Source organism: Saccharopolyspora rhizosphaerae, from assembly GCF_003931915.1.
GTDB lineage: Bacteria > Actinomycetota > Actinomycetes > Mycobacteriales > Pseudonocardiaceae > Saccharopolyspora > Saccharopolyspora rhizosphaerae.
On sequence record NZ_RSAA01000026.1, the window covers coordinates 56,383 to 114,053 of the forward strand.

General features: G+C 70.7%; 47 protein-coding genes (2 of these 47 only partly in view). 20 read left to right on the plus strand and 27 right to left on the minus strand.

Going from position 1 to position 57,671, the window contains the following annotated elements:
• From EIL87_RS21960 to EIL87_RS21970, 3 genes are all read left to right on the plus strand, one after another.
• Window positions 1–696, plus strand: partial view of a hypothetical protein gene (locus EIL87_RS21960; protein WP_125092485.1) — the final stretch only. It extends 1,050 nt beyond the left edge of the window; the window shows 696 of its 1,746 coding nt (coding positions 1,051–1,746); the start codon falls outside the window, past its left edge; the stop codon is at window positions 694–696.
• Between the two features lie 127 nt (window positions 697–823).
• On the plus strand, window positions 824–2,047 hold the full coding sequence (locus EIL87_RS21965; protein WP_125092486.1) for an MFS transporter: 1,224 nt from the start codon (window positions 824–826) through the stop codon (window positions 2,045–2,047).
• Window positions 2,048–2,147: 100 nt separating this feature from the next.
• Window positions 2,148–4,103, plus strand: coding sequence for a PhoX family protein (locus EIL87_RS21970; RefSeq protein WP_407690566.1), 1,956 nt, complete (start codon window positions 2,148–2,150; stop codon window positions 4,101–4,103).
• Between the two features lie 258 nt (window positions 4,104–4,361).
• Here the strand turns inward: EIL87_RS21970 and erm are convergent, their stop codons facing one another.
• On the minus strand, window positions 4,362–5,099 hold the full coding sequence (gene erm / locus EIL87_RS21975; protein ID WP_158628685.1) for a 23S ribosomal RNA methyltransferase Erm: 738 nt from the start codon (window positions 5,097–5,099) through the stop codon (window positions 4,362–4,364).
• Between the two features lie 377 nt (window positions 5,100–5,476).
• Between erm and EIL87_RS21980 the strand changes: the two genes are divergently transcribed.
• Window positions 5,477–7,528, plus strand: a complete 2,052-nt coding sequence (locus EIL87_RS21980; RefSeq protein ID WP_233576477.1) for a PhoX family protein — start codon at window positions 5,477–5,479, stop codon at window positions 7,526–7,528.
• A gap of 674 nt (window positions 7,529–8,202) precedes the next feature.
• Here the strand turns inward: EIL87_RS21980 and EIL87_RS21985 are convergent.
• Window positions 8,203–9,498, minus strand: coding sequence for an MFS transporter (locus tag EIL87_RS21985; RefSeq protein ID WP_125092658.1), 1,296 nt, complete (start codon window positions 9,496–9,498; stop codon window positions 8,203–8,205).
• Between the two features lie 127 nt (window positions 9,499–9,625).
• On the opposite strand from EIL87_RS21985, the gene EIL87_RS21990 reads away from it, so the two are divergent.
• Window positions 9,626–10,315 carry an SDR family oxidoreductase gene (locus EIL87_RS21990; protein WP_125092489.1) on the plus strand — a complete coding sequence of 230 codons (690 nt, stop codon included), beginning with the start codon at window positions 9,626–9,628 and terminating at the stop codon, window positions 10,313–10,315.
• Between the two features lie 51 nt (window positions 10,316–10,366).
• Here EIL87_RS21990 and EIL87_RS21995 read toward each other — a convergent pair whose 3' ends face one another.
• The 4 genes from EIL87_RS21995 to EIL87_RS22010 all read right to left on the minus strand — a co-directional run bounded on the left by EIL87_RS21995 (window position 10,367) and on the right by EIL87_RS22010 (window position 15,071).
• Window positions 10,367–11,698 (minus strand): amidohydrolase family protein, encoded by a 1,332-nt coding sequence (locus tag EIL87_RS21995; RefSeq protein WP_125092490.1) that lies wholly within the window; start codon window positions 11,696–11,698, stop codon window positions 10,367–10,369.
• Window positions 11,699–12,130: 432 nt separating this feature from the next.
• Window positions 12,131–13,330 (minus strand): nitric oxide synthase oxygenase, encoded by a 1,200-nt coding sequence (locus EIL87_RS22000; RefSeq protein WP_125092491.1) that lies wholly within the window; start codon window positions 13,328–13,330, stop codon window positions 12,131–12,133.
• A gap of 314 nt (window positions 13,331–13,644) precedes the next feature.
• Window positions 13,645–14,358, minus strand: a complete 714-nt coding sequence (gene trmB / locus EIL87_RS22005; protein ID WP_125092492.1) for a tRNA (guanosine(46)-N7)-methyltransferase TrmB — start codon at window positions 14,356–14,358, stop codon at window positions 13,645–13,647.
• A gap of 131 nt (window positions 14,359–14,489) precedes the next feature.
• Window positions 14,490–15,071 carry a hypothetical protein gene (locus tag EIL87_RS22010; RefSeq protein ID WP_125092493.1) on the minus strand — a complete coding sequence of 194 codons (582 nt, stop codon included), beginning with the start codon at window positions 15,069–15,071 and terminating at the stop codon, window positions 14,490–14,492.
• Window positions 15,072–15,312: 241 nt separating this feature from the next.
• Here EIL87_RS22010 and EIL87_RS22015 point away from each other — a divergent pair, with 241 nt between their 5' ends.
• Complete coding sequence (locus EIL87_RS22015) at window positions 15,313–15,756, plus strand: universal stress protein (RefSeq protein ID WP_125092494.1); 444 nt, start codon at window positions 15,313–15,315, stop codon at window positions 15,754–15,756.
• 415 nt (window positions 15,757–16,171) lie between these two features.
• Here EIL87_RS22015 and EIL87_RS22020 read toward each other — a convergent pair whose 3' ends face one another.
• From EIL87_RS22020 to EIL87_RS22030, 3 genes are all read right to left on the minus strand, one after another.
• Window positions 16,172–16,897: a hypothetical protein gene (locus EIL87_RS22020; protein WP_125092495.1), complete on the minus strand. Its 726-nt coding sequence runs from the start codon at window positions 16,895–16,897 to the stop codon at window positions 16,172–16,174.
• Window positions 16,894–17,838: an ABC transporter ATP-binding protein gene (locus tag EIL87_RS22025; RefSeq protein ID WP_125092496.1), complete on the minus strand. Its 945-nt coding sequence runs from the start codon at window positions 17,836–17,838 to the stop codon at window positions 16,894–16,896. Before EIL87_RS22025 ends, EIL87_RS22020 begins: the two co-directional genes overlap by 4 nt.
• 121 nt (window positions 17,839–17,959) lie before the next feature.
• Window positions 17,960–18,757 carry an HAD family hydrolase gene (locus EIL87_RS22030; protein WP_125092497.1) on the minus strand — a complete coding sequence of 266 codons (798 nt, stop codon included), beginning with the start codon at window positions 18,755–18,757 and terminating at the stop codon, window positions 17,960–17,962.
• Between the two features lie 193 nt (window positions 18,758–18,950).
• On the opposite strand from EIL87_RS22030, the gene EIL87_RS22035 reads away from it, so the two are divergent.
• From EIL87_RS22035 to EIL87_RS26910, 6 genes are all read left to right on the plus strand, one after another.
• Window positions 18,951–20,471, plus strand: a complete 1,521-nt coding sequence (locus tag EIL87_RS22035) for a dynamin family protein (RefSeq protein ID WP_125092498.1) — start codon at window positions 18,951–18,953, stop codon at window positions 20,469–20,471.
• Window positions 20,472–20,599: 128 nt separating this feature from the next.
• Window positions 20,600–20,935 (plus strand): nucleotide exchange factor GrpE, encoded by a 336-nt coding sequence (locus EIL87_RS22040; protein ID WP_125092659.1) that lies wholly within the window; start codon window positions 20,600–20,602, stop codon window positions 20,933–20,935.
• Between the two features lie 88 nt (window positions 20,936–21,023).
• Window positions 21,024–22,877: a dynamin family protein gene (locus EIL87_RS22045; RefSeq protein ID WP_125092499.1), complete on the plus strand. Its 1,854-nt coding sequence runs from the start codon at window positions 21,024–21,026 to the stop codon at window positions 22,875–22,877.
• A 185-nt stretch (window positions 22,878–23,062) separates the two neighbouring features.
• Complete coding sequence (locus EIL87_RS22050) at window positions 23,063–23,791, plus strand: DUF6802 family protein (RefSeq protein WP_199740555.1); 729 nt, start codon at window positions 23,063–23,065, stop codon at window positions 23,789–23,791.
• Window positions 23,792–24,227: 436 nt separating this feature from the next.
• The gene (locus EIL87_RS22055; RefSeq protein ID WP_125092500.1) at window positions 24,228–26,042 is read left to right on the plus strand and encodes a phosphoenolpyruvate carboxykinase (GTP); all 1,815 of its coding nucleotides are present in this window, start codon (window positions 24,228–24,230) and stop codon (window positions 26,040–26,042) included.
• A 245-nt stretch (window positions 26,043–26,287) separates the two neighbouring features.
• The gene (locus EIL87_RS26910) at window positions 26,288–26,425 is read left to right on the plus strand and encodes a hypothetical protein (RefSeq protein WP_158628686.1); all 138 of its coding nucleotides are present in this window, start codon (window positions 26,288–26,290) and stop codon (window positions 26,423–26,425) included.
• Window positions 26,426–26,688: 263 nt separating this feature from the next.
• On the opposite strand, the gene EIL87_RS22060 is transcribed toward EIL87_RS26910, so the two are convergent.
• From EIL87_RS22060 to EIL87_RS22070, 3 genes are read right to left on the minus strand one after another with little or no spacing between them, the layout of a single operon-like run.
• Window positions 26,689–27,528, minus strand: coding sequence for a carbohydrate ABC transporter permease (locus EIL87_RS22060; RefSeq protein ID WP_125092501.1), 840 nt, complete (start codon window positions 27,526–27,528; stop codon window positions 26,689–26,691).
• On the minus strand, window positions 27,528–28,403 hold the full coding sequence (locus EIL87_RS22065) for a carbohydrate ABC transporter permease (RefSeq protein ID WP_125092502.1): 876 nt from the start codon (window positions 28,401–28,403) through the stop codon (window positions 27,528–27,530). The genes EIL87_RS22060 and EIL87_RS22065 overlap by 1 nt, the downstream gene beginning before the upstream one ends.
• A 2-nt stretch (window positions 28,404–28,405) precedes the next feature.
• Window positions 28,406–29,740: an extracellular solute-binding protein gene (locus EIL87_RS22070; protein ID WP_125092503.1), complete on the minus strand. Its 1,335-nt coding sequence runs from the start codon at window positions 29,738–29,740 to the stop codon at window positions 28,406–28,408.
• Window positions 29,741–30,020: 280 nt separating this feature from the next.
• Here EIL87_RS22070 and EIL87_RS22075 point away from each other — a divergent pair, with 280 nt between their 5' ends.
• Window positions 30,021–31,235 (plus strand): ROK family transcriptional regulator, encoded by a 1,215-nt coding sequence (locus EIL87_RS22075; RefSeq protein WP_125092504.1) that lies wholly within the window; start codon window positions 30,021–30,023, stop codon window positions 31,233–31,235.
• Here the strand turns inward: EIL87_RS22075 and EIL87_RS22080 are convergent.
• From EIL87_RS22080 to EIL87_RS22120, 9 genes are all read right to left on the minus strand, one after another.
• Entirely contained in the window at window positions 31,203–32,069 is an 867-nt protein-coding gene (locus EIL87_RS22080) for an SGNH/GDSL hydrolase family protein (protein ID WP_233576480.1), read from the minus strand. The genes EIL87_RS22075 and EIL87_RS22080 overlap by 33 nt on opposite strands.
• Before the next feature lie 112 nt (window positions 32,070–32,181).
• Window positions 32,182–34,458, minus strand: coding sequence for a bactofilin family protein (locus tag EIL87_RS22085; RefSeq protein WP_125092505.1), 2,277 nt, complete (start codon window positions 34,456–34,458; stop codon window positions 32,182–32,184).
• A 239-nt stretch (window positions 34,459–34,697) separates the two neighbouring features.
• Window positions 34,698–35,450: an amino acid ABC transporter ATP-binding protein gene (locus EIL87_RS22090; RefSeq protein WP_125092506.1), complete on the minus strand. Its 753-nt coding sequence runs from the start codon at window positions 35,448–35,450 to the stop codon at window positions 34,698–34,700.
• Complete coding sequence (locus tag EIL87_RS22095) at window positions 35,447–36,277, minus strand: amino acid ABC transporter permease (RefSeq protein ID WP_125092507.1); 831 nt, start codon at window positions 36,275–36,277, stop codon at window positions 35,447–35,449. The genes EIL87_RS22090 and EIL87_RS22095 overlap by 4 nt, the downstream gene beginning before the upstream one ends.
• 112 nt (window positions 36,278–36,389) lie before the next feature.
• Window positions 36,390–37,175, minus strand: coding sequence for a basic amino acid ABC transporter substrate-binding protein (locus tag EIL87_RS22100; RefSeq protein ID WP_125092661.1), 786 nt, complete (start codon window positions 37,173–37,175; stop codon window positions 36,390–36,392).
• A 442-nt stretch (window positions 37,176–37,617) separates the two neighbouring features.
• Entirely contained in the window at window positions 37,618–39,696 is a 2,079-nt protein-coding gene (locus EIL87_RS22105) for a VanW family protein (protein WP_125092508.1), read from the minus strand.
• Between the two features lie 77 nt (window positions 39,697–39,773).
• Window positions 39,774–40,094 carry a GroES family chaperonin gene (locus EIL87_RS22110; protein ID WP_125092509.1) on the minus strand — a complete coding sequence of 107 codons (321 nt, stop codon included), beginning with the start codon at window positions 40,092–40,094 and terminating at the stop codon, window positions 39,774–39,776.
• 206 nt (window positions 40,095–40,300) lie between these two features.
• Complete coding sequence (locus EIL87_RS22115; RefSeq protein ID WP_233576481.1) at window positions 40,301–42,145, minus strand: NHL domain-containing thioredoxin family protein; 1,845 nt, start codon at window positions 42,143–42,145, stop codon at window positions 40,301–40,303.
• Between the two features lie 158 nt (window positions 42,146–42,303).
• Complete coding sequence (locus tag EIL87_RS22120; RefSeq protein ID WP_125092511.1) at window positions 42,304–43,209, minus strand: LysR family transcriptional regulator; 906 nt, start codon at window positions 43,207–43,209, stop codon at window positions 42,304–42,306.
• Between the two features lie 72 nt (window positions 43,210–43,281).
• Here EIL87_RS22120 and EIL87_RS22125 point away from each other — a divergent pair, with 72 nt between their 5' ends.
• Window positions 43,282–44,697: an MFS transporter gene (locus EIL87_RS22125; protein ID WP_325049502.1), complete on the plus strand. Its 1,416-nt coding sequence runs from the start codon at window positions 43,282–43,284 to the stop codon at window positions 44,695–44,697.
• Window positions 44,678–45,379 carry a phosphotransferase family protein gene (locus tag EIL87_RS22130; protein ID WP_325049503.1) on the plus strand — a complete coding sequence of 234 codons (702 nt, stop codon included), beginning with the start codon at window positions 44,678–44,680 and terminating at the stop codon, window positions 45,377–45,379. The genes EIL87_RS22125 and EIL87_RS22130 overlap by 20 nt, the downstream gene beginning before the upstream one ends.
• Window positions 45,380–46,233: 854 nt before the next feature.
• Here the strand turns inward: EIL87_RS22130 and EIL87_RS22135 are convergent.
• Complete coding sequence (locus tag EIL87_RS22135) at window positions 46,234–47,421, minus strand: ATP-binding protein (RefSeq protein WP_125092513.1); 1,188 nt, start codon at window positions 47,419–47,421, stop codon at window positions 46,234–46,236.
• A gap of 390 nt (window positions 47,422–47,811) precedes the next feature.
• Window positions 47,812–49,089 (minus strand): acetyl-CoA C-acetyltransferase, encoded by a 1,278-nt coding sequence (locus EIL87_RS22140; RefSeq protein WP_125092514.1) that lies wholly within the window; start codon window positions 49,087–49,089, stop codon window positions 47,812–47,814.
• Between the two features lie 122 nt (window positions 49,090–49,211).
• On the opposite strand from EIL87_RS22140, the gene EIL87_RS22145 reads away from it, so the two are divergent.
• Both EIL87_RS22145 and EIL87_RS22150 read left to right on the plus strand, forming a co-directional pair.
• Window positions 49,212–50,543 (plus strand): 3-oxoacyl-ACP reductase, encoded by a 1,332-nt coding sequence (locus tag EIL87_RS22145; protein ID WP_125092515.1) that lies wholly within the window; start codon window positions 49,212–49,214, stop codon window positions 50,541–50,543.
• Window positions 50,544–50,557: 14 nt separating this feature from the next.
• A complete protein-coding gene (locus EIL87_RS22150; protein WP_125092516.1) occupies window positions 50,558–51,394 on the plus strand; it encodes a MaoC/PaaZ C-terminal domain-containing protein in 837 nt (278 codons plus the stop codon).
• 54 nt (window positions 51,395–51,448) lie between these two features.
• Here EIL87_RS22150 and EIL87_RS22155 read toward each other — a convergent pair whose 3' ends face one another.
• Window positions 51,449–52,123, minus strand: a complete 675-nt coding sequence (locus tag EIL87_RS22155; RefSeq protein ID WP_125092517.1) for a TetR/AcrR family transcriptional regulator — start codon at window positions 52,121–52,123, stop codon at window positions 51,449–51,451.
• A gap of 117 nt (window positions 52,124–52,240) precedes the next feature.
• Here EIL87_RS22155 and EIL87_RS22160 point away from each other — a divergent pair, with 117 nt between their 5' ends.
• The 3 genes from EIL87_RS22160 to EIL87_RS22170 all read left to right on the plus strand — a co-directional run bounded on the left by EIL87_RS22160 (window position 52,241) and on the right by EIL87_RS22170 (window position 54,111).
• Window positions 52,241–52,792 (plus strand): SCP2 sterol-binding domain-containing protein, encoded by a 552-nt coding sequence (locus tag EIL87_RS22160; protein ID WP_125092518.1) that lies wholly within the window; start codon window positions 52,241–52,243, stop codon window positions 52,790–52,792.
• A gap of 463 nt (window positions 52,793–53,255) precedes the next feature.
• Entirely contained in the window at window positions 53,256–53,540 is a 285-nt protein-coding gene (locus EIL87_RS22165) for a hypothetical protein (protein WP_125092519.1), read from the plus strand.
• Window positions 53,541–53,640: 100 nt separating this feature from the next.
• A complete protein-coding gene (locus EIL87_RS22170; protein WP_125092520.1) occupies window positions 53,641–54,111 on the plus strand; it encodes a pyridoxamine 5'-phosphate oxidase family protein in 471 nt (156 codons plus the stop codon).
• A 45-nt stretch (window positions 54,112–54,156) separates the two neighbouring features.
• Here the strand turns inward: EIL87_RS22170 and EIL87_RS22175 are convergent, their stop codons facing one another.
• The 3 genes in view from EIL87_RS22175 to pdhA are tightly spaced (at most 13 nt apart) and all read right to left on the minus strand, a layout consistent with a single transcriptional unit that may run on beyond the window.
• Window positions 54,157–55,536: a dihydrolipoamide acetyltransferase family protein gene (locus EIL87_RS22175; protein ID WP_125092521.1), complete on the minus strand. Its 1,380-nt coding sequence runs from the start codon at window positions 55,534–55,536 to the stop codon at window positions 54,157–54,159.
• A gap of 13 nt (window positions 55,537–55,549) precedes the next feature.
• The gene (locus tag EIL87_RS22180) at window positions 55,550–56,566 is read right to left on the minus strand and encodes an alpha-ketoacid dehydrogenase subunit beta (protein ID WP_125092522.1); all 1,017 of its coding nucleotides are present in this window, start codon (window positions 56,564–56,566) and stop codon (window positions 55,550–55,552) included.
• Window positions 56,566–57,671 carry the 3' portion of a pyruvate dehydrogenase (acetyl-transferring) E1 component subunit alpha gene (pdhA, locus tag EIL87_RS22185; protein ID WP_125092523.1) on the minus strand. It continues 121 nt past the right edge of the window, so only the last 1,106 of its 1,227 coding nucleotides appear in the window; the start codon falls outside the window, past its right edge — the gene reads right to left on this strand; the stop codon is at window positions 56,566–56,568. The genes EIL87_RS22180 and pdhA overlap by 1 nt, the downstream gene beginning before the upstream one ends.

A 57,671-nucleotide genomic window follows, 5' to 3' on the forward strand; every position in this document is an offset into this window, starting at 1 on the left:
ATCGTCGAGCAGTGGGAGTCGATGGAGGCGGTGCGCGTCCGGCCCGCGACGGAGGAGGAGCGCGCGGAGCTGCCGTTCGAGACGTTCGTGGAGCTGCTGCCCGCAGGCCTGTGGGCGGCCCGGGAGTCGTTGCGGGCGTTCGGCTTCCGCGTGCCGACGCCCGAGGCAGTGCGGCTGGCCCCGGCCGAGCTGGTGGCGCTGCTGTTCGCCGATGGTTCGCCGCAGGCACAGCAGTCGCTGGCCGCGACCTGGATCGAGCACCGGGGTTCGGCGCAGGCCGCCGACGAGCTGGTCGCACTGCTGGAGCTGGTGGACGACCCGGCGGTGCGGGTGCCCGCGCTGGCGCTGCTGGAGGCGACCGGCGCCGACGGCGTCGCGGCGGCGCGCGGGGTGGTCGAGGACCCGGTGTGCGGGGCGGCGGTGCGGGTGTGGCTGCAGGCCACCACCGGCGAACCGCTGGCGCGCGAGGGCGACGCGCTGCTGTTCCGCGTGGACGCGATGGCCGTGGCGCTGGAGGACGACGTGGAGGCGTTCGTCGGTGAGATCGCCGAGCGGCCGTCCGAGGAGCAGGTGCGGTTCGTGCAGGAGCTCGCCGGGAGCGGGCACGCGCACGCCGGCGCGCTGCTCGAAGCGCTGGCCGAGCACCACGCGGACGAGGAGGTCACGGCCGCGGCGCGCGCCGCGCTCGACGGCTGACCCGCGGTGACGCTGCTCATGTCCGTTTGTCCCGCTCACGACATTTGTTTAGCATCGCGAACGAACTTGTTTTCTCGGGACAGCCGCGTCCGCAACCGCGGGCGCCGTGATGAGGGGTGGCGTGGCGATGAGCACCGGGCACGACGTTCGGTTACTCGACGTCTTCAAGGGACAGCCCAAGGCGGTGTGGATCACCGCCTTCGCGGCGGTCATCGCCTTCATGGGCATCGGGCTGGTCGACCCGATCCTGCTGTCCATCGCCGAGGCGATGAACGCCGGACCGGAGCAGGTCACCCTGCTGTTCTCGTCCTACCTGGGCGTGCAGGTCGTCGCCATGCTCGTCACCGGTGCGTTCAGCGCCCGCTTCGGGCCCAAGCGCACCGTCATCACCGGCCTCGCCCTGATCGTGCTGGCGACCATCGCGTGCGCGCTGGCGAGCTCCATCGGGCAGCTCGTCGCGCTGCGCGCGGTGTGGGGCCTGGGCAACGCGTTCTTCATCGCCACCGCCCTCTCGGTGATCGTCGGCGCCGCCTCCGGCGGGCAGCAGGCCGCGATCCTGCTCTACGAGGCGGCGCTGGGCATCGGCCTGTCGACCGGGCCGCTGCTCGGCGCCCTGCTGGGCGACATCTCCTGGCGGGGCCCGTTCGCCGGCACCGCCGCGCTGATGGCTGTCGCGCTGGTCCTCTCCGCCGGTTTCCTGCCCAAGGACGGTGACCGCTCCACCCGCCGCAAGATCGGTGTCCTCGACCCGCTCAAGGCGCTCAAGCACAGCGGCCTGCTGCGCACCTCGCTCGGTTCGGCCTTCTACACCGCGAGCTTCTTCATCGTGCTGGCCTGGTCTCCGTTCGTGCTGGAGTTCGGCGCGATCGCGGTCGGCCTGGTCTTCTTCGGCTGGGGCCTGTGCGTGGCGGTCGCCGGTGTGACCCTGGCGCCGAAGCTGGCGGCCCGGTTCGGCGAGGTCGGCGGCACGATCATCGCGGTGCTGCTCTACGCGGCCGTCCTGGGCGTCATGGCGGTCGGGTCCAAGCCGGTCGTGGTCGTCGGCGTGATCCTCAGCGGACTGGCGTCGGGCCTGCTCAACACGCTGTTCACCGGGTCGGCGATGAGCGTCAGCAACGCCCCCCGCCCGGTGGCCAGCGCCGGGTACAACTTCTGCCGCTGGCTCGGCGGTGCCGCCGCGGCCACCCTGGTCGGCCACGTCGCGACCACGTTCGGGTCCGACCACGCGCCGTTCGCCGTCGGCGCGGTCCTGTGCGTGATCGCCGCGCTGCTGCTGGTGCCCGGTCTGCGCGGGAAGGCCGACGCGCACCAGGTGCCGGGCGAAGCGGCCGTGGTCGGCGAAGAGGTCTGACCGGAGCGCCGGACGGGCGTCGCCCATTGTTCGCCAACCCCTTGCACAACGGCGACGCTCGCTTACGCTCCAAGCGTTCTCGAACAGCTTGGAGGTCCTGGTGACTCCCGAACGTCGACTCCTGCCGCTGCTCACCGGCGGCCGCGCGAGCATCACCTGCCGCTACCGGTGCGGCGACCAGTGCTCCCACCACCCGCCGAACACCTCGGACAACGCCTACTTCGGACAGGTCCTGGAGCAGGTTCTCAGCCGTCGCGGCCTGCTCAAGGCCGGCGCGGTAGCCTCCGCCGCGCTCGCCGTTCCCGCGCTCGCCTCCCGGCAGGCCGCCGCCGCGCCCGGACTGGACTTCGTGCCGATCCAGCCCAACAGCGACGACGCCGTGGTGGTTCCGGAAGGATTCCAGCAGCAGGTCGTGATCCGCTGGGGTGACCCGATCCTGCCCGGGGCACCCGGGTTCGACTTCGACAACCAGACTCCCGAAGCGCAGGAAGGCCAGTTCGGCTACAACAACGACTTCTGCGCGCTGCTGCCGCTGCCCGGCCGCCGCCGGCTGATGGTCAACAACCACGAGTACGTCACCGAGGAGTTCCTCTTCCGCGGCTACGACTCCGAGAACCCGACCGAGGAGCAGGTGCGCATCTCCTGGGCCGCGCACGGGCTTTCGGTGGTGGTGCTGGAGGACAAGAAGCCGGTGATCGACCCGCTGAACCGGCGCATCACCCTCACCACCCCGTTCGAGCTGCGCGGACCCGCCGCGGGAAGCGACCTGCTCAAGACCCCGGCCGACCCGACCGGGACCCGGTCGCTGGGCACGATCAACAACTGCTCGGGTGGCGTGACCCCGTGGGGGACGATCCTCTCGGGCGAGGAGAACTTCCACCAGTACTTCGCCCACGCCGACGACGTCACCGACCCGGTCGTCGCGGAACGCCTCGCCCGCTACGGGATCAGCGGCGGCGACACCGACCGCAAGTGGGAGCGGTTCGACTCGCGCTGGGACCTGTCGCAGCAGGTCAACGAGCCCAACCGGTTCGGCTGGATCATCGAGCTCGACCCGCACGACCCGTCGTCCACCCCCGTCAAGCACACGGCGCTGGGCCGGTTCAAGCACGAGGGTGCCAACATCCGCGTCCTCGACGACGGCCGTGTCGCCGCCTACCTGGGCGATGACGAGAAGTTCGAGTACATGTACCGGTTCGTCTCCGACGGCACGGTGAAGCCGGGCTCCAGCGGACTCGCGCGCAGGCACAACATGTCGCTGCTGGATTCCGGCACGCTCTACGTCGCCAAGTTCACCGGCGACAGCCCCGACGAGGTCGACGGGACCGGCACGCTCCCCACCGACGGCGAGTTCGACGGCATCGGCGAGTGGACCCCGTTGGCGCACAACGACACCAGCTTCGTCGACGGCATGACCGCCGAAGAGGTCTACGTCTTCACGCGGCTGGCCGCCGACAAGGCGGGCGCCACCAAGATGGACCGGCCCGAGGACGTCCAGCCGCACCCGACGACCGGACGCGTCTACGCGGCCCTGACCAACAACTCCGACCGCGGGCCCGATGGCAAGGCCCCGGCCGACGAGGCGAACCCGCGCAACAGCAACAAGCACGGCCAGGTCATGGAGCTCGACGACGACCCGGCCGGCATCCGCTTCGCCTGGCGGCTGCTGCTGGTCTGCGGCGACCCGAACGACCCGAGCACCTACTTCGGCGGCTACGACAAGTCGCAGGTCAGCCCGATCACCTGCCCGGACAACGTCGCCTTCGACAGCCGCGGCAACCTGTGGATCACGACCGACTCCAGCGAAGCGCTCGGCTTCAACGACGGCCTCTACGAGGTCCCGCTGGAGGGCCCGGAACGCGGCCACGTGCGGGCGTTCCTCAGCGTCCCCCGCGGCGCGGAGGCCTGCGGCCCGGTCATCGAGGACGACCTCGTCCTGGTCTCGGCGCAGCACCCCGGCGAGGTCGACGGCGCCAACGCCGACAACCCCGTCAGCCACTGGCCGGACGGCGGCACCACGCAACCGCGGCCCTCGGTCGTCGCGGTCTGGCGCTGATCAGCGCTCGACGGCGTACTCGACAGCACCGAGCAACTCCGAGAACCGCGAGGGCGGGCACGACCACGTGCCCGCCCTCGCGGTCCTCCGTGTCCCACGACACAGCCGGGTCATCGCATCGCCCCCGCTCTCCTGCTGGGTGATCCCGCAGCGCACGTCCGCGCGACCGGCCGAAGGACGGTGCTCGACACCGTCACCGCAGCGGTGCCATCGGCCAGGCGGTCCCTCGGGACGTGTTGGCGCATCTTCGCGACCTGGTCAGCTGCTCCGGACCTGGCGGTAGAGGTGCGCCCAGCCCTGCGGTGTCACGTCTCGCGGCAGGGGCGGTACGTCGTGGACACGGCGGCCGGTGACGTTGCGGACCCGTTGCGCGAGCGATCGGCCTCGTGCCTGGTAGACGGCCTCGACGAAGGACTGGTAGTCGGACCTGCGCTCCACCGGCAGGAGTCGGCGCCGGGTGATGTGCACGATGCCGCCGTCGCAGGCCGGGACCGGGCGGAAGTGGTGCGCCGGGACCTCGCCGAGGAGCCGGAAGTCGAACCACGGCGCCCACTGGGCGTTGAGCTGACTGCCTCCGCGCGACCGCTTCCGGGCCACGTCGAGCTGCACCAGCAGCACCGCTTCGGTCCAGTGCGGGGTGGCGAGCAGGCGCCGCGTCATCGTCGTGGTGATGCCGAACGGGAGGTTGCCGATCACGGCGTGCGGTCTCGCCGGGAACCGGAACGCGCGCATGTCACCGCGATGCGTGCGGACCTGCGGGAACTCCGCGGTCAGGTGCTCGGCCCAGCGCGGGTCGAGCTCCACGGCGATCACCGGGCGTCCGAGCCGGACGAGCTCTCGGGTCAGCGCACCGCGACCCGCGCCGAGCTCGACCACCGGGTGGGCCGACGGCTCCAGCGCTCTGCTCAGGCGGCGCGTCGTCGACGGGTTGATCAGGAAGTTCTGGCCGAGTTCGCGACGCGCGCGATCGCGCGCCGTCCTGCGGCGGAAGGACATGGGACTGCTCCTGCACTCGCGAGCCGGGATGGAGACACCGGATCTCGCGGGCGCAGGCCGCTCACGGATCACCGCAGCGTTCCACCGCGCGTCGAGGAACGAGACCCGGACGCGAACGGCGACGCGATGCACGAAGCCGCGCCGCCTAGGCGGAACGCAGCCTGATGAAGAAAGCAGCCGTGCAAATTCCCATGTCGACGAACCTACAAGCGGATCCACGCGCACGAAACCGAATTTCCGCGGGACGCAGCCCACCTGATCAGCGCCTGCGTTGACGACTCTGCGTTGCCTGTTCGGTTCCTGTTCACCCGGACGTACCGGGGACATCGCCCGGTCTGCCTAGCGTGCAGGTGTCCGACGAACCCATGGAGATTCGCTTGTCCTCCCGACGAGACAACGGGCGGGTCATCCCGCTCCCCCTCGCGTCCCACCACAGCGCGAACCGGTCCTCGACCACCTGCAAGTACCGCTGCGGCAACGCCTGCCAGCACGAGGCCCCGAACACCTCCGGCAACGCCTACTTCGGCGACGTCGTCGAGGCCGTGCTCAACCGCCGCCGTGCGCTCAAGGCCACCGGCGCACTCGCCCTGACCGTCGGCGGCGCCGCCGCGCTCGGCGGCACCACGGTCGCAGCCCCGTCCGCGCCGGCCCGGAACCCCGTGCCCGGCACCGAGTTCCCGCCCGTCGCACCGAACACCCGGGACGCCGTGGTCGTCGCCGACGGCTACCAGCAGGGCGTCGTGATCCGCTGGGGCGACCCGGTCGTCGAGGGCGCGCCCGAGTTCGACCCCGCCCACCAGAGCGCCGCCGCGCAGGAGGAGCAGTTCGGCTACAACAACGACTTCGCCGAGCTCATCGCGCTCGACCGGACCGGCGCCGAGAGCCTGCTGGTGTGCAACCACGAGTACACCAGCGAAGAGCACATGTTCCTCGGCTACGACGAGAACAACCCCACCGAGGAGCAGGTCAAGATCGCCTGGGCTGCGCACGGCCTGTCCGTGGTGAAGGTCGAACGCCAGGCCGACGGAAGCCTCAAGCCCGCGCCGAGCCGCTACAACCGGCGCATCACCCTCACCACCCCGTTCGAGCTGCGCGGACCCGCCGCGGGCAGCGACCTGCTGAAGACCTCGGCCGACCCGACCGGCACGACCGTCCTGGGCACGCAGAACAACTGCTCGGGCAGCCTCACGCCGTGGGGCACGATCCTGTCCGGTGAGGAGAACATCAACCAGTACTTCGCCCACGCCGACGCGGTCACCGACCCGGTCGCCCGGGAACGCCTCGACCGCTACGGCGTGACGGGCATGGCCAGCACCCGCAAGTGGGAGCGGTTCGACGAGCGCTGGGACGTCGCGCGGGAACCCAACGAGGTCAACAGGTTCGGCTGGATCGTCGAGATCGACCCGCACGACCCGACCTCGACCCCGGTGAAGCACACCGCGCTGGGCCGCTTCAAGCACGAGGGCGCCGCGGTCACCATCGCCGATGACGGCCGCGTCGTGGCCTACAGCGGTGACGACGAGCGCTTCGACTACCTCTACAAGTTCGTCTCCCACGGCAAGGTCAAGCGCGGCACCAGCGCGCTGGCGCGCCGGCACAACACGAGCCTGCTCGACGACGGCACGCTCCACGTCGCGAAGTTCACCGGCAACAGCCCGGGCGAGATCGACGGCACCGGGAAGCTGCCCGCCGACGGCGAGTTCGACGGCGTCGGCGAGTGGATCCCGCTGGCCAGCGGGAAGGAGTCGTTCGTCCCCGGCTTCACCGCCGAGGAGGTCTACGTCTTCACGCGCCTGGCCGCGGACGCCGTCGGCGCCACCAAGATGGACCGCCCCGAGGACGTCCAGCCCAACCCGGTCAACGGCAAGGTCTACTGCGCGCTGACCAACAACAGCAACCGCGGCAGCGCGGGGAACGCGGGTGCCGACGAAGCCAACCCGCGCGTGGGCAACAAGCACGGGCACGTGCTGGAGATCGACGACGACACCACCGGGACCCGCTTCGGCTGGACCCTGCTGCTGGTGTGCGGCGACCCGGACGACCCGAGCACCTACTTCGGCGGGTTCGACAAGAGCCGGGTCAGCCCGATCTCCTGCCCGGACAACGTGGCCTTCGACCGCCACGGGAACCTGTGGCTCACCACCGACGGCAACGCGCTGGACTCCCACGACGGCCTGTTCGCGGTCCCCGTCGAAGGGCCGGAACGTGGCCACGTCAAGCAGTTCCTCACCGTGCCCACCGGCGCCGAAGCCTGCGGTCCCGTGGTGCGCGACAAGCTGGTGACCGTCTCGGTGCAACACCCGGGCGAGGTCGACGGCGCCAGCGCGGACGAGCCGGCATCGCACTGGCCCGACGGCGGCACCTCGCAGCCGCGCCCGTCGGTCGTGGCGATCTGGCGTGCGGACGGCGGTGAGATCGGCCGCGGCTGATCTCACCTTGCGAGCGCGGGGGTCCCCGGCCGGAAGGGCCAGGGGCCCTCGTTGCGCTCGAACCACCTGCGGCCACCCACCCCGCACCTGGTCCGCCGCGCCCAGGGCCACCTCACCCAGGGCAGGCCGTACCGCCCACGGCCCACATCCCCGGTGGCCGCATGGCCACAGACCGACGGCCCCCGGCCCGTGTGGCCCCGGGCTGACCCGCCCAGGTGGCCTCAGACCCCACCAACGAACTCTGCGGCGAAGGACTCGTGGTGGTGGGCTCGCCCAGCCCACCCCGCCTTGCTCACGCCCCCGCCTACGTTGCTCCGGTGGTTCCGAGCCCGCACGACCTCCAGGGCGCTGTCATGGTTCCGAGTCAGGCCACGGCGGCCCAGCGGTAGCCGGGGACCTGCACCCCCGACCCGTGAGGCCTCAGACACCCAGCCCCCGAACTCCGTCGAACTTCGCGCGAGTGTCAATTCTTCCCCACACGCTCGGGCGTGTCTTCTCAGTAGAGACCCGGCCTGGCTCGGGGTTCGCACTGCTCGCGAAGTTCGACCTCGGAAGCTCGGGGTTCGAACTTCGCGAGAACTTCGAGGCTTCACGGGGGAAGGCGCCTGGGTTGGGGGAGGGCGGGGTCACTTCCCGCCGAAGGGGGTGGGAGGCGGGAAGTGACTTCGCCTAGGTCAGCTCTTCTGGGGTTGCTGGGGGGCGGCTTTGAGGGCGATCACCGTGAAGGCGGCGGCGATCATGACGAGGCCGACGACCCAGAGGCCGGAGCGCTGGGAGCCGGTGACGTCGGCGAGGGCACCCGTGATGTACGGGGCCGCGAAGCCGCTGATGTTCCCGAGCGAGTTGATCAGCGCGATGCCGCCCGCCGCAGCGGCGCCGGCGAGGAAGTTGCTCGGCAGCGCCCAGAAGGTCGGCAGCGCGGCGCAGACGCCGACCGCGCAGACCGTCACCGCCACCATCGCCGCGATCGGGTTGCCCAAGTACAGCGCCACCGGGATCGACGCGCCGCCGAGCAGCATCGGCAGCGCCACGTGCCAGACGCGTTCGCGGGTGCGGTCGCCGTGCGCGGCCCAGAAGATCATCGCCACCGCGCCGATCACGTACGGGACCGCGGTGACCAGTCCGGTTTCCATCGTGGACAGTTCGGTGCCGTACTGGGCCTCGAAGCCCTTGATGATCGTGGGCAGGAAGAAGCCCAGGGCGTACAGGCCGTAGGCGATGCCGAAGTAGACGAACGCCAGCGCCAGGATCCGCGGGTGCGTCAGCGCCTTGCGCAGCGGCCAGGCGTGCGTGGCCTCGGTCTCGGCGCGCTCGGCCTCCAACTCGCCGGCCAGCCACTCGCGCTCCTCGGCCGCGAGCCACGTGGCCTTCTCCGGCCGGTCGGTCAGGTAGAACCAGGTGACGACGGCCAGCAGCATCGCGGGGACGCCTTCGACCAGGAACATGAACCGCCAGCCGGACAGGCCGAACACGCCGTCACCACTGGTGATCAGAGCGCTGGAGACGGTCGCGCCGATGGCGCTGGACACCGGGACGGCGGCCATGAACATCGCCACGGCCTTGGCCCGCTGCACGGCCGGGAACCAGTAGGTCAGGTAGAGGATGATGCCGGGGAAGAACCCGGCCTCGGCCACGCCCAGCAGGAACCGCAGCACCACCAGGGCCGTCGCGTTGGGCACGAAGGCCATCACGGTCGCGACGATCCCCCAGGTGATCATGATCCGGGCCAGCCACTTGCGGGCGCCGAAGCGGTGCAGGGCGAGGTTGCTCGGCACCTCGAGCACCAGGTAGCCGAGGAAGAAGACCCCGGACGCGAACCCGAAGACCGTTGCGGTCATGCCCAGTTCGTCGTTCATCCCGTTCGGCCCCGCGAACCCGATGTTCACGCGGTCCAGGTAGTTGACGAAGTACAGGAGGCACAGGAAGGGCATCAGCCGGATCGCGACCTTGCTCAGGACCCGGTTCTGCATCTCCGCTGAGGCGACGTTGCTGCTCACCGGAAGGGCATACGTGCCGCGCGGGCACCGGGTCAAGTGTCGCCCAGAGGATGGACGGCCGGTGGTTCGGGTGAGATGACCCACCTGTAGCGTTACAGACATGCCCGAACGCCCGATTGCCCTGGTCACCGGAGCCTCACGAGGCATCGGGGCCGCGGTCGCGCGTGAGCTGTCCCACACTCATGACCTGTTGTTGGGCGGCCGCGACACCGACGCCGTACAAGCCTTGATCGACGAACTCCCCGGCGACGCCCGCCAGTGGCCGGTCGAACTCACCGACCACGCCGCCCTGGCCGACGCCGCCGCCGACATCGACCGGATCGACGTCCTGGTGCACTCCGCCGGACTGGTCGAGCTCGGTCACGTCGCCGACGCCACCGGCGACTCCTGGCGGCGCACCTTCGAGGTCAACCTCTTCGCCGTCACCGAACTCACCCGGCTGCTGCTGCCGCAGCTGCGCGCCTCGCAGGGCCACGTCGTGCTGGTCAACTCCGGCGCGGGCCTGTCGGCCAAGCCCAACTGGGGCGCCTACGCGGCGAGCAAGTTCGCGCTGCGCGCGTTCGCCGACGTTCTGCGCGCCGAGGAATCCGCCCACCGCGTGCGCGTGACCTCGGTGTTCCCCGGGCGGACCGCGACCGACATGCAGCGCTCGGTCCGCGAGCAGGAAGGCGGGGCCTTCGAGGCCGACCGCTACCTGCGTCCCGAGTCCGTGGCCAAGCCGATCGTCTCGGCCGTCAACGCCACTCCGGACTCGCACCTCACCGAGATCGTGGTCCGCCCGGCGGCCTGATCACCACTCCTCCGAGCCCCGGACCTGCGCTGGTCCGGGGCTCCGTCGTGCTCAGCCCCGCACGTGCTGGGCCGCGGTGCGGGCGGCGGCTTGGACGGTCCGCCGGTCGACGCGGGTGGGCTCGCGGTCGGTGAGGACGGCCTCACCCGCCACCCACACGTCGCGCACGCTGCGCGAACCGGCCGCCCACACGACGTTGGACAGCACCTGCTCGTCGGGCGCCTCCAAACCCGTTGCGAACGCCGGGTTGTCGACGTCGAGGTGCACGATGTCGGCCCAGCGGCCCGGTTCCAGCGCACCGATGTCGTCGCGGTGCAGCGCCTCCGCGCCGCCGCGGGTCGCGGCCAGCAGGGCCGCCCGCGCGCTCAGCGCCGTGGCGTCGCCGGTGACGGTCCGCGCGAACAGGCCCGCGAGCTGCACCTCTTCCCACAGGTCGAGGTCGTCGTTGCTGGACGGGCCGTCGGTGCCCAGGCCCACCGGGATGCCGGCACCCAGCAGCTCGACCAGCCGCGCGGTGCCGGAGGCGAGCTTGGCGTTGGAACCGGGGCAGTGCGCCACACCGACGCCGCGCCGCGCGAACAGCTCGATGTCCTCGTCGCTGAGGTGCACGGAGTGCGCCGCGATGAGGCGCCCGTCGAGCAGGCCGAGCTTGTCGAGCATGGCGGGCACCGAGCCGTACTCAGCGCGCTGGACGGTGTCCTCGCCGAGGGTTTCGGCGACGTGGGTGTGCACCAGCGCCCCGCGCTGCTGGGCGGACTCGCCGATGGTCTGCAGTGCTTCCGGGGGCAGCAGGTAGGCCGAGTGGGGCCCGTAGGCCAGCTCGATGCGCTCGCCGGGACCGAAGCGCAGGCCCTCGGCGTCGATCCACCGTTCGACGCCCTCGACCGCGCCGCGCCAGCCGCCCAGCGCGTCCAGCGCGGGGGTGTCGATGACGGCGGAGGCGAGGACGGCGCGGGAACCGACCGCCAGAGTCGCTTCGACCATCGACTCGGCGATGAAGTACATCTCCGCGCTGGTGGTGATCCCGGCACGCAGCATCTCCACGCAGCCCAGCTCCATGCCGGCGCGCACGTCGGAGGGGCGCAGCCGGGCCTCGGCCGGGAAGATCACCTCGTGCAGCCAGCGCAGCAGCGGCAGGTCGGCGCCCATGCCGCGCAGCAGGGTCATCGGGCTGTGGGCGTGCGCGTTGATGAGGCCGGGCAGCAGGATTCCGCCGCATTCGCGGACGACGACGTCGTTGGACCGATCCGGTGCGCCCTGGCGGGGACCGCAGTAGCTGATGCGGCCGGTGTCGTCGACGTCGACCACCGCGTCGCGGATGACCGAGCAGGTCGGGTCGCAGGGCAGTGCCATCGGTGCGTGCAGGCGGAGTGCGGTCGGCATGACCGCATTCTGCCGCACCGCTGATCACCGCCGAGGGCTCCGACGGTCGGCCGGAAGACCTACGCGCGCTGGCCGATCGGTTGATCTGCGGGCCCGCGATCCTGGCCTGCTCGCCGATACCGGTTCCGGCGTGGTTCGCGGAACCTGGTTGCAGGCCGCAACGAGGTTCCGCCCCTAGGGGCTGCTCCCCGATGGGCCGACCGAATGATCAGGGAAAACATCCCCGGCTGGCCGATCCGCGCAGGCCCCTGCACCAGCCACGCTGTGGGATGACCGAATCGGGGAGGTTGACCATGTTCGAGACGACGATGACCGCGATCGCCGCGTCCGTCGCGATGATCGCGCTGCTGGCGATGGCGTTGAGCTCCGTGCTGCCGGACCTGCTGGAGAACTACGGCGGCCGGAACCGCAAGCGCCGGGGGAGCTCCGGGTTCACTCCTGGGTCGGGTCCGTGCCCAGACACCGGCGGCTCATCCGGGACAGAACGTCGTAGCGGGGGCGATTTCGCCCTGCTGGGGCCCGGTCCTGCTCCGGCACCGGTTCCCGGCGTGCGGTTACCCGCGCCTCCGGCTCTGGTGGATCGGCCGCTCCGCTCGTGGCTCGCCGGGCCGCGCTCGTGCTCACCGTGAACGCCGGTGTGGAGCGGCTGGGGCGGGGCCCCGAGCGCAGCCGTTCGAGCCGGTGCAGCGCCTCGCTGTGGTGATCGGTGATGGTCACGCGCGCGGCGTCGAAGGAGTGCAGCACGGCACGGTTGATCTCCACGACCGCCCGGTCCCGCCACAGGCTGCGCTCGGTGGAGGTGTCCATGCCGAGCCGTTCGGCGACCTCCCTGGCCAGGCCGTAGGCGCTGTCGTCGGCCAGGGCGCGGGTGCCGATCTCGGTGCCCACGAACCAGGTGTTGAACGGCGCGGCCGGGTACCGGATGCCACCGATGTCCAGCTGCATGCCGCTGATCAGCGGGACGCTGTGCCAGCGCAGCCCGAGCTCGCCGAACCAGCGGTAGTCGGGGTGCTCGAGCGGCACCTCCTGCACGACGTCGCGCGGCACCGGGACGAACGTGACGTCCTCGTGCTCGGTCTCCACGACCAGAGGCAGGTGGTCGAAGCGGGTGCGCGGCGCGGGTGGTTTCCAGCCGAGCCGCTGCACCTGCTCGGTGAAGCCCTGGTAGCGGGCGTCGCCGAGGACGCCGCCGTCGGCCAGGGCGTACCCGGCGTAGCGCACCACCTGCTCGTTCCAGATCCGCGGACCGGAGGAGTCGGGTTCGTCCGGGGCGAAGACGGTGACCAGGGGCTCGATCCGGCCGGCGTTGGTGGCCAGCCGCAGGTGCTCGAAGCACTCGCTGGCGATGGCCGAGGCGTTGCGCAGTCCGCGCAGGTCGCGCACCTCGAGGCGGTGCCAGGGCAGGCCGCTGGTGCACCAGCCGCTGTCGCGCAGCGCGACGCGGGCGCCGTAGGTCAGCTCCGCCGTGGTGTGCCGGTAGGTCCCGGTCTCGGTGATGCTGCGCCGCACTTCGGCGAGCCGGTCGCGCAGCGAGCCGGCCTCGGGGTGGGCGGAGTGGAAGGAGCGCAGGAAGCTCTCGGCGTCCGTGAGCGACGCCTGGCTCGGGGTGAGTTCCTCGCGAACAACAGTCACGCTGCGAGAACGTAGTCGCCAGGAGCGCTGCCTGGGCAGCCCTCAGCTGATCACTTTTCGGTGATGTCGAAGCGTCACGGCCGCGTGATCCGGCGACGCGTTGTCACTAGTGTCGACCCACTTGAGGGAAACCTTGATCGGCCATCCGAGTGAACATCAAGGATGCGCGGAAGTCGCACCTCCAGGTGGGACCCCACCGGCACCGCCGCAGGCTCTGAGCGGCTGTGCACCGGCCGCACGCCAGGAGCGGCGCACGGACCCACCGAGCCGCTGCGCTTCCCCCTCCAGGGACTCCTGCCACCGCGACCGAAGAACTAGACCCGCTCGTAGATGAGGTCTCTGATCTCGCGCCCTTCTTCGTGCGCGCGGTTCTCGAACTTGGTGACCGGTCGCCACTCGGGGCGCGGAGCCCAGCCCCCCTCCTCGTCGGCGAAGCGGTTGCGCAGCTGCGGCTCGGCCTCGCAGACCTCGCGCATCTGCTCGGCGTAGTTCTCCCAGTCGGTGGCCAGGTGCAGCACCCCGCCGGGGCGGAGCCGCGAGGCGATGAGCGCGATCGACTCCGCCTGGACCAGGCGGCGCTTGTGGTGGCGCTTCTTCGGCCACGGGTCCGGGAAGTAGATCCGCACCTCGTCCAGCGCTCCCGGCTCCAGGTGTTCGCGCAGCAGCACCACGGCGTCACCGCGCAGCAGCCGGAGGTGGGAGACCTCGAGCTTCTCGGCGCGCAGCATGAGCTGGGCGAGACCGGGCTTGTAGACCTCGACAGCCAGGTAGTTGACGTCCGGCTCGGCGGCGACCAGCTGAGCGGTCGTCTCGCCCATGCCCGACCCGATCTCCAGCACCACGGGTGCACGGCGGCCGAACCAGGATTCGAGGTCCAGCGGCCCCTCGGGGAGCGCGGTGACTTCGGCGCCGAGTTCGTCCCAGTGGCGGTCCCAGGCGCGCTGCTGCCCGACGGTCATCCGCTCGCCTCGCTGGACGTAGCTGACGACGGTGCGGCGGAAGGGAACCTGCTGGTCAGAGGAATTCACGAGGAAGAATTATCGCAAACCGGCCGCAGGCCCCACCCACCGCGTGCAGCCCAGGCCTGCTCAGCGGTGCGATGGCGAGGCCGGGGCGCGCCTCCGGCCGCCCTGCGCCGCCGAGCAGCGAGCGCTGCGGGTCAGGGACGCCAGGACTCGACCTGCGGGAGCAGGGAGAGCAGCGAGGCCGTGCTGGTGGGGATCGGGAGGGGTTCCTCGTCGCGGTAGGCGGGGACCACGTTGAGCCAGCCCTCGTGCTCGTCGGTGAGGACCACGGTGGTGGGCATCGTCACCGAGCCGCAGTCGGAGGGGGCGTACTCCCAGTACCCGGCCTCGCTGATGTCGGCCCAGGGCACGAAGACCCAGCCGGGCCGGGAGGAGAGGACGGTGTGCGCCTCGTCCTCGATCGCGAAGGCCTCCGCGCGGGAGGAGAGGTCGCCGCGGTCCAGCGCGCGCAACCACCACGGAGCGGGCAGCCGGCGCTGGGCGCCGTTGAGCTTGCGGTAGAGCCCCAGGACCTGGTTCTCGGAAGCGGTGTGGATCCAACTGCGGCGGAGCGACGCGGGTGTCGCGGCTTCGGTGGGGGTCGGGTGGGACTCGGTCGCCAGCGACCACTCGAGTCGGGGGACCGGTTCCAGCTGAACGTCGTTGCCGTCGTGGTTGGCGCGAACGCCTCCGCTGCGGGGTACTTCGATCAGTGCACGCTCTTGTGAAGACAGCATGTCGCCCACTCCTCTGGTGTGGAGAAAGACGCGAGCCGAACTACTTGCCCACGACCAGCGCATGCCCCCAAGCGGCGCTGGTTGTGGGACATCTCTTACTTATGCCTTACCACAGCCAAAACGACGAATGGGACCTCCGTGTAAAATGTGATCGCAATCACAGGATCCTCCGTGAGGTTGGCCTGCAGGCGGTCGGCTCGACACGACGAGCCGTGGCGGATGGAGTGGAGACGTGTCGGAGATGAACATCGATGGTGGAGTGGTCGTGGGCGTCGACACCTCCGCCGCCTCCCTCCGCGCCCTGAAGGCCGCGGCCGAGGAGGCCGAGTGCCGCGGTGCGCCGCTGCACGTGGTGCGCGCTTGGAGCATCCGCACCGCACCCCGCCCGGCCGACTGCCCGCCGAACGCGGTCCCCAGCATCGACGCCTTCCAGCAGGAGGTCGAGCGGGAGACGGCCAAGCTGGTCGCCGCCAAGCTGGGCGAGAACCCGAAGGTCAAGATCGAGATCCACGCGGTCCACTCCCCGTCGCCGCAAGCTCTGCTCGCCGCCTCCCGAGGAGCGGACCTGCTGGTGGTCGGCCACCGCGGTCGAGGGGGGTTCGCCGGCCTCATGCTCGGCTCGGTGGCCGAGCAGTGCGTGCGGCACGCCTCCTGCCCGGTCCTGGTGGTGCGGCCCTCGCTCTGACAGAGCAGCCCTGCACCCGGTTGCGGTCGCGGGAAGTCTCGCTGGACGTGGTGGCGTCCATCCTGGAACGACAGCGAGCGGCGAAGAACGACGGGGAGGAAGCACAGGGCCCGGGCCATCCCCCGAATGACAGCCCGGGCCCTCCCCCGTCCCGACCGCCGGCGCCCCCGAGCGCTACTGCAGTCGGTCGTCTTCGGTTGTGCTCCAGCGGTCTCGGACCTCGGCGTGGTTCTCCGCTGACCCACCGCGTCTGAGGTGACCCGGTGCGATCGGCGACCGCTCGATCTTGCCGCCGATCCTATCGGTCGGCGTGATCAGGCTTACGGCCGGGCTCGGTAACGTTGTGCGATCCGGGGCCCAGCTGCGGATTCCCCGCTTCGATCAAGGTTTCCGGTTCCAAGATCAAATCCGCTGGTCAGGCATCGCGCCGGTGGGTCACCACGAGTCCGACCACCCAGACACCCACGGTGACGGCTCCGAAGTAGGCGAGCGCGCCCCACGGGCCGAGGGGCATGTCCAGGGACATGGGGCCACCGCCGGAGAGGAAGTGGTCGGCCATCACGAAGGGCATCCACCGCTGGGCGTCCGGACCGATCTCCGGCACCAGCGCGATGAGGTTCTCCACCAGCAGCGACCACAGCAGCAGCACGGTGACCGCTCCTGCGGTCTGCCGCAGCAACATGCCGACGCCGACCGCGAGGATCGCGGAGAAGGCGAACACCGGCCCCACACCGGCGATCTGGCGCCACTCGTCCGCGGTGGTGATCGCCAGGTCCGAGCTGGGCTGCAGGGCGCTGGAGATGCCCCAGGACCCGAACGCCGCGAGCTCACCGATGATCAGCGCGACGACCGCGACGACGGCGGTCTTCGCCAGCAGCACCGCGGTTCGGTTGGGCACCGCTTGGAAGGTCGCGCGGATGGTGCCGAAGCGGTACTCGGTGGTGATCGCCAGCGCGGCGAGCACGAGCGTCACCATCAGCCCGAACTGGTAGCCGAACTGCGTGGTGCGCAACGAGATCCCGTCGGAGTAACCCGCGATGAGCCCGGTGAAGCCGATCGGCAGGGCCAGCGCGAGGAACAGGCACCACCACGGGGAGCGGGTGGAGAAGAGCTTCATCCGCTCGACGGCGAGCAGGGTCATCGGGCCACCCCCTGGGCGGTCAGCTCGGTCGCCTCGCCGAGCGCGGTCTGGTACTCGACGGCGTCACTGGTCATCTGCATGAACGCGTCCTCCAGCGAGCCGCGCTGCGCGGAGAGCTCGTGCAACACGATCCGGTGCTGCGCGGCGATCTCACCGATCTGCTCGGTGGTGGCGCCGTCGACGACGAGGCGGTCGTCCGCAGTGGAGCGGATGGTGATCTCCTGCTCCTCGAGCAGCCGCTGCAGCTGCGGCACCTCGGGGGAGCGCACGAGCACCGAGCTGCTTCCGGCGTTGTCGACGAACTCGGCGGTGCTGCACTGCGCGATGAGCTTGCCGCGACCGATGACGACGAGTTCCTCCGCGGTGAGCGCCATTTCGGACAGCAGGTGGCTGGAGACGAAGACCGTGCGGCCCTCGGCGGCCAAGCCCTGCATGAACCGGCGGATCCAGTGGATGCCCTCGGGGTCCAGGCCGTTGACGGGCTCGTCGAACAGCAGCACCTCCGGGTCGCCCAGCAAGGCTGTGGCGATGCCGAGGCGCTGCGACATGCCGAGCGAGAACCCGCCGGCCCTGCGCCGGGCCACCTCGGTGAGGCCGACCTGCTCCAGGACTTCGTCGACCCGCTGCATCCCGATCCCGTTGGACCGCGCCATCCACCGCAGGTGCGCGCGGGCGGAGCGGTTCGGGTGGACCCACTTGGCGTCGAGCAGCGCGCCGACGGTGCGCAGCGGGTTCTTCAGCTCGCTGTAGCGCTTGCCGTTGATGCGGACCTCACCCGCGGTGGGGTTGTCGAGCCCGAGCATCATCCGCATCGTGGTGGACTTGCCCGCGCCGTTGGGGCCGAGGAACCCGGTGACGTGCCCGGGCTTGACGGTGAACGACAGGTCGTCCACCGCGACCTTCTGGCCGTAGCGCTTGGTGAGGCCTCTCGCCTCGATCATTGATCACTCCTGTTGCTGGACGCGGAGCCGTGCCGGTAGTGAACCGGTCCCGAGGATGACGCACCTCGGGGTTGCCCCTGAAGGTCACCCCGGTCCTGCCCTGATCTCCACTGTGGACCGGTCAGTCGAAGAGGCGGTCGAGCTCGGCGGCCAGGCCGTCCTCGGCGACGGTGCCGAGGGTGGCGTCGGCGGTGGCGCGCAGTTCCAGCGGTGCCTGACCCATCGCGACGCCCCGGGCCGCCCACTTCAGCATCTCGAAGTCGTTGGTGCCGTCGCCTGCGGCGAAAGTGCGCTCCGCGCTGATGCCGAGTTCGGTGCGCAGCTTCTCCAGGGCCGCGCCCTTCGTCTGGCCCTCGGGGACGACGGTCGCCCACGGCTCGTAGGTGTCGACGCTGAGCGTGCAGTGCGGCAACCGCAGACCGGCGAGCGTCTCGGCGAGCTCGGCCGGGTCGTGCCCGGTCCACTCGGCGATCAGCCGGGGCACCGGCCGGGCGGCCAGCTCGTCGACGGGGGTGCGCCGCTGCGGCCCGTGCAGCTTCTCCGGGTCGAAGGGTGCGGAGACGAGGTTGCCGACGCCGACGGCCTCGGCGGCGAAGATGCAGCCGGGCAGGTGCTCGCGGAGCGTCCGCAGCACGGGGGCCGCGTTGAACGAGGCCACCGACACGGGCTCGCGCTGCGCCACGTCGACCAGCACCGCCCCGTTGGAGCACAGCGCGAAGCCACTGGTCAGCGAGAGTTCGTCGAGCACCGGGGTGGTACCCAGGAAGGTGCGTCCGGTGGCCACGACGAGCTGCGCGCCGGACTCCACCACTCGCCGCACCGCGGCCTTGACCGCGTCGGAGATGGTCTGGGTGTCCGGGTCGAGCAGGGTTCCGTCGACGTCCAGTGCGACGAGTTCGGGCTTGCTGTCAACGCTCACCAGCGCAGGTTAGGGCCTGTCCGGATCGCTCCGCTCCGAGGCGCCGGTCACAGGGGGCGCAGCGCTCCACCTCCTGACCGCACCCGGACGGGAGTCCTCTGTGGAGCGGGCCCGGAGGGCGGTGGGGGCGTGGCAGGATGGGGTCGGCGGATCACCGGAAGTCCGGAATGTCCAACTCCACCGAGAGGGCACCTTGAACACCGCACCCGAGCAGCACTGGGCAGGCCCGCTGTCGGCCGCCGTGGCCCGGTTGTGCGCAGGGCTGCAACCGCAGGTGACCGAACGGACCGCCGAGGGCTTCGCCGAGGTCCTGCGCAGGCTCGGCGCCCCGCTGCAGGTCGCCGTGGCCGGGCGGATCAAGTCGGGCAAGTCCACGCTGGTCAACGCCCTGATCGGGCGGCGGGTCGCTCCCACCGACGTCGGCGAGTGCACCCGGCTGGTGACCCGCTTCCAGTACGGCACGGTCGACCGGGTCGAGGTGGTCTTCCACGACGGCCGCAAGCAAGCCGTGCCCTTCGACCCCGGCGGCGGCGTCCCCGCCGACCTGGGCGTGGACGTCGACGAGGTCTCCCACCTGGAGGCCTACCTGACCAACGCGGTGCTGCGCGACCTCACGGTGATCGACACCCCGGGCCTGGGTTCGCTGGACGCCGCCTCGGTCGCGCGCACCGAGCAGGCGCTGGGCACCCAGCAGCTCGACCCCGTCTCCCGCGAGGCGGTGATCGGGGCGGAGGCCGTGCTCTACGTGGTCACCCAGGGCGTGCGGGCCGACGACGAGCAGGCGCTGACCGCCTTCACCGCCGCGACCGCCAGCCGCGAAGCGGGCCCGGTGAACGCGATCGCGGTGCTGAACAAGGCCGACATGATCGAGCCCGACACGGTCGAGGGCGCTGGCGAGGACCTCTGGAAGGCCGCCGAGATCCTGGCCGCCAAGCAGTCGGACCTGCTCAAGCCGAGGGTCGCCGACGTGCTGCCGGTGATCGGGCTGCTCGCCGAGACCGCCGAGACCGGAGGTTTCACGGCCGGCGACGCCGAAGCGCTGCGGTCGCTGGCCGAGCTCGACGAGTCGACGCGGGAGACGCTGCTGCTGTCCGCGGACCTGTTCACCAGCTGGGAGTGCGACGTCCCCGCAGGCACCCGCACGCGCCTGCTGGAGCGGATGGACCTGCACGGCGTGCGCTGCGCGCTGGAGGCGCTGGACTCCGACCCGACCATCGCCGCCGGCGACCTGCGGCGACGCATCCGCGACGCGTCCGGACTGGCGTCGGTGCTGGACCGGCTGGACTCGGTGTTCCGGGTGCGGGCCGACGGGATCAAGGCCGCGGCCGCGCTCGCGTCGATCACCGCGCTCGCGCACTCCTCCGGGGACCGCGACGAGCGGCGGAAGGTGCACGACGCGATCGAGGGCCTGCTGGCCAAGCCCGAGGCCCACCAGCTGCGCGTCCTGGAGGCGTTGACGCTGGTGGCGTCCGGAACGGTGGAGATGCCACCGGACTTGGCCGATGAGGTCATGCGGGTCGGGAGCAGCACCGACCCGGGCGAGCAGCTGGGCAGGCCCGGGGTGCCGCAGGCGGAGCTGGTCGAGCTCGCGCTGGAGCGCGCCGGCTGGTGGCGCTCCTTCTCCTCGTTCGGTGCCACACCCGCGCAGAGCAGGGTCGCGCACGTGGTGCACCGGGCCTACTTCCTGATCTGGCAGCAACTGCGAACCAGGTGATCACCGTGCGGAGCTGGAGGCGGTCGAAGAAGTCACCCGAAAGCGGAACCGCACCCCTTCCGGATTCGTCAGTGGTGAGCGAGGCCGGTGACCCGGCCACCGACGCTGACGCCGATCAGGGGACCGACATGACCGCCGTGACCAGCGAAACCGTCACCGACCCGCTCGAGCGAGCGCTGACCGACCGCGCCGCGCTGATCCAGCTGTGCCTCTACGCCGTGGACCGGGCCCGCAGCGCCGGGGTGGCGGAACGCCTCGCCGAAGGCCTCACCGACATCGGCGTCATCCCGCTGCGGCCCGACGGCCAGCGCTTCGACCCGGCCTTCCACGAAGCGGGCGGCACCGTGCCCACCGACGACCCCGCGCTCGACGGCGTCATCGCCGAAACGGAACTACCGGGTTTCACCGATCACGACCGCGTCCTCCGGGCTCCGGTCGTCACCGTCTACCAGCTGCGCCGATGACCTCCACCCGGGTGGTCGTCCCGCTCGCGCGCCTACAACGCGCCTGCGGGAGCGGGTACCTTCTCGGGGGACCGACGGAGGGGAAGGCATGACGACGGCACCTGGTGTTGCTGCCGCTGCGCTTCCGCAGCAGGTCAAGCAGACCCGGGACAAGCTGCTCGCGTTCTTGCGGGAGGCCGACCCGTCGGCCTTCGACTGGGTCGAGCAGGTGCGCCGCAGCCGCCCCGCCACGCCCAGCGTGGTGGTCGTCGGCGAGACCAACCGCGGCAAGAGCTCCCTGGTCAACGCGCTGGTGGAGCACCCGGGGCTGTCCCCCGTGGACGCCGAGGTCGCCACCGCCACCTACCTGCAGTTCGAGCACGGCGAGCAGTGGGCGGCACGCGCCTGCTACCCGGGTCAGCACGACCCGGTGCCCTTCGACCTCGACGCACTGCCGAACTGGACCAGCGCCGGCCGGGAACTGCCCGAAGGGCAGCTGCCACCGCGCTACGTGCAGGTCACCGCACCGCTGGACCCGCTGGCCGAGCTGACCGTCGTCGACACCCCCGGCGTCGGCGGGCTCGAGGCGGTGCACGGCGAGCTCGCCCGCGAGGCCGCCACCTCCGCCACCGCGCTGCTGTTCGTCGTCGACGCCTCCTCCCCGTTCACCCGCGGCGAGCTGGAGTTCCTGAAGCAGGTCGGCGACCGCGTGGAGACCGTGGTGTTCGCGCTGGCCAAGACCGATCAGCACCGGGGCTGGCGGCAGGTGCTGTCCGAGGACCGCGCACTGCTCGCCGAGCACGCGCCCCGGTTCGCCGAAGTCCCGATCTACCCGGTCTCGGCGCGGATGCACCTGCTCGCCGCGCAGGACCCGGCCTCCGCCAACGCCGGGTTGCTGCGTGAGAAGTCCGGCGTCGTCGAGCTGCGCGAGGAGCTGGAGCGGCTGATCGCCGGCCGGTCGGCGATGCTCGGCGAGGCCAACACGATGCGCGCGCTGTCCACGGTCCTGGGGGAGCTGACCGCGGAACTGGAGGCGGAGAAGCGGGCGCTGACCGTCGGTGAGGACGAGGCCGAGTCGCTGCGCGCCCGCCGCGACGAGCTGACCACCGCGCGCCGCTCCTCGACCCGCGGCTGGCAGGTCAAGCTGCGCGGCGAGATCCAGCGCACCCGGGTGGAGACCAGCCACGACGTGTCGCGGCAGGTCCGCGACGTGCAGAACTGGTTCCGCCGGTCCATCGACGGGGCCGACCGCGAGGAGATCAACGACCTGCCCCGCCAGGTCGACATCGCGCTGCAGATGGTCTCCACGCGGATCGCCGCCACGCTCTCGTCGCGGCTGGCGGCCGTCGCCGAACAGGCGCTCGACGACCTCTTCTCCGCCGAGGAGCTCGACGTCATCCGCTCCCAGTTCGCCCGGGGTGTGCAGGCGCCGATCGCGCTGCGCCCGCCGGACAAGCGACCGCCCACCGCCGAGGACAAGCTGCTGGTGTTCATGGGCGTCTCCGGCGGCCTCGGGGTCGGTCGCGCCGCCGCGATGCCGCTCGCGGGGTTGGGCGCGGCCACGCTGAACCCGGTCGTGCTGCCGGTGACGATCGTGCTCGGGCTGGGCGCGGGCTGGTGGATGGCCCGCACCCGCAAGCACGCCGCCGACAAGCAGCACCTCAAGCAGTGGCTCACCGACGCCATCGCCGACGCCCGCTCCGCGCTGGACCAGCTCGTCGCCGAGCAGCTGATCGAGGCCGAGCAGCAGCTGTCTCTGGCCCTCGACGACGCCCTGACCAGGCGGATCGAGGCGATCGAGGGCGAGCTTCGCGATGTCGACAAAGCGCTGAAGATGGACGCCGCCGAGCGCAGCCGCCGCCTGCAGACCGTCGACCGCAGGCGGGCCGAGGCCACCTCCGGCCGGGAACGGGCCGAGCACCTCCTCGCCGGCATCCGCAACCTCCGGGACACCGTCGCCTGATCCACGCCGGCTGATCCCTCCTCCGAGTGGTCTTGCCGACGTCGTCGTTCCCCGGAACGGGGGTTCCGAGGCCGGTGATCTGGGGCGGAGCGCGGTCCGGACTTCGATCGGTGGTTCCGAGGGGGAACCTGAGGGCTCTACGCTTCGTCCAAGCGTGGAAGCTGAAGGCGGCGGAGGGTGCCGACGTGTACATCGAGGAGACCGGCGCGGGAGACGGCGACATCAAGGTCACCATCGACGGCGAGGAGTACACCGCCGAGGCCAACTACGACCTCGACGGTGACGGGCTGGACGAGACGGTCGCGGTGATGACCGACGAGGGTTTCGTCGCCTACATCGACGAGGACGCCGACGGTCAGGCCGACCTGGTGCAGACGATCACCCGCGACGGCCAGGTCCTCGACCAGACCCGGTTCCACGAGGACTCCGGCGAGTGGACCCCCGAGGCGCCGCAGCAGCACCCCGGCGGCACCGGCGAACCCCGCCCGGACGACGCCGAGCAGATGGTGATCGACACCCCGCAGGGAGACGTGCAGGTGGGGCCGGCGACCGAGGACAGCAACTCCGACGGCGTGGCCGACACCGCGGTCGTGCAGTCCGAGAACGGCAACACCGTGCTGGTCACCGACGTGGACGGGGACGGTTCCGCGGACCAGGTGGTCGAGATCAACCAGACCGGCGGCGTGACCATCTCGCACCACACCGGCGACGGGCAGTGGACCGTCGTCGAGCAGGGCCAGATCGGCGATGGAGGTCAGTACGCGCCGAACCAGGCGGCCTCCGCGACCGACGACGCGACCTGGACCTTCGACGAGCCCGAGCTGCAGCCCACCTCCCCGGTCGCCGAGGCCGGTCCCGCGGGCCGCTGCGTCGGAGAACCGGCGACCTCCGCGGACGACGACTCCTGGGTGTGACCCGGGGTCGAAGGAAATTCGACAGAATGTGATTCCAACACCCACTCGTGGTCTGGATTCTCAGGCCATCGAGCGGTTTTCATCTTCGCCCAATCCGCGCGGCAACCGCCGTTCGGCGGCTCTCCGCTGGGTACCGGACGTCCGAGCACCTGTCCGCTTCGCCGGAAAATCTGGCACCCCGAGCGGGCCCCGCCACGAGATTTCCGCGAGGGGCGGAGAAGAAATGTGAACTGAATCGATTCCCTTATCGTTCCTGTGAGAGAAGCGACAACGCTGATCTTCTTCGGGCGGCTCATTCCCCGTTAGCCTCGATGCATCCCTTTTCCACTTCGCCCGGCTCTCCGGGCCGGGCGAAGCTTTCCCTGCAAACGCCGGCGGGGGCGCTCCCGTCGGCGACCGATCCGGGCTGTGGCGCCCAGTCAGGAGACACGTCGCGATGACCGCATTGACCATCCCCGGTCTCGACCAGGCCCCGACCAAGCACGAGCGCCTGTTGTCGTGGGTGCGTGAGGTCGCGGAGCTGACCACACCCGATCGCGTGGTGTGGTGTGACGGTTCGCAGGACGAGTGGACGCGCATGACGGACCGCCTCGTCGAGGCCGGCACCTTCAAGCGTCTCGACAAGAAGGAGAACTCGTTCTACGCGGCGTCGGACCCGTCCGACGTGGCGCGCGTCGAGGAGCGGACCTACATCTGCTCCCGCGAAGAGAAGGACGCCGGGGTCACCAACAACTGGATGGACCCGGCCAAGATGAAGGCCACCATGACCGAGCTCTACCGGGGCTGCATGCGTGGTCGCACGATGTACGTCATCCCGTTCTGCATGGGCCCGCTGGACGCCGACCCGCCGCGCCTGGGCGTGGAGATCACCGACTCCGAGTACGTCGTGGTCTCGATGCACATCATGACCCGGATGGGCGCGAAGGTCCTGGAGCGCCTGGGCACCGATGCGGACTTCGTCCCCGCGCTGCACTCGGTGGGTGCGCCGCTGGAGCCCGGCCAGGAGGACGTGCCGTGGCCGTGCAACGACACGAAGTACATCACCCACTTCCCGGAGGAGCGGCTGATCTGGAGCTACGGCTCCGGCTACGGCGGCAACGCCCTGCTGGGCAAGAAGTGCTACTCGCTGCGCATCGCCTCCGCGATGGCGCGCGACGAGGGCTGGCTCGCCGAGCACATGCTGATCCTCAAGCTCATCTCGCCGGAGAACAAGGTCCACTACGTGGCCGCCGCGTTCCCGTCGGCCTGCGGCAAGACCAACCTGGCGATGCTCGAGCCGACCATCCCGGGCTGGAAGGTCGAGACCCTCGGCGACGACATCGCCTGGATGCGCTTCGGTGAGGACGGTCGCCTGTACGCGGTGAACCCGGAGGCCGGCTTCTTCGGTGTCGCCCCGGGCACCAACTGGAAGACCAACCCGAACGCGATGCGCACCATCGACAAGGGCAACTCGCTGTTCACCAACGTCGCGCTGACCGACGACGGCGACGTCTGGTGGGAGGAGATGGAGGGCGACCCGCAGCACCTCACCGACTGGAAGGGCAACGACTGGACGCCCGAGTCGGACGTGAAGGCCGCCCACCCGAACTCCCGCTACTGCACGCCGATGTCGCAGTGCCCGATCCTGGCGCCCGAGTGGGACGACCCGAACGGCGTGCCGATCTCGGCGATCCTGTTCGGCGGCCGTCGCAAGACCACGATCCCGCTGGTCAACGAGGCCTTCGACTGGCAGCACGGCGTCTTCATGGGCGCCACCCTGTCCTCGGAGAAGACCGCAGCCGCGGCCGGCAAGGTCGGCGAGGTCCGCCGCGACCCGATGGCCATGCTGCCGTTCATCGGCTACAACGTCGGCGACTACTTCCAGCACTGGGTGAACGTCGGCAAGGAGGCGGACGCCTCGAAGCTGCCGAAGATCTTCTACGTGAACTGGTTCCGCCGCGACGAGTCCGGCAAGAAGATCGTGTGGCCGGGCTTCGGCGAGAACTCGCGCGTGCTCAAGTGGATCATCGAGCGGCTCGAGGGCAACGCCGCCGCCGAGGACACCGCGATCGGCCGGGTTCCCACTGCCGACCAGATCGACCTGTCCGGCCTGGACACCCCGGTCGAGGACGTCGAGACCGCGCTGAACGTCGACGTCGACGAGTGGAAGGAAGAGCTGCCGCTGATCGAGGAGTGGTTCGACACCATCGGTGACGCGCTGCCCACCTCGATGCGCGACGAGCTCGAAGCCCTCAAGCAGCGCCTGGGCTGAGACCTGGGCGGGTGAGCGTCCGGAACGTCGTGGGAAGCTCCGGGCCTCCACCCGTCCGACGCGGACGGTGATCGTGCGCGTACCTGGAAGCGGCGCCTCCCCCAAGGGGAGGCGCCGCTTTCGCGTTCCCGCCCCGACGGGGTCGTTCGACGACCGCCAGCAACCGACCGGGCACCCCGCGCGTCCTGTGGACGTCCGCTTCGCGAAGAGGACGAGGCGGCAGCCGGACCGAAGGGGTGTGTCCGATGGCTGATCTGGCGATGCTGGCGTTGTCCCTCGTCGTGACCGCAGCGGTGCTGCTGGTGCCGCGCGGCGCGGCAGCTCGCTCCGAGGAGAGGACCGGAGCTGCGCACGACAGCACCGGCAGGACCCGCACGTCCTGAACCGGCCCGCGCTCCGCTCCCTCCCGGGGAAGCGGAGCGCGGACGGGCTCACTGTTCTGATGATGCGGCGGGACCGCGTTGTCGTCCACCACCTGGGGCGCTGGCCCCGCCGCGGGTTCTGAGCGCCTTCGTGGCGAGTACGCCGGGACGCCGCCCATGGGCCGTGCATCAGGAGCGGCGCACGGAGTCCACGGAGGCGCTGCGCTCTCCCGCCCGGGTTTCCGCCACCCGCACCGCCAAGCGGAGCGGGTCTTGAACAGCTCCTAGTTCTTGATGGCACCGGCGAGGTTGAAGGCGCCTCCGAGGTAGCGGGAGACCACGAGGTACAGGGCGATGACCGGTGCCGTGTAGAGGATCGAGTAGGCCGCGAGCTGGCCGTAGGCGATGAGGCCGCCTTGGCCGAAGAACGCGAAGATCCCCACCGAGGCCGGCTGCTTGGCCGAGTCCAGCAGCAGCACGAACGGGACGAAGAAGTTCCCCCACGCGTTGATGAAGGTGAAGATCGCGACCACGCCCATGCCGGGCACGATGAGCGGCAGCACCACCGAGCGCAGCGCCTGCATCGCCGAGGCGCCGTCGACCCACGCCGCCTCCTCGAGGCTGATCGGCACGCCGTCCATGAAGTTCTTCGTCATCCAGATCGCGATCGGCAGCGAGGTCGCCGCCAGGAACAACGTCGTGCCGAACATCGAATCCACCAGCTCCACCTGCACGAACATGCTGTAGACCGGCACCATCACGGCCGTCATCGGCAAGCCGGAGGCGAACAGCACGAGGTAGAGGAACGGGCGCCGGAAGCGCAGCTGGTAGCGCGACAGCGGGTAGGCGCACAGCACGGCTGAGACCACCGAGACCACCGACGCACCGCCGCACAGCACCAAGCCGTTCCACAGTGGACGACCGCTGACCTCCCAGCTGAGCACCTGCGCGAAGTTGTCCAGGGTGAACGCGCTCGGCACCTGCGCCGACAGCGGTGCGTCGGCGTCGAAGGACGCCGTGACCAACCACAGCAGCGGTGCGAGGAAGGCGAGGGCGACCACCGCCAGCACCAGGTGCACCACCACCGACACCGAGCGCCGCCTCGCGACAGTGACTCCGGCCATCACGTCCCGTCCTCGTCCGGATCTCCGATGCTGCTCGCGTAGAGCACCGCGAACAGCCCGCCGATGGTCAGCAGCACCAAGGAGATCGTCGCGCCGTACCCGATCTCGTCGAACTCGAAGGCGGAGTCGTACATCAGCAGCGGCAACGTCTGGGTCGCCGCGTTCGGCCCGCCCGCGGTGAGCACGTAGATGAGCGTGAACACGCCGACCGTCTGCAGCGTGATGAGCATCAGGTTGGTGGTCACCGTCCGGCGGATCACCGGGAGCGTGACGTGCCAGAACCGGCGCAGCACCCCGGCCCCGTCGACCTCGGCGGCCTCGGTCAGGTCGGTGGGCACCTCGGCGAGCGCGGCCTGGTAGACCAGCATCGAGAAGGCCGTGCCGCGCCAGACGTTGCCGAGCACCACCGCGAGCATCGGCACGTGGTAGAGCCAGTCCACGCCCTCCAGCCCGAGCCCGACCAGCACGTTGTTCAGCGTGCCGTCGGTGTTGAGGAAGGCGTAGATCGCGAACGCGGCGACCAGCTCCGGCAGCACCCACGCGGACACGACCGCGGTGCCGACGACGTTGCGCAGCCAGCGGTTCCGGTGCCGGGTCAGCAGGGCGATGAACATGCCCAGGCAGTTCTGCCCGATGACCGCCGATCCCACGGTGAACACCACGGTCGCCCAGATCGCGTGCCACAGCGCGGGGTCCGTGAACATCCGCTGGTAGTTGTCCAGCCCGACGAACTCCGGGGAGCTCGCCGCCGCGCCGGTCAGCGCTGCGTCGGTGAACGAGACGTAGCCACTCCACAGGATCGGGCCGATCACGAACAACCCGAGCAACAACGTGGCGGGCGCCATCGGCGCGAGCCACCGCCGCACCGCCGTCATCCTCAGCCCGCCTGGGTGTTGGCAGGTTCCACGATCCGCGAGACCTGCTGCGCCCACCGGTCGGAGACCTCCGCAGGCGGCGTGCCGGCGACGACCTCGAGCACCGACTTCTGGATCTCCTCGGAGACCTTCGGGTACTCCGGCAGCGCGGGCCGGTAGTGGGTGTTGGCCAGCAGCCCGATCCAGAACTGGTTGAGCGGGTTGGCCTCGGCGATCCTCGGGTCCGCGGCCGCGTCGGCGCGCGCGGGCAGGTTCCCGGTGGCGGCCGAGTACTCGACGACGTTGTCCTTGGACAGGGCCTGCTTGATGAACTCGAAGGCGTCGTCGGGCTTGTCGCTGGCCGAGCTGACCGCCAGCGTCCACCCGCCGGAGAGCGTCACCGTGCCCGGCGCCTGCCCGAACTGGGTGGGCATGGCCGTCGCGGACATGGTCTTCGACCAGTCCGTCCAGCCCGCGTCGAGCCAGTTGCCGGAGGCGAAGCTGCCGTCGAGCCGGATGGCGACCTTGCCCTCCTGGGCGAGCTGGTCGCGCTGGTTCTTGTCGTACTGGGCGTCGGCGATCTGCGGTTTGCTCTGCGTGAGGCCCTCACCGACCGCGGTGGACAGGAACCCCATCGCGTCGGTGAACCCCTGGCTGGGCACCAGCCACTTGCGCTGCTGCTCGTCGTAGAGCGTGCCGGTGCTGGTTCCGTAGAGCAGCATCTCGACGGTCTGCATGCTCACCGACTCGCCCTCGGCCTTGCCCAGCGGCATGTCGATGCCGATCACGTCGGGGCGCTTCTGCTTGATCTGGCGCGCGGCGGCGAGGATGTCCTCCCAGGTGCGGGGTTTCCACTCCGCCGGTAGCCCGACCTCGGCGAACAGCTGCCGGTTGTACCAGAGGCCGCGGGTGTCGGTGTCGAGCGGAACGCCGTAGACCCGGCCGTCGGCGGCCTTGCCGGCCTGCTTGGTGCTGCCGATGTAGGAGCCGTTCCAGTCGGGCCACTGGGCCAGCCTGTCGTCCAACGGCAGCAGGTAGCCGGCCTCGACGTCGGAGTTGACCTGGAAGGAGTCCTCGTAGAGCACGTCGGGCGCGGTGGACTCCGAGCGCATCCGCAGCTGCAGCTTGGACAGGTACTCGCTCTCCGGCGCGACGACCGGGTCGAGCTTGACGAACTTGCCGGGGTGAGCTTGCTCGTACTGCTGCTTCACGCGCTGCATCAGCGCGTCGACCTGCGTCGTGTTGCCGTAGCGGTGGTAGGCGACGGTGATCGTGCTCGGGTCCTCGCCGGACCCGCCGCAGGCGGAGATGCCCAGGGCAGCGGTGAGGATGGCGGCTAACGCGGTTCTCCGGCGCATCGGGCTCCTCCGGCCTGTGACGCTTGCGACTAAGCTGAGATCCGGATCACACTCGGTGGGCAACATAAGTCCATTCGTTTTCAGAAGTCAATGATCTTCCCCGGTCTCGGCGGAACGGACCGGCGATCACGCTGCTCGAGGAGGCCCGTGCTGAGACCCGTCACCACCGCGAAGCCGTTGCCCCACCTCGGGATTCGCACCGCCGTCGTTCGAAGTGGCGGCTGAGGTTCCGCCCCCGCACCGCACAGCGACCACCGGACAACGCTCGGAGGAGAGCCGCATGACCCCTGCGTCGTGGCAAGGGACGAACCTGCCCCGAGTCGGCGGTTTCAACCGCGCGGTCGTGCTGGACACGATCCGCCGCCACGGCGAGATCAGCCGGGTCGAGCTCGCCCAGCGCACCGGACTGACCGCGCAGACGATGTCCAACATCGTGCGGGCGCTCATCGACGACGGGCTGGTCACCGAGAACGGACGCGCGCCCTCCACCGGCGGGAAGCGGCGGGTGCTGCTCAAGGTGGTGCCGGACGCCTACTCCGCCGTCGGCCTGCACCTCGACCCGGAGCGCATCACCGGGGTCCTCGTCGACCTCGCCGGCGGTGTCCGGTTGCGCGCCACCCGGCGGCTGCCGAGCGAGGCCACGCCCGCCGCCGTCGCCACCGCGCTGACCCGCATCGGCCAGCAGTTGGTGCGCCGCTCGGGCCTGGAGCCCGAGCGCGTGCTGGGCGCCGGGTTGGCGGTGCCCGGACCGCTGGACCCGGCGCACCGCAAGGTCCTCGACCCGCCCAACCTCGACGGCTGGACCGAAGCCCCGCTCGCCGACCTCGTCGAGGAGCGGTTCGAGCTGCCGGTCGTGATGGACAACGACGCCACCGCCGCGGCCATCGGGGAGCGCTGGTCCGGCTGCGCGCAGCGCGCCGGCTCCTTCGTCTACGTCTACCTGGGCACCGGCGTGGGCATCGGCGTCGTCCTCGGCGACCAGGTGCACCGGGGTGTCAGCAACAACGCCGGCGAGATCGGGCACGTGCACAGCGGCGGCTCCCGCGAGTGCCACTGCGGCCGGCGCGGCTGCCTGGAGGCCTACTGCTCGATGCGCTCCATCGTCGCCGACTGGCGCGCGGCCATCGGCCGACCGGCACCGACCTCGGTCACCGCGGCCTACGACCAGCTGTGCCGGGACGCGGTCGCCGGGGAGGCCGCGGCCCGCAAGGTGCTGCGCCAGACCGCCACCCGCCTCGGCCAAGCCCTCGCGTCGGTGGTCAGCGTCCTCGACGTGGACCGGGTGGTGCTCGGCGGACCGGCGTTGCGGCACGTCTCGGAACTGGTGCGCAACCGGGTCTCGAAGGTGATCACCGCCCAGGTGTGGGCACCGCAGGTACGTCCGGTGCGCGTCGAGACGGCGCTGATCGGTGACGACGCCGCCGCGGTCGGCGCGGCGTCACTGGTGTTCGACCACGCCTACTCACCCCGTCTCAACACGCTCCTCGGCTCCTGACACCGCGTCGGCGACGGCGTGCCCGAACGCCTCCATGCCGCGGGCGTTCGGGTGCAGCGGGGCCGCCCACGAGGTCGGCACGAGGCCTTCGAAGTACTTCTGCTCCGGCGGCCGGCAGACGTCGTGCCCCTCGCTGACCGGGCCGAGGTCGACGAACTCCGCGCCGTGCGCGCGAGCCCGCTCGCCGAGCCGGGCGCTCAGCTCGTCCACCTTGGACTGGACGTGGTCGGCGTCGCGGGCCCACATCGGCTGCTTCGGGTGGCAACCGCCCGGCGGGAGGTAGGTGCCGTACCCGACCACCACGACCCGCGCGTCCGGTGCGCGGTGGGCGATCTCGTCGAGCGCCGCGTCGAAGTCCGGGAGGAACGCGTCGATCCGCTCGGACAGCTCGTCACCAGCAGCGGTGAAGCGGTCCGCGCAGGAGGACCCCACCGGTTCCGGGAGCGCGTTGAGGCACGACACCGCCGCCTGCACCAGGTCGACGTCGTTGCCGCCGATGGTGACGGTGACCAGGTCGGTCGTCTCGCTCAACGCGTCGTACTGCGGAGGCAGCACCACGTGCTGGCGGCCCGCGAAGTCCTCGGTCTCGGCGCCCGAACACGTCACGTCGACCAGCTCCGCGCCCCAGCGCGCGGCCGCGACCTGCGGGTAGTTCTTCGTCGACCGGAAGCACAGCAGGTTCGGGTCCGGGTGGGGCACCAGCGGGCCGGCGGCCGCCGAATCTCCCATCGCCACGTACTCGAGCACGTCCTGCTGGGCCACCGCGGGAAGTCCCGAGGACACCAACGCGAGCACTCCGGCACCAGCGACCACGGGCAACCGCAAGCCGACCACGAGGACCTCCCGACCCGATCAAGGCGACACCACCAAGATCAGAGCACGGAAGTGCCCGGGAGCAGCCGAAGAGCACCCGCACGCGCACCCGGTTCCCCCGAAGGGACGCGCCCTACTGGATGTCCCGCCGGAGCGCGCGCGTGATGCCCGCCGCCGCGGTCGTCGCGAGCACCCATCCCGCGGCGATGAGCGCGACGGTGATCCACTGCGAGGGGCCCGCCGTCCGCCACATCACGTCGTGGCCGAGGTTGATGATCGGCACCAGCTGGTCGACGGTGTAGAGCAGCGGGCTCCAGTGCGGGTGGTCCTCCTCGTTGATCGGCGTCAGCGGCCCGTTCACCGAGAACCACGTGGTGCCCGCAGCCGTGAGCAGCACCAGCCAGATCAGCGCGCGCAGCGGGCGGTAGCCGTAGCTGACCGTGATCTGCTGCAGGAAGCTCCACAACCGCACCGGCGGCCGGAACACCGGGCGGGTCGAGGTGGCGATCGCCTTGTAACGTCGGCGCTGCTTCTCGATGAGCACCGTGACGGCGTGCTCCTCGTTGCCGTTGCCGCTGAAGACCTTCACCAGCTGGTCGTAAGGGCCCGGCTGGTAGCGGTCACCGGAGTTGGCGCGCAGCCAGGCCAACCGCTCCTGGACCTTGTCGACGTCGGAGGGCTCGATGCTGTCGACGAAGTTGTCGTAGCTGAAGTCGTCGATGTCGACGCCCCCGCTGGCCTGCCACAACCGCGCGTTGTCGGCCAGCAGCTCGCACTGGGCCTGCCGCAGCAGGATCCGCCCGCGCGGCGCGTCGTCGACGCTGAGCGTGAGCTCCTGGGTGACCATGCCGAACCCGTTGATGGCGTTGCGGCTCAACCCGTCTCCGAGTCGGGCGCCCCAGAAGTTGGCCTGCCTGCCGATCTCCGCCCGCCGCAGCTGCACCTCGCCCTCGGTGACGAACGGCCGGATCCCCGAGGCGCACACCAGGTCTTGCGCGATCCGCGCGCCCCGCAGGTCGATCGAGGGCTTGTAAGCGAGCTTGTGCCGGTGCCAGGCGGGTTTGGTGAGCTCGGTGGCCCGCATGTCGAGGTTCGCACCGATGGAGGCGCCCTGGAGCTGCACCGACCCGGTGATGTCGGCTTCCCGGCAGTCGAAGTTGCTGCCCACCGTCAACCGGCTCGCCAGCAGCACGTCGGTGCGCGCGCCGGTCAGCCGAGCGCGGTTGAGCTGGAAGCTGCCGTGCACGCGCACGTCGGTCATCCGCCACTCGCCCCACACGTCGACCGAGCCGGCGGCGAGGTTGCCGCGGATCTCGGTGCCGTCGATGTGGAGGGCGCGCAGCGAGCGGTCCACCGCGGCCCGCTCCGACTGCGCCCAGGTCAGGTCGATCTGCGCGCCGGAGAGGCGCAGGTCGCCCTCGACGCACGCGCTGACCATGCGGATCGTGCCGCCGCTGCGGAAGTTCTCGTCCAGCTCGACGTCGCCGTGCACGTGGCTGCGGTCGGCGATGAGCGTGCTGGTCGGGTCGTCGTAGGGCGATTCGCCGCGCCGCGGCGGGGTCATGCCGGGCTCCAGCACCGCGTCGCGCATCCGCAGGTCGCCGGCGATGCTCGCGCTCGGGATGAACACCAACCCGGCCACGGTGAAGGACTTGCCGGTGCTCGGGTCGACGTCGCAGCGCAACGAGCCGCCGAGCTGTATCCCGTTGGCGTTGAGCGCCAACCGGCCCCGGTTGCGCAGCGAGGCCCCGAGGAGCGTGAGGTTGCCGCCGATCTTGGCGCCCGGCACGCGGATCTCACCGGCGACGCTGATGCCCATGGCCAGCATCGCCCCGGCCACGGTCAGCCGGTCGGCGTAGATCGCGCGCCGGCCCGGGTTGTGCAGCTCGCTGCCGTTGAGCAGCAGCGAGCCGCCGAGCTCGGCGTCGGCGAGGTCGATGACCCCGTCCCGGGTGGTGCAGTGCAGCAGGTGGGTGTCGCTGGTGGTCCGCAGGTTGCGGGCGTTCATGCCGGGCAGCAGGCAGTTGCGCAGCACGAGACCGGCCATCGAGGCCTGCCGGACGTCGGGCGCTTCGAGGAAGCGGCAGCGGACGAACTCCAGCAGGTAGGGCAGTTCGGCGGCCCGCAGGTTGAGGCAACCGCTGATCACCGCGTCCTGGATCAGGATCACCGGCTGCTGCCGGGAACGCCGGGCGAAGGGCCGCCAGCCCGTCTCGTCGGGCGACTCGATCAGCCGCCGGGAGAGGAACTCGCCGCGGATCTCCTGGTCGTACTCGTGCTCGTCGGCGTGCACGTCGAGCGGCTGGTCCGCGGACGTGTCGGGTCTGCCGTTGCGCAGCAGCTCGTCGACTCGCCGCTCAGCAGCCGTCAGCGGACCGTTGCCGTTCTCCTTGACCTTGCCGCTAGGCACCGTCGCCCCCGAAACCCCGCGAAACGTTGTCGATCATCCACCCATTAGGACGTCTCACCACCGCGCGAGGTTTCGTCCCGGTCCAGAAAACACCGGGATGGCGTAGCTCACCTGCCGTTCCACGTGAAACGGCCCCGGCGTGTCGCAGAACAACACTCCGGGGCCGCTGCACCGGCCTTCAGGGCGGCGGAGCCGCTCAGGTGCCGCTACGGCACGCCGAGCCAGCGCAGCCGAGGGACCTAGTCCGTGTGGATCGGGTCCAGGACCCGGGCGAGGAAGGTCCTGGTCCGCTCCTCCCCGGGGTTCCCGATGACCTCCGACGGCGGTCCCTGCTCGACGATCCCGCCGCCGTCCATGAACAGGACCCGGTCGGCGACCTCGCGGGCGAACTGCATCTCGTGGGTCACCACGAGCATCGTCATGCCCTCGTCGGCGAGCTGCCGCATCACGCCGAGCACGTCGCCGACCAGCTCGGGGTCCAGCGCCGAGGTCGGCTCGTCGAAGAGCATCACGTGCGGGTTCATCGACAGCGCACGCGCGATCGCGACCCGCTGCTGCTGACCGCCGGAGAGCTGCGCCGGCATCGCTCCGGCCTTCTCGGACAGGCCGACCTTGGCCAGGTTCTCCTGGGCGACCCGATCCGCCTCCTCCTTCGAGCGGCCCAGCACCTTGCGCTGCGCCACCGTCAGGTTCTCCAGCACCGACAGGTGGGAGAAGAGGTTGAACTGCTGGAACACCATGCCGACGTGGCGGCGGGCCGCGTCGAGGTCGGTCTCGGGGTCGGTCAGCTCGGTGCCGTCCACCCAAACCGTGCCCGCCGTCGGTTCTTCCAGCAGGTTCACGCAGCGCAGCAGCGTCGACTTGCCCGAACCCGAGGGGCCGATGACGCACACGACCTCACCGCGCTCGACCTGGACGTCGATGTCGCGCAGCACTTCCAGCGAGCCGAAGGACTTGCTCAGCCCGGAGAGTTCGATCATCACGTCGCTCACTTGGTGTCCCCCTTGGTCCGGACGCCGCCGAACTTGCGCTCCAGCAGGTCTGACACGCGCGACAGCGGAATCGTGATGATCAGGTAGCAGAGGCCGGCGATGAGGATCGGCGTCAGCGACTGGTACTGGTTCAGCGCGCCGCGACCGAACTTCGCCAGCTCGTACTGGTCCACCGACAGACCCAGCAGGTAGATCAGCGAGGAGTCCTTGGTGAGCAGGATGAGCTCGTTGGTCAGCGGCGGCAGGATGATCCGGAACGCCTGCGGCAGCACGACGGTCACCATCGTGCGGCTCGGCGACATGCCCAGCGACCGCGCTGCCTCGACCTGCCCCCGAGGCACGGCCTGGATGCCCGCGCGGATGGTCTCGGCCATGTAGGCGGCACCGACCAGCCCGAGGCTGAGCATCACGGTCGAGAGGTTGTTGAACTTGAGCCCGAAGGCGATCGGCACGCCGTAGCCGAACGCGATGAACACCAGCAGCGCCGGGAGTCCGCGGAACAGCTCGATGTAGCCGGTGGCGATCCACCGGTACGGGGCGACCGGCGACATCTTCATGAGCGCGAGCACGATCGCGAGGCCGAGGCCGAACGCGAAGCCCACCGCGGTGTAGACGAGGGTGTTGAGCAGCGCGGTGGTGATCACGTCGGGGAACTGGGCCTGGGCGACCTCGACGTTGAAGAACGCCCGGCCGATCGAACCCCAGTCCGCGACGAACGCCACCACCACGACGGCCACGACCAGCACCGCGTACTGGATGCCGAGGTTGAGCCGTGCCCGCTGTCGTCGGCCCAGTCCTGCCTTGGGCCGCTCGATCTCGGTTGTCATCGACTTCTCTCCATGTGTTCGGCGGGGCGTCCGCGACGGTGTTCGCGGCCCCGCAGCACCGCTCGGGGCCGGCGTGTTCGACGCCGACCCCGAGCTGGCACGACTCAGCGGGTCATTCCGGCTTCTTGCCGAACCACTTCTCGTAGATGCGGTCGTACTCGCCGGACTGCTTGGCCTTGGCCAGGGACTCGTTGACCTTGGTCAGCAGCGCGGTGTTGCCCTTGCGGACACCGATGCCGTACTTGTCACCGGTCACGAACTCCTTGGTGACCTCGGTGTCCGGGTTGTTCTTGGCGAAGTTGTAGAGCACGCCGTTGTCGTTGATCGCGGCGTCGACCTTGCCGATCTGCACCCCGTTCTCCTGCAGGGCCAGGTCGTCGAAGTCCACGACCTCGTAGCCGAACTCGGCCTTGTGGGCCTCGGCGTAGTCCTTGCCCGTGGTGCCGACCTGCACGCCCAGCTTCTTGCCGCGCAGCTGGGAGAGGTCGGTGATGCCCGAGCCCTTCTTCACCAGCAGCGCCTGCTCGGCGTCGAAGTACGGGTCGGAGAAGTCCAGGTTCTGCTGACGCGATTCGGTGATGGTCATCGCGGCGGCTGCGACGTCGCACTGCCCGCTGTTGAGCGACTCACCCGACTGGATCCCTTCGTCGAAGGGCGCGTCGACGATCTTCTGCTGCACGCCGAGGTCGCGCGCGACCAGGTCGACCAGGTCGACGTCGAAGCCGACGATCTTGCCGCCCTCTCCCGGGAACTGGAACGGCTCGTAGGGGAGGTGGGTGCAGGTGGTCAGCGAACCGGGAGCGATCAAGCTCAGCTCGCCACCGCCCTGCGCTCCGCCGCCCGTCGTGGATTCCACGCAACCTGTCACTGCCACAGCCAAGGTCAGCGCAGGCAGCATTGCCAGCGCACGGAGGGTTCTGCGACGCGCCACGATGTAACTCCTAGTAGGTGAGAACGCGGGTGCTCGAATGGTGCCACTCGATCGGAGGTAAACCCAATAGCTGGAGTTGCGAATCCATCAAGTTCGTCGAAATCCGACATCCACCTCCCGGACACCTCTCGGCAAACCTGACGCCCGCGCGGCCTCCGAGCGGGAGATCTTCCGCCGTTCGACCTCCGTGCGCTGCGAACTCACCGCGGCGACCGCCCAGCCCTGTGTCCACCACCACGACGTCGCACGCCGGCCCGGACGGCACCCACCGTGGCCGGACGGCGACGAGTTGACGACATCCCGCCACACCGGCCCCCCGACCGCAATCGCGACCCGCCGTCACGGTGGCGAGGTGCGGACGTGAGAAGGGCCCTCCCCCAGCGGGGAAGGGCCCTTCGCGTCGCGCTGCTCAGCCGGGTGGCGGCGGAGGCGGGCAGTGGATGATCGGCTGCGGGTTGTACTTGACCTTCTTGTTCTCGGTGCGCACCTCGCCGGTCGTGAGGTCCCGGATGGTCCGGGTGTCGACGACGGTGAAGCCCGGCGCGCCCTTGCTCGGGCTGCACGGACCGGTGGCCGGGCCCGGCTTCTCCATCGGCGGCGTCGGTTCGGTCCGCGGGCCGGTCGACGACTGCACGTCGAACTGCTTGGTGCCCCACAGCTTCACCGTGATCGACGACGGAGTCCACTCCGTGGTGAGCATGATGCCGCTCTTGGAGACGTTCTTGAACTTCACGTCGATGATGCTCTTGCCGTTCGGCGACTGGAACACCGTCGCTTCGCGACCGGCCGGGTAGCGGCTGATGTAGTAGCTGTGCGGCTTGTGCTCGACGTCCTTCATGCCGGCGAAGTACGAGGCGTTGTACAGCGTGGTCGCGAACTGCGAGATGCCGCCGCCGACGGCACGGCCGGGGTGACCGTCCTCGATGATCCCCGACTCGACGTAGCCCTGCGGGATGCCGCGCGGACCGGTGTAGCCGTTGAGGCTGAACGTCTCGCCCGGGCGCAGGATCGCGCCGTTGACCTGCTCGGCGACCCGGCGGATGTTCACCCCCGAGGCCGGTTCGAAGCCGCCGGTCTGGAACTCGCCGACGACCTCGCGGATTCCGAGCTGGTTGGCCTGCTCGGTGGTGAACTGCGCCGGTGCCGGCACGTACACCGCCTGCACCACGCGCTGCTGCGGCTTGCGCAGGGTCTCCAGCACGGGGGCCAGGCTCTTCTCCCAGTCGACGCCGACGCCGTCCTCCGACGGGTGCACGACCGGGGCGCCGCCCTCGAGCTTGATCTCGGCGTCCTTGCCGGGCTTCATCGTGTCCCGCAGCTGCGGTTCGATGGCTCCGACCAGCGTCTTCTCGTCCAGGGAGGCCTTCAGGCCGCCCTGGCCGTCGGGCGTGAAGCGCAGCGCCTTCGCGATGACCTCCGGCTCCACCGTGGCGTTCTTGCCCTCGCCGCGGACGGTCACCGGGGAGGCCACGGCGGGCTCGGCGATCTCGTGCAGCGCCTTCTGCACGCCCTCGCGGGTGGTGCTCACCGGGAGCTGGGTGACCGGCAGCGGGATCGTCCGGCCCTCGGCCCAGTGGGCCTGGATCTCGCTGGCCGCGTGCTGGACGTCGAGGTTCTGGCCGGGCACCGGGTTCACCGGGACCGGCTTGGTGCCCTCGAAGCGGATGTCGCCGTCGGTGGGCTCCAGGCCCAGCTGCGGGCTGACCTCCTGCAGCGCGGCCAGCAGCTCTTCGCGGTCGCTCGTGCTGACGGGAGTGACCTCGTGCGTGCTGAACAGCGACCCGATCCGGGTGAAGGGGTTCAGCGGCTGGGTGTCGGCCTTGTCGACGGTCGCGGCCCAGTCCATCCGCAGGCCGACGTCGTCGGGCTTGATCGTGGCGCCGCGGTCGCCGACCTGCAGCCGGACCGGCTTGTCCATGCCCGGTTCGAGCTCGTCGCGGAGCTTGCTCTCGGCGGCGGCCGGGTCGAGGGTGCCGACGTCGACCCCGGCGACCACCGTGCCGCGCGGCAGGGATCCGCTGGTGAACAGCAGGTCACCGACGTAGAGGAGGACCAGGGCCGCAGCGGCGACACCGGCGTACAGCCCGCCCTTGAGCAGCTTCTGCCGCTTCTGATCGGCGGGGGAGGGCTCGCCGGGAGTGCTCCAGCCGAGCTGGGTGCCGGCGACGCCGTCCTGCTGCCCGCCCATCATCGAGGTCTGCCCGCCCGGCTGCTGAGACCGGCCGTGGTAGGCCGTGGGCTGGTCCGCGCCGACGGTGGGGATGGACTGGGTGGCGCCGATCGGGAAACCGCTGAAGTCGGTCGGCAGCGCGGCGATCTGCTGAGTGCGCTCGCTGTCCGATTCCGGAGCCGAACGGTCGTCCTGAGCTTCGGGGTCCTGGACTGGCCAGGCCTGCCTGGTCTCGGCGTCGGAGGTGTTCTGCTGGTCGGTGCGCAACCGTTCGGTCGACGGATCCGCACCGCTGCGGTTGTCGTGGTTTTCCGGCACCGCTTCCCCTTCTCCTGTCGGTCGTGCGGTGGGGGCGTTGGAGGACGCTCTCGCCGGGGTCCGGCTCGGGGCTCCGACTACAGGTACAGGCCCGTGCCCTGTTCGGTTTGTTCCGTGGCCACGGCGTGCAGATCCCGCTCCCGCATCACCAGGTAGGCCTGCCCTTGCACCTCGACCTCGTACTGCTCGTCGGGGTTGAACAGGACCTGGTCGCCGACCTTGACGGTCCGCACGTGACTGCCCACGCCGAAGACCTCGCCCCAGACCAACCGCTTGGCCACCTGCGCGGTCGCCGGAATCACGATGCCGCCGCTGCTGCGGCGTTCTCCGGACTCCTGGGCGATGCGCACCATGACCCGGTCGTGCAGCATCTGGATTTCGAGCTTGGCATCGGTCACCCGAAAAGTTTACTTGCCACCACCGGGTGACTCAGGGGCCAGGGGCCCATCAGAACCGGTCGTTGACCACCCGGTTCGCGATCTCCCAGGGCAGGACGCGCGCACGGGACCGGCCCCGGTGGGGACCGGCCCCGTCCTCGCCCTCGTGACCTGGGGTTGTGCGAGTCCGATACCGGATCGGTCTCGATTTCGCCGCGCGGTGCGGATCAGGCGTCCAGACCGCCCATCACCAGCGGGAGCCTGCGGGGCCCGTCGGCCGAGATCGTGATCGGCACGCCCCAGTCCTGACGGGTCAGGCGGCAGGCGGGGTGCTCGACCGAGTCGTCGTCATCGCAGCTGGCGGCCTGGGCGACCACGTGCAGGACGCCGTGCTCGACGCCCTCGGCCAGCACCAGCCGGCGGGTCAGGTCGGTGCCCACGCCCGCGCCCTCGACCAGCAGGTCCTCCGGTGTCGAGGTGACCTCCAGGCGGGTGGAGGGGCCGTACCGTTCGTCGAGCTTGGTGCCCGGCGGCGGCGTGAACACCACTGCGAGCTCCACCTCCCCGGCGCCGATCTCGGTGGACGGCCGCTTGACCTGCTGCGACGCACCGTCGACGAGCTTGGCGGCCAGGCCCGGCGGGACCGGGCGCTCCAATCGGTGGGCAGCGGAGGCGACCACGACCAGCTCGCCGTCCACCACGGTCGCCCCGGAGGGCTCGGCGACGTCGGTGGCCAGGGTGGACACCTCGTCGGTGGCGGGGTCGTAGCGGCGGACGGCGCCGTTGTAGGTGTCGCAGACCGCGACCGAACCGTCCGGCAGCACGGCCACCCCCAGCGGGTGCTGGAGCAGGGCCTTCGCAGCCGGTCCGTCGGCGTGGCCGAAGTCGAACAGACCGGTGCCCACCGCGGTGCGGATCGCGAACCCGTCGCCGCCGGCCTCGGCCCAGCGCAGCGCGGAGGTCTCGGAGTCGGCCAGCCACAGGCGGTCCCCACCGTCGGCGAGGCCGGAGGTCTGCGCGAAGAACGCCTGGTCAGCGGCGCCATCCCGGAGGCCCTCGACGGTGGTGCCGGCGAACCGGCGGACCTCGCCGGTGCTCGGGTCGAACAGGCCGAGCGTGTGGTTGCCCGCCATCGCGATCACCACGCCGCCGGCCGGCTCCCACCAGGCGACGTCCCACGGGCTCGTCAACGGCGTCTCCAGCCCGGGCCCGCTGTCGGACCCGTCGCGCCACTGCTCGCCGGTCCCGGCCAGCGTGGTCACGGAGCCGTCGCTGAGCCGCAGCCCCCGCAGCAGGTGGTTGACGGTGTCGGCGACGACCACGTCGTACCCGGCGGAGGCGGCGAGCCCTTCGGGCAGCAGCGCGAGCCCGGCGGGCTCGGCGAACGTCGGCTCGGTCCCGTCGGCACGACCCCGCTCACCGGTGCCGATGCGGCGGACGACGGTCTCGCCGTCGGGCTCGAACTCGACCAGCGAGTGGTTCGCCGAGTCCGACACCAGCAGGTTGCCGTTGCCCAGCGCGATGACCTTGCCGGGGAAGCGCAGCTCCGTCTCCGGCGCGGGCGGCGGCACGTAGGGGTCGTCGCCGCGGTGCAGCGTGCCCTTGGCGTCGTGCTCCGCGACGACCTCGGAGATCACGCTGCGCAGCGCCTCGACGTGGCCCTCACCCGCGGCCACGTGCACGACGTAGCCCTCGGGGTCGATGACCACGAGCGTCGGCCAGGCCTTCACGGCGTAGTTCTGCCAGGTGGTCAGCTCCGGGTCGTCGAGCACCGGGTGGTGCACGGCGTAGCGCTCGACGGCCGCGGCCAGGGCGTCCGGATCGGCCTCGTGCTCGAACTTCGGCGAGTGCACGCCGACGGTCACGACCTCGTCGGCGAACTCGGCCTCGAGCGGCCGGAGCTCGTCGATCACGTGCAGGCAGTTGATGCAGCAGAAGGTCCAGAAGTCGAGGACCAGGACTTTGCCCCGGAAGTCCTCGAGCCGGAGTTCCCGACCACCGGTGTTCAACCACTGCCGCCCGACGAGCTCCGCGGCTCGTACCCGTCCCCGACGTTTCTGCTGCTCAGTCACAACAGCAGTCAACAACAACCGCCACCACCGTGTTCCACGAGGTGGGCGGCGTCATGACCGCGACCACTCGAGGCAGCCCGCACGGGACGAGCGGGTCCAGAACGGCGGACGGCTGTCCTCGTCCGGGATCGCCTCTCACCTGATCGGGCGGGGGTGACTCAGGGGAGGAGCTCGCCAGCCGTGGTGGTGAGCGTGCTCAGGGCCGTCCTGATCACCGGGTGCTCACCACCGCCGCGGCGGGTGGCCGCGTGGATCCGCCGGGCCGGGGCAGGTTCGCCGCGGAGCGGGACGCGCACGACCGGCCAGTCGTGAAGCCGGGCGAGGCGCGGAACCAGGATGATCCCGAAGTGGTGCGCGACCAGCGCCGTTCCGGTGTCCCACTCGTCGGCGTAGTGCACGATGTTGGGGCTGAACCCCGCCGAGGTGCAGGCCGCCCGCACCAGCTCGTGGTACGTGCTGCCCGGGCGGCCGACGATCCACTGCTCGTCGGCGACGTCGGCGAGCTGGACCCGGCTGCGCTTCGTCAGCGGGTGACCGACGGGCACGACCAGGTCGAGCGGGTCGTCGACGAGGCGCTGCTGCTCGAAGCGCTCGTCGGCGGGCGGCGGCAGGTCAGCGGTGCCGATCACCAGCGCCAGGTCCGCGTCTCCGGACAGCAGGAGGTCGAAGCACCGGGCCGGTTCCGCTTCGATCACCCGGACCCGGACCTGCGGGTACTGCTCCCGCAACGCCGCTGCGGCGGGCGGCAGCAGGTGGGTGGCCGCGGTGGAGAACCCGCACAGCGTGAACGACCCGCTCGGTTCCTCGGTGGTGGCGGCGAGCTCCGCGTAGGCGCGCTCGACCTGGGCGTGCAGCACCTCGGCGTGGTGCAACACCGTCCGAGCGGCCGAGGTGAGCTTGACGCCCCTGCCGGACTGGCTGATCAGCTCGGTTCCGAGCTCGTCGGCGAGCTGGCGCAGCTGGTACGACACCGCCGAGGGCGTGTAGTTCAGCGCCGCGGCGGCGGCCGTGATGGTGCCGTGGTGGGCGACCACCTGCAGCACCTTGAGCCGAGGGTCGATCATGCGAACATTCTGCACGGTCTTCTGCAGGAACGTTCGATTTTCTTCAGCGGTGGCTGGCGGCAGCCTGGTGTCGTGATCCCCTCGGCTGCTCCCACGCGCTCGGTCCGCACCGGCGTCCACGTCCTCGTCGTCCTCACCGCGGGCGCCTACCTCCCGAGCCCGCTGCTGCCCGGTTACCAGCACGACTTCGGGTTCAGCGATCTGTCCCTGACCCTGATCTACGCCACGTTCGCGCTGGTCAGCGCACCTGCTCTGCTGGTGCTCGGGCCGGCTACCGACGCACTGGGACCGCGCGCGGTGCTGCGCGCGAGCCTGGTCGCCGGCGCCGTCGCCTCGCTCTGCTTCGCGCTCGCCTCCGGAACACCGTGGCTGGTGGTCGGACGGGCCGCGCAGGGCGTCGCGCTCGGAGCTGCCACCGGCGCCTCGAGTGTGCTGATCAGCGAGAACGCCCCGGGACGCGGTCCGTTGCTGGCCAGCGCGGCGTTCCTGGCCGGCACCGCGGCCGGGCCGGTCGTGTCCGGGGCGCTCGCCGAGCACGCCCCGGCGCCGTTCGTGCTGCCCTTCCTGCTGCACCTGGCGCTGCTGGCCCACGGCTGGTCCCGGGTGTCGCGCCTGCCTGCGCCGGCGACCGGCCTGCGGTGGCGTCCCACCCGGCCGCGGATCCCGGCGGGCGTGCGCGCGGTGTTCGCCACGGCCGCCGCGACCGGCTTCCTCGCGTGGACGGCGGTCGGTCTGTTCCTGTCGTTGATCCCCGCCCTGCTCGACCGCGCGGGGCACCGCGACCTGGCGGTGTCCGGCTGCGTCCTCGGCTCGGTGCTGGTCGTCTCGGTGCTGGCCCAGCCGCTGGTGTCACGGCTCGGCGCGCAGCGGGCGCAGCGGCACGGCCTGGCGGCGCTGTTCGCCAGCCTCGTGCTGCTAACTCTGACCAGCGGTGGATCGGCGGCGGTCACCACGCTCGCGGCGTTGGTGGCCGGGTTCGGGCACGGCTTGGCCTACGGCGGTGCGGCGGGGGCCGTCGAGTCCACCGCGCCCACGGGCGGGCGCGGTGCGATCACCGGGGCGCTGTACCTGGCCTTCTACCTCGGGGCCGGCTGCCCGGCGATCGCGGTCGGGCTGATCACGCTGCGGTTCCCGCTGGAAACCGCGATGTCCTGGGTGACCGCGGTGGCGGCGGCACTCGTGCTGCTCACGGCGGTGCTCGGAAAACCGCTCGCGCGGACCGGCACTTCCCAGCAACATCAGCGCAATGCCAGCGGACGCACCGGATCGCACTGCACGAGCGCTGAACGCGGCCGTGGCCGCCGGCCGGGACTTCGGGCTCGACGTGAGCGGAACCCGGGTGCTGCACGACCTGTTCTCCGTCGTCGTCCACCTCGCTCCCGCACCGGTGGTGGCCCGGGTGCCGGTGGTGCTGCCCCCGGGCAGCGGCCCCACCGCCCAAGCGGCCCGCCAACGGGCGGAGCTCGACGTGGTGGCGTGGCTGGCTGAGCAAGGGCAACCGGTGATCCCGCCGAGCCCGCTGGTACCCCGGGAACCGGTCCAGCGCGACGGGTTCTCGATGACGTTCTGGCAGTTCACCGAGATCGTCGAGACCACCGAACCCGACTACGTGCGCAACGCCGGCCTGGTCGCCGACCTGCACCAGGCGCTGCGTGCGTACCCGGGCGAGCTGCCGTTCCTGTCCGCTGCCGAGCCGCAGATGGTCACCGGCGCGCTGGCCGACCTGGCGGCGCGACCCGACCTGCTGGACCCGGCCGACCTCGCCCGCGCCCAGCAGGAGTGGGAAGTGCTGAAACCGCTGGTGCGCGACCGCACGGCGTTCGAGGCGGAGTACCCGGTCGAGCTCCAGCCGGTCCACGGCGACGCACCGCCGTTCAACATCGTCCCCACCCCGGACGGTGAGCTGTACGCGGACTTCGAACTGGTCTCGCTGGGACCCGTCGAGTGGGACCTGGCCGCGTTCGGCAGCGAGTGCGAGGCCGCCTACGACCGCCGCGCGCAGGAGCTCGGGCTGCGCGCACTGGACGAGCAGGTGCTGCGCTTCGTCAACGCCGTGGGGAACCTGCGGTCGGTGGCCTGCCTGTCCCTCGTCCCGCAGCTGCCGATGCTCGCCGACGCCCTGCGACCCGCGATCGAGCAGTGGCGGCTCCAGCCCTTCGCCGGAGGCTGAGCGGCTGAGATCCGTCGCCACGTGCACCGATCAGCGCTCTGACCTGCAGGGTCGTCTCGGGGGTCGAGCCGGGGCGCCGTGCTCACCGAACGCGCCTCGACGCTCGGCTCGAGGAAGGCGGGGGGTCGCGGGAGTCGCCGCCGTTGTCGATGTCCTGCACCAGCACCCCGCGGTGTCGGCGACCGTGGTCGGAACCCGCGGACGAGCTGGGGGCGACGCGCACGACCTACCGCCTCCGCCGGGACACCCATCCGGACCTGGGCCACGCCGGTGCCGGGCTTCGTCGAACCGGTGGAGTCGGGGTGACGGACCCCGAGAATTGGAGAGCCCCGCGATGCTGCCAGGTCGGGGGTCCGACAGCACCGCGGGGTCATCCTGAATATCGACACCCACCCTGCGTTCGTTACACCTGTTGCAGGCTGTGTCCTACATCACGTTTCTTCACCTGTACCGGCGACGGAATCGCAGGTCAGCGCACTGCACGTGTCGATGTTGCCCTGTCGATCGCCCCGCATACCGATATCTAGCAACCTTCCTAGAGATCAGTAGACAACGACATCGCCGCCCTCGGGCGCCCCTCCGCCGGGTGAGGGGCGACCTTTCGCGCGCAATGCCCGTCCCCACCCGGACGTGGCAGTGGGGTTGGCCGGGGCCGGGTGCGAGTCCTGCGAGTTCGGACGTGGCGGAGGTGGCCGGACGTCAGGGCTCCCACCCGGAGGAGGTCGTGTCGACGCCTTCGGGCGTGAGGGCCTTGGTGACGAGTCGAGCGTTGGGGCCAGGTTGCGGAGGCACAGGGCACGTGCGGGCTGACCTGAAGGGAGGAACAGGCCGCAGCGATGACCCGTGCCGCGGGGTCAGTCCTGGGTGAGCAGGTAGCGGCCGAAGTGGGGGACCGTGAAGGCGATCTGGCCGCGCTCCCCTGAGTAGACGAGCCCCTTCTTGATCAGCGCGTCCCGGGCGGGGGACAGCGACGAGGGGCGGCGCTCCAGGTACTCGGCGATCTTGGCGGTCGGTGCCGGCTCGTCCTTCCCCTCGACCAGCTCGGCCATGGCCCGCAGGTACTCGCGCTCGGCCGGGGTGGCCCGCTCGTAGCGCGAGCCGAAGAAGCCGACCGCCAACTCCGACTCGGCCTCCGGGGAGGCGAGGCGCACGTCCTCCTCGGAGATCTCGGTGCGCACGGCCGCGTCCCAGGTGGCCTTGCCGTAGGCCTGCACGAAGTACGGGTAACCGCCGGAGACGGTGAACAGCGTGTCCAGCGCGGCCGGGGTGATCTCGGCTTCCTCCCGCTCTATCGGGGCGATCACCGCGCGGTCGGCGTCCGAGCGGTCCAGCCGGTCGATGCGGACGTAGCGGAACAGCCGCTCCGAGTAGGACTTGCTGGCCGACAGCACGGCGGGCACGTGCGGCAGGCCCGCGCCGACGACCAGCGGAGCGCCCGACTGGGACAGCTCGTGGCAGGCGGCGCACAGCGCGGAGACGTCCTCGGCCTGCACGTCCTGCATCTCGTCGAGCAGCAGCGCGATGCCCGTCCCGACGTCGGCGGCCAGTTCCGCGACCTCGGTGAACAGCTCGACCAAGTCGATCTCGACGTCCCCCGAATCAGCCCGGCCCACCGCCGCGGGGACGTCGATGCCGGGCTGCCACCGGTCCCGCAGCTTGGCGTCCTTCGGGTTGGCCTTGAGCGCGAAGGCCTTGAGCACCGACAGGACCTCCTCCACCCGGTCCGGAGCGCGGTGGCGCACGGCCAGGTCGCGGATCGCGCGGTGCAGGGCGGCGGACAGCGGCCGACGCAGACCGGCCTCCGGACGGGCCTCGACCTTGCCCGCACCCCAGCCGCGCCGGACCGCCATCGAGCGCAGCTCGCCGAGGAGCACGGTCTTGCCCACGCCGCGGAGTCCGGTCAGCACCAGGCTCCGTTCCGGACGACCTCGGGCGACGCGTTCCAGCACGACCTCGAAGGCGTCCAGCTCGCGGGTACGTCCGGCCAGCTCAGGCGGTCGCTGTCCGGCGCCGGGGGCGAAGGGGTTGCGGACCGGGTCCATAACCGTCGGACTGTATCCGCGTTTCTAGCTCTGTTTCGATAGTTGGCGAGATTCCGGTATCGCGTGTCCACCGCCCAGCCCGACGAAGCCGAGTCGGCACCGACGGCCACCCCGTGGGAGCGGAGCCAGAGCTGGAAGCTCCCGTGACTGGGCGAAACAGCAGTCCCCTCCAGGACCTCCCCGGCGGCACAACCCCAGATCACGCCGCCCACCGCGTTCAGGGAGCAGGCCTCGGCTGACCCCTCTCGAGGGACGAGCCTGGGGCAGTTCCGGGCGCATCGCGGTGTATCGGGGCGTATCGGAATGTCGCTAGACAGCGCGATACGGGGCGATGCAGGCACGAAGGCCCCCGGTGCTCCGGGCACCGGGGGCCTTCGACGTGCGCAGTGGTCAGCGCTCGAGGATGGCGGTGAGGCCCTGGCCGCCCGCCGCGCAGATCGAGACCAGTCCCTTGCCCTGGCCCTTCTCGGCGAGCAGCTTGGCGAGGGTCGCCACGATGCGGCCGCCGGTGGCGGCGAACGGGTGCCCGGCGGCCAGCGACGAGCCGTTGACGTTGAGCTTGGCCTCGTCGACCTCGCCCAGGACCTTGTCACGGCCCAGGCGGTTCTTGCAGAAGTCCGGGTCCTGCCAGGACTTCAGCGTCGCCAGCACCTGGGAGGCGAAGGCCTCGTGGATCTCGTAGAAGTCGAAGTCGCCCAGCTGCAGGCCGTTGCGGTCGAGCAGCTTCGGCACCGCGTAGGCCGGGGCCATCAGCAGGCCCTCGTCACCGCTGACGTGGTCGACGGCTGCAGGGGCGATGTCCGACAGGTAGGCCAGCACCGGGACGTTGTTGGCGTGGGCCCACTCCTCGCTGGCCAGCAGAACCGTGGAGGCACCGTCGGTGAGCGGGGTCGAGTTGCCCGCGGTCATCGTGGCGCCGTCGCCCTTGCCGAAGACGGGCTTGAGCTTCGCGAGCTTCTCCACCGAGCTGTCCGGGCGCAGGTTCTGGTCCTGGGACACGCCCTGGAACGAGGTGATCAGGTCGTCGAAGAAGCCGCGGTCGTAGGCGGCGGCGAGCCGGTGGTGGCTGCGCGCGGCCAGCTCGTCCTGGGCCTCGCGGCTGATCTCCCAGGCCAGCGCGGTCTTCGCGGCGTGCTCGCCCATCGACAGACCGGTGCGCGGCTCGGAGTTCTGCGGGATCTCCGGCACCACGTGCTGCGGCCGGACACCGGTCAGGGCCTTGACCTTGGCCCCGGTGGACTTGGCGTGGTTGGCCCTGAGCAGCACCCGGCGGAACTCGTCGTTCACCGCGATGGGCGCGTCGCTGGCGGAGTCGACACCACCGCCGATGCCGACCTCGATCTGGCCGAGCGCGATCTTGTTGGCGACCGAGACCACGGCTTCGAGGCCGGTCGCGCACGCCATCTGCACGTCGTGGGCCGGGGTGCGCGCGTCGAGCTTGGAGCCCAGGACCGTCTCGCGAGCGAGGTTGAAGTCGCGGCTGTGCTTGAGCACGGCACCGGCGACGAACTCGTCGACGGTCTTGTCCGCCAGGCCGAACCGGGCGACGAGCCCGTCGAGCGCAGCGGTGAGCATGTCCTGGTTGGAGGCTTGAGCGAAGGGACCGCCGGATCGCGCGAACGGGATCCGATTGCCGCCGAGGATCGCGACTCGCCGAACGGTGGCCATACCTACTCCCTCGTTGCTGGTTCGTTCCTGGCCAATCTAACCTACCCGCGGGTAAGTTAGCCGTCGAGCAACTGCGCGACTTCGTGTCCGAACCCTCATGAACGCCTCCTCGGGAGTGTCCGATGTCCGATCGATACCTGCAGTTCACCCAGTCCGCGTTCGGGCGACAGCTCGTCACGAAGCTGGGGCTGCCCAACCCGACTCCGCTGCGCCGGTTCAAGCCCGGCGAACCGCTGATCGCCGGGCCCGTGCTGCTGGGCGGCTCGGGACGACTCGCCGACTCGGTCAGCGCGACGCTGCAGGACGTCGGCGCCGACGCGCGCAAGGAGCGCGCGGACGGCGAGCGCTACGCGGGCCTGGTCTTCGACGCCACCGGCATCACCTCCAGCGAAGGCCTGCGCGAGCTCTACGACTTCTTCGCTCCCTCGATCCGGCAGATCGACCGCTGCGGCCGGCTGGTCGTGCTGGGCACCCCGCCGGAGTCCCTGTCCGACCCGAAGGCGGCCACCGCCCAGCGCGCGCTCGAGGGCTTCACCCGCACCGCGGGCAAGGAGCTCAAGCGCGGTGCCACGTCGCAGCTGGTCTACGTCGCCGAGGGCGCCGAGGGGGCCACCGACTCGACGCTGCGGTTCCTGCTGTCCGGCAAGTCGGCCTACGTCTCCGGCCAGGTCGTCCGCATCAGTGCGGCCGACGTCCCGGGGATCTCCCAGGACCGCCCGCTGCAGGACGAGGTCGCGCTGGTCACCGGCGCCTCCCGGGGCATCGGCGCGGCGATCGCCGAGACGCTGGCCCGCGACGGCGCGCACGTGGTGTGCCTGGACGTGCCCGCGCAGGGCGGTGAGCTGGCCGCGGTCGCCAACCGCATCGGCGGCTCGACGTTGCAGCTCGACATCACCGCCGAGGACGCGCCCGACAAGATCGCCGAGCACTTCACCGAGCGGCACGGTGGCCTGGACGTCGTGGTGCACAACGCCGGCATCACCCGGGACAAGACGATCGGCCGGATGAGCGAGGCCCACTGGGACGCCGTGCTCGCGGTCAACCTGGCCTCGCAGGAGCGCATCGACGCGAAGCTGCTCGGCGAGGACTCCCCGCTGCGCCCCGGCGGCCGGATCATCTGCGTGTCGTCGATGAGCGGCATCGCGGGCAACGTCGGCCAGGCCAACTACGCCACGTCGAAGGCGGGCGTGATCGGGCACGTGCACTCCGCCGCGCCGCTCGCCGCGAAGAAGGGCGCCACCATCAACGCCGTCGCGCCGGGCTTCATCGAGACCCAGATGACGGCCGCGATCCCGCTGTTCGTGCGGGAGGCCGGCCGTCGGATGAACAGCATGTCGCAGGGCGGCAAGCCGATCGACGTCGCCGAGACCATCGCCTGGTACGCCAACCCCGCCTCCGCCGGGGTGAACGGCAACGTGGTCCGGGTCTGCGGCCAGAGCCTGCTCGGCGCCTGAGGTCAGGAGACGAGATGCCGGAACTCACCACCGCTCCCAGCCTGGGGCCGCTGTACCTGAAGGCCGCCGTCACCGGCCCGACCCGGCGCGGCGGCGAACTGCCCGACACCACCTACGTGCGGCGCGATATCACCGTCGACCCCGCGGAACTCGCCGAGTACAACCGGGTCTGCGGCTTCGGGCTGCGCGACGAGCTGCCGATCACCTACCCGCACATCCTGTCCTTCCCCGCGTCGGTGCAGCTGATGACCGACAAGGGCTTCCCGTTCCCGCTGGTCGGGCTGGTCCACGTGGCCAACCGGATCCAGCAGGACCGCCCGCTGCTGGTCACCGAGGAGCTGACGCAGACGGTGCGGGTCGCGGACCTGCGGCCGCACCCGAAGGGCAAGCAGTTCGACGTGATCACCGAGACCAGCGTCGACGACGAGGTGGTGTGGCGGGAGACCTCCACCTACCTGCGCGTGGGCAGGCGGGACGAGACCGCGCCGCAGCAGCGGCGCCGGGAGGTCGAGCCGGGTTCCGCCTCGGCCGTCTGGCGGGTGCCCGCCGACATCGGCCGCGAGTACGCGGCGGTGTCCGGTGACCGGAACCCCATCCACCTGCACGCGCTGACAGCGAAGGCCTTCGGCTTCCCGCGGGCGATCGCGCACGGCATGTGGTCCAAGGCCCGCTGCCTGGCGGCCCTGGAAGGCCGGCTCCCGGGAGCGCTCACGGTGGACGTCGACTTCGGCAAGCCGCTGCTGCTGCCGTCGAAGGCCGAGTTCACGATGCTCCCGACGGCCTCGGGCTGGGACTTCGCCCTCCACTCCCGCTCCGGGAAACCGCACCTCACGGGCTCCGTCACCAGCTGATCGGCGGTGGTCTCCTCCGCGGCCGGCACCCGGTCGCGGGGGAGACCTCGTCCCTCAGGAGGAGTGGGAGCCCGACTGGGACGCGGGGAACCAGGAGCGGCCTTCGACCAGTTCGCCGAAGCCGAGCCAGAGCATGTTCATCAACCGCATGGCCATGCCCTCGGCCGTGTAGTCGGGGTGCTGGAACCACCACTCCACCAGCGCTTCACCGGCGCCGACCAGGGCCGCGGCGAACGGCTCGGTCTGCTCGGGCTGCATCGGCTGCTTCTGGTCCGTGGTGGCCTCGGCCAGCAGGTCGGCGATCAGCTCCGTGGCCCGTTCCCGCCACTCGGAGAGCTCCTTGACGTAGGGCTCGCCGGGCACGTCGCCCTGGCGGTGCAGCAGCTGCCAGCCCGCCTTGTTGACCTGCACGTACTCGAAGAACATGTGCAGCCGGTGCCAGAGCTGGTCGGCCGGGACCAGCCCGGTGCCGATGTGCGCGCCGATGGCCTCGACCAACTTGGTCGCCTCCCGCCGGACGCACGCGATGAACAGCTCGTCCTTGGCCCCGAGGTAGGCGTAGAGCATCGGCTTCGAGATGCTGGCCGTCTCGGCGATCTCGTCCATCGACGCGTTGTGGAAACCGTGCTTGGCGAACACCTCCACGGCGGCGTCCAGGATCTGCCGCTCGCGCACTTCCCTGGGCAGGCGCCGGGACCGGGGGCGTTCGCTGTCCCGCTGTTCTTCCATCTCACCTCATCGCTGGTGGTCCGCCTCAGGCTAGTGGAGCGGATCGAGATCACGCGGCTTGCCCGCCAACCTACTCGCACGTAGTCTTACTCCACAGTAGGCAGTGGAGGTGGCGCGGTGCCGCAGTCCCCGACCGATCCCATCGCGGCGCTCGGCGAGATCGACCCGCGGGCGATCGACGAGTCCGCGCTGGTCGAGCTGCTGCAGGACGCCTCCGCCGCCGCTGTCGATGGTGTGGACCTCAGCGGCCTGAGCCCAGAGCAGTTCGCGCGTCTGGTCTCGCGCTCCTCGGTCGACCAGCTCAACGCCCTGCTCGCCCACGCCGATCTGCGGGAGACCGTCGTCGACGAGATCTTCCGGCGCATGAGCGAGCACTACCAGCCCGACCACGCCAAGCGCAGCCACGCGGTGGTCAACTGGCGGATCGGCGCGGACGAGGACCTGCTGGCCTACCAGTGCGAGCTCGCCGACGGCCGCTGCCAGGTGACCAAGGGCTCTCAGCACGAGGCGCCGACGGTCACCATCACCGTGGCCGCGCTGGACTTCATCCGGCTTACCTCGGGCAACACCACCGCGCCGAAGCTCGTGATGGCGCGGCGGGTCCGGCTCGCCGGCGACGTCGGCTTCGCCGTCACCCTGCCCAAGCTCTTCCGCATCCCGAGGGCCTGACCCTCGGGCACTGGACCCCGGGCCGCCGACAACGCCCCCCACGACGGCCCGGCCTCATGCGAACGGACCGCGCTCCCGCACCACGCGGAGGCCGGTCCGTTCGCGCGCTCCCGGCCGAAGATCGACGTGATGTCGAGGTTAACCGCAGGTCAGTGGCATATGACACGGTGCGGAACAGCACAAGGAGTACGCGTGTTGAACCTGGGGAAGGCAGCATGCAGCCTGGCTGATGTGTGAGATCACTTCACCGTGCCGGATGGCGATCGCTGTTGCACCATGTCGCGTGGGCAGGGTGCGGCAGTGCTCATCCGTGCGGATGAACTGCGTGCCGCCGCGTCAGGACGAGCGGCGGTAGGCGTCCCACCGATGAGTGAAGGGCCCGTGGCCCGGAGCCCATCGCTCGAGCTCCGCGGGGAGGGCTCGACTCGGCCAACGCTTCGAAGACGAACGGGAGGGCGAAGCGGTGAAGAAGTTGACAACCCCTGAGGCGGAGACGCCGATCTTCCGGGAGCTCAACAACGAGCTCGGCGAACTGCCGGAGATCGACATCCACGACTTCGACAAGCACGCTTTCGACTTTCTCCGCGAGTACGACGAGCAGAAGTCCCAGGAGCCCGAGCAGGAGACCCCGGCGGAAGCGGCGGAACCCGTCGCCGTGTCGGCAGGCTCCACCGCCTCGGAGTCCGGTTCTTCGAGCTCCAGTGCTGGCGGGAACCGCCGCGGCGGACGCCGTCGCAAGGGCAACTGAGCAGACTTGGCCGAACGGCCCGCACCGCATCCGGGGGGATCGCGGGGCGGGCCGTTCCGCTGTCCGCACGCTGTCGGTGACTCGTGCCACGCTGGTCGCCGTGACCGGATGGCAGGAGTTCACCGAGCAAGCACCCGAGCTGGCCCAGACGGCTCGGGCACGACTGGAATCCGCGCGGCACCACGTGCTGGCCACGCTGCGCGCGGACGGATCGCCGCGGGTCAGCGGCACGGAGGTCGGCTGGTACCGGGGTGACCTCGTCCTCGGCTCGATGCCCGGGGCGCGCAAGGCCCGCGACCTCCAGCGCGACGGACGGTTCGCGGTCCACGCCAACCCGGGCGACGGCTCGATGGCCGAGCCGGACGTCAAGCTGTCCGGCACGGCCACCGAGGTGACCGGTGACGAGCAGGCGGCTTGGGTGGCCGAGGTCGGACCGCCGCAGGACGACGCCCACCTGTTCCGCTGCGCGCTCAACGAGGTCGTCACCACGACCGTCTCCGAGGACGAGACCCACCTGGTGATCACCTCGTGGACCCCGGAGCACGGGGTCCGCGTCTTCAAGCGCGCGTAGCGGAGGGCGCCCCTGCACCGCAGGGACGCCCTCCGCGCCGGTGGATCAGTAGGTGAAGGCCATGCTCGGGTTGGCCAGCAGTGCGCCGACGTCGGCGAGGTACTGGGAACCCTGCTGACCGTCGACCACCCGGTGGTCGAAGCTCAGCGCGAGCTGGCAGATCTTGCGCGGCACCACCTGGCCGTCGACCACCCACGGCATGTCGCGGATCGCGCCGAAGGCGAGGATCGCGGACTCACCAGGGTTGATGATCGGCGTGCCGGTGTCGACGCCGAAGACGCCGACGTTCGTGATGGTGATCGTGCCACCGACCATGTCCGCCGGAGCGGTCTTGCCCTCCCGGGCCGTGGTGGTCAGCTGCTCCAGGGCCTCGGCGAGCTCGCGCAGCGACATCCGGTCGGCGTCGCGGACCTTGGGCACGACCAGGCCGCGAGGCGTGGCCGCCGCGACCCCGAGGTGCACGTAGTCCTTGTAGACGATCTCGCCGGCTTCCTCGTCCCAGGTCGCGTTGACGTCCGGGGTCCGGCGCGCTGCCAGGCACATGGCCTTGGCCGCGAACGCCAGCGGCGTGATCTTCACGCCCTGGAACGCCGGGTCCGACTTGAGCTGCTCGCGCAGCTGCATCATCGGCGTGACGTCGACGGTCAGGAACTCGGTGACGTGCGGCGCGGTGAACGCGCTGTCCACCATCGCCTGCGCGGTCGCCTTCCGGACGCCCTTGATCGGCACCCGCCTTTCGCGGTCGCCCGTCCGGGTGGCCGTCGGGGTGGTCGGCGGTGTGGTCGTGGGCGCCGCTGCGGACTGGACGTCCTCGCGGGTGATCACCCCGCCCGAGCCCGACCCGGCCAACGACCGCAGGTCCACGCCGAGCTCCTTGGCGAGCTTGCGGACCGGCGGCTTGGCCAGCGGCACGTACCCGGTGAGCTCCTCGACCTGCGGTGGTGCCGGGGCCGGGATGGTGGCGGTCGTGGTCACGTCGTCGGCCGGACCGCTGGTGGCCGCGTGGGCCTGCGTCCCGCCGGCGGGCGTGCCGTTGGTGACCCCGTGCCGGTCCTTGCGCGGACGCCGCTTGGCCGCCGAGGTCCGCGGGCCGTAACCGACGAGCGTCGCGATCCGGCCGTTGGACTCCTCGCCGATCTTGCCGGAGCTCTCCTCCGGCACCGGCTCCGGTTCAGGCTCGGCCCCGGCCATCTCGATGCTGATGATCGGCGTGCCGACCTCGACGGTCTGGCCCGGTTCCGCCAGCAGCTCGCGGATCGTGCCCGCCCACGGGCAGGGCAGCTCCACGGAGGCCTTGGCCGTCTCGATCTCCACGATCACCTGGTTGACGGTGACGTTCTCGCCGGCCTGCACCTTCCAGCCGACGATCTCCGCTTCGGTCAGGCCTTCGCCGACGTCAGGGAGCGGGAACTGCTTGAGCACCATCGATGAACTCCCCTCAGTACGCCAGCGAACGGTCGACCACGTCCAGCACCCGGTCGAGGTCGGGCAGGAAGCCCTCCTCCAACTTCGACGGCGGGTAGGGCGTGTCGAACCCGGTCGCCCGCAGCACCGGGGCCTCCAACGAGTAGAAGCACTCCTGCTGCACCCGGGCGCTGATCTCGGAGGTCACCGACGACTCCGCCGGAGCCTCGCTGACCAGCACCAACCGGCCGGTGCGGCGCACCGACTCGCACACCGGTCCCAGGTCCAGCGGGGACAACGAGCGCAGGTCCACGACCTCGAGGTCGATCCCGTCCTCAGCGGCCGCGGTCGCGGCGTCGAGGCAGGTCCGCACCATCGGGCCGTAAGACGCGAGCGTCACCGCCGAGCCGCTGCGCACCACGCGGGAGCTCAGCAGCGGCATCGGGTCGACGGAGGTGTCGAGCTCGGCCTTCTCGTAGTAGCGGCGCTTCGGCTCGAAGAACAGCACCGGGTCGTCGCACTCGATGGCCTGCTGCAGCATCCAGTAGGCGTCCACCGGGTTCGAGCAGGAGACCACCTTCAGTCCGGCGATGTGCGCGAACAGCGACTCCGGGGACTCCGAGTGGTGCTCGACGGCACCGATGCCGCCGCCGTAGGGGACCCGCACGACGACCGGCACCTTGACCTTGCCCTGGCTGCGGTAGTGCAGCTTCGCGAGCTGGCTGATGATCTGGTCGAAACCGGGGAAGATGAACCCGTCGAACTGGATCTCGCACACCGGCCGGTAGCCGCGGATGGCCAGGCCGATCGCGGTGCCGATGATCCCGGACTCGGCCAGCGGCGTGTCGAGCACCCGGTGCTCGCCGAAGTCCTTCTGCAGGCCGTCGGTGATCCGGAAGACGCCACCCAGCTTGCCGACGTCCTCGCCCATGACCAGCACCTTCGGGTCGCGCTCCAGCGACGCGCGCAACCCCATGTTCAGCGCCTTGGCGATGGTGACGGTCTGGGTGCCCGACGCGGCGGTCGGGCGTTCGAGAGCGGGCGCGGCCATCAGTGCACACCTCCTGCCACGGTCTCGTCGGCGAACCCGGCCAGGTAGCGCAGGTAGTCCTCGCGCTGCGCGGCGATCTGCGGGGTTTCCTCGGCGTAGACCTGCGAGAAGATCCGATCCGGTGGTGGTTCGGGCATGCTGAAGCAGAACTCGCGGAACCGCGCGGCGAGCTCGTCGGCCTCGGCGTCCACCGAGTCGAAGAACTCCTGGTCAGCGGCCTGCTCGCGGATCAGGTGCACCCTCAGTCGCTCGATCGGGTCCTTGAGCTTCCACGCCTCCTGCTCGTCGGACATCCGGTACCGGGTCGGGTCGTCGGAGGTGGTGTGGGCGTCCATCCGGTAGGTGAAGGCCTCGATGAGCACCGGCCCGTTGCCGTTGCGGCACTCGTCCAGCGCCCACCGCGAGACCGCGAGGCTGGCCAGGACGTCGTTGCCGTCCACCCGGATCCCGGAGAAGCCGTAGCCGCTGGCGCGCTGGTAGAGCGGTACTCGGGTCTGGCGCTCCAGGGGCTCGGAGATCGCCCACTGGTTGTTCTGGCAGAAGAACACGACCGGTGCGTCGTAGACGGCCGACCACACCATGGCCTCGTGCACGTCGCCCTGGCTGGTGGCGCCGTCGCCGAAGAAGACCATCGTGGCCTCGCCGTCCGGGTCGCCGACCTTGCCGTCGAAGCGCTGGCCCATCGCGTACCCGGTGGCGTTGAGGCACTGGTTGCCGATGACGATCGTGTACAGGTGGAACCCGGTCTTCACGGGGTCCCAGCTGCCCTGGTCGGTGCCGCGGAAGATGCCCAGCAGCTCGGTGGGGTCGATGCCCCGAGCCCAGGCCACACCGTGCTCCCGGTAGCTCGGGAAGGCCATGTCCTTCGGCTTCAACGCCCGGCCCGCCCCGATCTGGGCGGCCTCCTGACCGAGCAGCGGGACCCAGATACCCAGCTGGCCCTGGCGCTGCAGCGCGTTGCCCTCCCGGTCGGCGCGGCGCACCAGCACCATGTCGCGGTACAGGCCGCGCAGCTCTTCGGGGGAGATGTCGATGTCGAAGTCCGGGTGCTGGACCCGCTCGCCTTCTGGGGTGAGGAGCTGAACGAGGTCAGCCCCGCCTTCAC

What these genes read in the sequence shown, in the direction of transcription:
- EIL87_RS21965 (WP_125092486.1), top strand. Translation starts at nt 824, where the DNA reads ATGAGCACCGGGCACGACGTTCGGTTACTCGACGTCTTCAAGGGACAG.
- erm (WP_158628685.1), bottom strand. Translation starts at nt 5,099, where the DNA reads ATGTCCTTCCGCCGCAGGACGGCGCGCGATCGCGCGCGTCGCGAACTC.
- EIL87_RS21985 (WP_125092658.1), bottom strand. Translation starts at nt 9,498, where the DNA reads ATGCAGAACCGGGTCCTGAGCAAGGTCGCGATCCGGCTGATGCCCTTC.
- EIL87_RS21990 (WP_125092489.1), top strand. Translation starts at nt 9,626, where the DNA reads ATGCCCGAACGCCCGATTGCCCTGGTCACCGGAGCCTCACGAGGCATC.
- EIL87_RS21995 (WP_125092490.1), bottom strand. Translation starts at nt 11,698, where the DNA reads ATGCCGACCGCACTCCGCCTGCACGCACCGATGGCACTGCCCTGCGAC.
- EIL87_RS22010 (WP_125092493.1), bottom strand. Translation starts at nt 15,071, where the DNA reads ATGCTGTCTTCACAAGAGCGTGCACTGATCGAAGTACCCCGCAGCGGA.
- EIL87_RS22015 (WP_125092494.1), top strand. Translation starts at nt 15,313, where the DNA reads ATGAACATCGATGGTGGAGTGGTCGTGGGCGTCGACACCTCCGCCGCC.
- EIL87_RS22020 (WP_125092495.1), bottom strand. Translation starts at nt 16,897, where the DNA reads ATGACCCTGCTCGCCGTCGAGCGGATGAAGCTCTTCTCCACCCGCTCC.
- EIL87_RS22025 (WP_125092496.1), bottom strand. Translation starts at nt 17,838, where the DNA reads ATGATCGAGGCGAGAGGCCTCACCAAGCGCTACGGCCAGAAGGTCGCG.
- EIL87_RS22040 (WP_125092659.1), top strand. Translation starts at nt 20,600, where the DNA reads ATGACCGCCGTGACCAGCGAAACCGTCACCGACCCGCTCGAGCGAGCG.
- EIL87_RS22045 (WP_125092499.1), top strand. Translation starts at nt 21,024, where the DNA reads ATGACGACGGCACCTGGTGTTGCTGCCGCTGCGCTTCCGCAGCAGGTC.
- EIL87_RS22055 (WP_125092500.1), top strand. Translation starts at nt 24,228, where the DNA reads ATGACCGCATTGACCATCCCCGGTCTCGACCAGGCCCCGACCAAGCAC.
- EIL87_RS26910 (WP_158628686.1), top strand. Translation starts at nt 26,288, where the DNA reads ATGGCTGATCTGGCGATGCTGGCGTTGTCCCTCGTCGTGACCGCAGCG.
- EIL87_RS22060 (WP_125092501.1), bottom strand. Translation starts at nt 27,528, where the DNA reads ATGGCCGGAGTCACTGTCGCGAGGCGGCGCTCGGTGTCGGTGGTGGTG.
- EIL87_RS22065 (WP_125092502.1), bottom strand. Translation starts at nt 28,403, where the DNA reads ATGACGGCGGTGCGGCGGTGGCTCGCGCCGATGGCGCCCGCCACGTTG.
- EIL87_RS22070 (WP_125092503.1), bottom strand. Translation starts at nt 29,740, where the DNA reads ATGCGCCGGAGAACCGCGTTAGCCGCCATCCTCACCGCTGCCCTGGGC.
- EIL87_RS22075 (WP_125092504.1), top strand. Translation starts at nt 30,021, where the DNA reads ATGACCCCTGCGTCGTGGCAAGGGACGAACCTGCCCCGAGTCGGCGGT.
- EIL87_RS22095 (WP_125092507.1), bottom strand. Translation starts at nt 36,277, where the DNA reads ATGACAACCGAGATCGAGCGGCCCAAGGCAGGACTGGGCCGACGACAG.
- EIL87_RS22100 (WP_125092661.1), bottom strand. Translation starts at nt 37,175, where the DNA reads ATGCTGCCTGCGCTGACCTTGGCTGTGGCAGTGACAGGTTGCGTGGAA.
- EIL87_RS22120 (WP_125092511.1), bottom strand. Translation starts at nt 43,209, where the DNA reads ATGATCGACCCTCGGCTCAAGGTGCTGCAGGTGGTCGCCCACCACGGC.
- EIL87_RS22135 (WP_125092513.1), bottom strand. Translation starts at nt 47,421, where the DNA reads ATGGACCCGGTCCGCAACCCCTTCGCCCCCGGCGCCGGACAGCGACCG.
- EIL87_RS22140 (WP_125092514.1), bottom strand. Translation starts at nt 49,089, where the DNA reads ATGGCCACCGTTCGGCGAGTCGCGATCCTCGGCGGCAATCGGATCCCG.
- EIL87_RS22145 (WP_125092515.1), top strand. Translation starts at nt 49,212, where the DNA reads ATGTCCGATCGATACCTGCAGTTCACCCAGTCCGCGTTCGGGCGACAG.
- EIL87_RS22150 (WP_125092516.1), top strand. Translation starts at nt 50,558, where the DNA reads ATGCCGGAACTCACCACCGCTCCCAGCCTGGGGCCGCTGTACCTGAAG.
- EIL87_RS22155 (WP_125092517.1), bottom strand. Translation starts at nt 52,123, where the DNA reads ATGGAAGAACAGCGGGACAGCGAACGCCCCCGGTCCCGGCGCCTGCCC.
- EIL87_RS22175 (WP_125092521.1), bottom strand. Translation starts at nt 55,536, where the DNA reads ATGGTGCTCAAGCAGTTCCCGCTCCCTGACGTCGGCGAAGGCCTGACC.
- EIL87_RS22180 (WP_125092522.1), bottom strand. Translation starts at nt 56,566, where the DNA reads ATGGCCGCGCCCGCTCTCGAACGCCCGACCGCCGCGTCGGGCACCCAG.